The organism is Mycolicibacterium agri (assembly GCF_002553505.1).
GTDB lineage: Bacteria > Actinomycetota > Actinomycetes > Mycobacteriales > Mycobacteriaceae > Mycobacterium > Mycobacterium agri.
Genome location: NZ_PDCP01000011.1, coordinates 54,390 through 110,226 on the forward strand (window position 1 = coordinate 54,390; position 55,837 = coordinate 110,226).

At 67.2% G+C, this 55,837-nt stretch carries 56 protein-coding genes, 1 tRNA gene and 2 pseudogenes (2 of these 59 only partly in view); 29 read left to right on the top strand and 30 right to left on the bottom strand.

Translation table 11 applies throughout. From position 1 onward, the window contains the following. Together CQY20_RS08170 and CQY20_RS08175 are read left to right on the top strand one after the other, a co-directional pair. On the top strand, positions 1–344 hold the 3' portion of the coding sequence (locus CQY20_RS08170; protein WP_097939641.1) for an SRPBCC family protein. Its footprint begins 91 nt before the window's first position; only the last 344 of its 435 coding nucleotides appear in the window; its start codon lies beyond the left edge, outside the window; its stop codon occupies positions 342–344. After that, a complete protein-coding gene (locus CQY20_RS08175; protein ID WP_097939576.1) occupies positions 328–954 on the top strand; it encodes a TetR/AcrR family transcriptional regulator in 627 nt (208 codons plus the stop codon). Before CQY20_RS08170 ends, CQY20_RS08175 begins: the two co-directional genes overlap by 17 nt. On the opposite strand, the gene CQY20_RS08180 is transcribed toward CQY20_RS08175, so the two are convergent. Further along, entirely contained in the window at positions 912–1,760 is an 849-nt protein-coding gene (locus CQY20_RS08180) for an LLM class F420-dependent oxidoreductase (protein ID WP_097939577.1), read from the bottom strand. The genes CQY20_RS08175 and CQY20_RS08180 overlap by 43 nt on opposite strands. 218 nt (positions 1,761–1,978) lie before the next feature. Between CQY20_RS08180 and CQY20_RS08185 the strand changes: the two genes are divergently transcribed. Next, positions 1,979–2,506, top strand: coding sequence for a hypothetical protein (locus tag CQY20_RS08185; protein ID WP_097939578.1), 528 nt, complete (start codon positions 1,979–1,981; stop codon positions 2,504–2,506). Here CQY20_RS08185 and CQY20_RS35405 read toward each other — a convergent pair. Next, positions 2,469–2,648 carry a hypothetical protein gene (locus CQY20_RS35405; RefSeq protein WP_234816157.1) on the bottom strand — a complete coding sequence of 60 codons (180 nt, stop codon included), beginning with the start codon at positions 2,646–2,648 and terminating at the stop codon, positions 2,469–2,471. The two genes, CQY20_RS08185 and CQY20_RS35405, sit on opposite strands and share 38 nt — an antisense overlap. Between CQY20_RS35405 and CQY20_RS35915 the strand changes: the two are divergent. The 12 genes and pseudogenes from CQY20_RS35915 to CQY20_RS08240 all read left to right on the top strand — a co-directional run. Continuing rightward, positions 2,577–2,759: pseudogene (locus CQY20_RS35915) on the top strand (type III PLP-dependent enzyme); the annotation flags it as partial. The gene CQY20_RS35405 and the pseudogene CQY20_RS35915 sit on opposite strands and share 72 nt — an antisense overlap. Positions 2,760–2,835: 76 nt before the next feature. Next, the gene (locus tag CQY20_RS08190) at positions 2,836–3,639 is read left to right on the top strand and encodes a type III PLP-dependent enzyme domain-containing protein (protein WP_237683018.1); all 804 of its coding nucleotides are present in this window, start codon (positions 2,836–2,838) and stop codon (positions 3,637–3,639) included. Positions 3,640–3,796: 157 nt separating this feature from the next. Continuing rightward, positions 3,797–4,705: a DUF5336 domain-containing protein gene (locus CQY20_RS08195; protein WP_097939579.1), complete on the top strand. Its 909-nt coding sequence runs from the start codon at positions 3,797–3,799 to the stop codon at positions 4,703–4,705. 60 nt (positions 4,706–4,765) lie between these two features. After that, positions 4,766–6,346, top strand: a complete 1,581-nt coding sequence (locus tag CQY20_RS08200; RefSeq protein ID WP_097939642.1) for a cell division protein PerM — start codon at positions 4,766–4,768, stop codon at positions 6,344–6,346. A 9-nt stretch (positions 6,347–6,355) separates the two neighbouring features. Continuing rightward, positions 6,356–6,985, top strand: coding sequence for a phosphoribosylglycinamide formyltransferase (gene purN, locus CQY20_RS08205; RefSeq protein ID WP_097939580.1), 630 nt, complete (start codon positions 6,356–6,358; stop codon positions 6,983–6,985). Next, complete coding sequence (purH, locus tag CQY20_RS08210) at positions 6,982–8,553, top strand: bifunctional phosphoribosylaminoimidazolecarboxamide formyltransferase/IMP cyclohydrolase (protein ID WP_097939581.1); 1,572 nt, start codon at positions 6,982–6,984, stop codon at positions 8,551–8,553. The genes purN and purH overlap by 4 nt, the downstream gene beginning before the upstream one ends. 22 nt (positions 8,554–8,575) lie before the next feature. Beyond that, on the top strand, positions 8,576–9,223 hold the full coding sequence (locus CQY20_RS08215; protein ID WP_097939582.1) for a hypothetical protein: 648 nt from the start codon (positions 8,576–8,578) through the stop codon (positions 9,221–9,223). Between the two features lie 126 nt (positions 9,224–9,349). Further along, positions 9,350–10,012, top strand: coding sequence for a nitrile hydratase subunit beta (gene nthB / locus CQY20_RS08220; RefSeq protein ID WP_097939583.1), 663 nt, complete (start codon positions 9,350–9,352; stop codon positions 10,010–10,012). After that, positions 10,009–10,593, top strand: a complete 585-nt coding sequence (nthA, locus tag CQY20_RS08225) for a nitrile hydratase subunit alpha (RefSeq protein WP_097939584.1) — start codon at positions 10,009–10,011, stop codon at positions 10,591–10,593. Before nthB ends, nthA begins: the two co-directional genes overlap by 4 nt. Continuing rightward, complete coding sequence (locus tag CQY20_RS08230; RefSeq protein WP_097939585.1) at positions 10,590–10,928, top strand: nitrile hydratase accessory protein; 339 nt, start codon at positions 10,590–10,592, stop codon at positions 10,926–10,928. Before nthA ends, CQY20_RS08230 begins: the two co-directional genes overlap by 4 nt. 123 nt (positions 10,929–11,051) lie before the next feature. Further along, complete coding sequence (locus tag CQY20_RS08235; protein WP_163701696.1) at positions 11,052–12,434, top strand: sigma 54-interacting transcriptional regulator; 1,383 nt, start codon at positions 11,052–11,054, stop codon at positions 12,432–12,434. Between the two features lie 53 nt (positions 12,435–12,487). Beyond that, positions 12,488–14,473: a vWA domain-containing protein gene (locus tag CQY20_RS08240; protein WP_097939587.1), complete on the top strand. Its 1,986-nt coding sequence runs from the start codon at positions 12,488–12,490 to the stop codon at positions 14,471–14,473. Between the two features lie 48 nt (positions 14,474–14,521). Here CQY20_RS08240 and CQY20_RS08245 read toward each other — a convergent pair. From CQY20_RS08245 to CQY20_RS08290, 10 genes and pseudogenes are all read right to left on the bottom strand, one after another. Continuing rightward, positions 14,522–15,957: pseudogene (locus tag CQY20_RS08245) on the bottom strand (13E12 repeat family protein). 296 nt (positions 15,958–16,253) lie between these two features. Further along, on the bottom strand, positions 16,254–16,832 hold the full coding sequence (locus CQY20_RS08250; RefSeq protein WP_097939588.1) for a DUF1707 SHOCT-like domain-containing protein: 579 nt from the start codon (positions 16,830–16,832) through the stop codon (positions 16,254–16,256). A 42-nt stretch (positions 16,833–16,874) separates the two neighbouring features. After that, positions 16,875–17,636 (bottom strand): SDR family oxidoreductase, encoded by a 762-nt coding sequence (locus CQY20_RS08255; protein ID WP_097939589.1) that lies wholly within the window; start codon positions 17,634–17,636, stop codon positions 16,875–16,877. 149 nt (positions 17,637–17,785) lie between these two features. Continuing rightward, a complete protein-coding gene (locus tag CQY20_RS08260; RefSeq protein WP_097939590.1) occupies positions 17,786–18,136 on the bottom strand; it encodes a hypothetical protein in 351 nt (116 codons plus the stop codon). A 382-nt stretch (positions 18,137–18,518) separates the two neighbouring features. Beyond that, on the bottom strand, positions 18,519–19,292 hold the full coding sequence (locus CQY20_RS08265; protein WP_097939591.1) for an enoyl-CoA hydratase family protein: 774 nt from the start codon (positions 19,290–19,292) through the stop codon (positions 18,519–18,521). Then, entirely contained in the window at positions 19,292–20,458 is a 1,167-nt protein-coding gene (locus CQY20_RS08270) for an acyl-CoA dehydrogenase family protein (RefSeq protein ID WP_097939592.1), read from the bottom strand. The genes CQY20_RS08265 and CQY20_RS08270 overlap by 1 nt, the downstream gene beginning before the upstream one ends. Continuing rightward, positions 20,455–22,428 carry an acetyl/propionyl/methylcrotonyl-CoA carboxylase subunit alpha gene (locus tag CQY20_RS08275; RefSeq protein ID WP_097939643.1) on the bottom strand — a complete coding sequence of 658 codons (1,974 nt, stop codon included), beginning with the start codon at positions 22,426–22,428 and terminating at the stop codon, positions 20,455–20,457. Before CQY20_RS08275 ends, CQY20_RS08270 begins: the two co-directional genes overlap by 4 nt. A 5-nt stretch (positions 22,429–22,433) precedes the next feature. Then, positions 22,434–24,029 (bottom strand): acyl-CoA carboxylase subunit beta, encoded by a 1,596-nt coding sequence (locus tag CQY20_RS08280; RefSeq protein WP_097939593.1) that lies wholly within the window; start codon positions 24,027–24,029, stop codon positions 22,434–22,436. Further along, positions 24,026–25,174 (bottom strand): acyl-CoA dehydrogenase family protein, encoded by a 1,149-nt coding sequence (locus CQY20_RS08285; protein ID WP_097939594.1) that lies wholly within the window; start codon positions 25,172–25,174, stop codon positions 24,026–24,028. Before CQY20_RS08285 ends, CQY20_RS08280 begins: the two co-directional genes overlap by 4 nt. Then, positions 25,171–26,856, bottom strand: a complete 1,686-nt coding sequence (locus tag CQY20_RS08290) for an acyclic terpene utilization AtuA family protein (RefSeq protein ID WP_097939595.1) — start codon at positions 26,854–26,856, stop codon at positions 25,171–25,173. Before CQY20_RS08290 ends, CQY20_RS08285 begins: the two co-directional genes overlap by 4 nt. A 287-nt stretch (positions 26,857–27,143) precedes the next feature. Here CQY20_RS08290 and CQY20_RS08295 point away from each other — a divergent pair, with 287 nt between their 5' ends. From CQY20_RS08295 to CQY20_RS08330, 7 genes are all read left to right on the top strand, one after another. Then, positions 27,144–27,335 (top strand): hypothetical protein, encoded by a 192-nt coding sequence (locus CQY20_RS08295; protein ID WP_133119046.1) that lies wholly within the window; start codon positions 27,144–27,146, stop codon positions 27,333–27,335. A 100-nt stretch (positions 27,336–27,435) separates the two neighbouring features. Then, positions 27,436–27,609, top strand: coding sequence for a 50S ribosomal protein L32 (gene rpmF, locus CQY20_RS08300; protein ID WP_097939597.1), 174 nt, complete (start codon positions 27,436–27,438; stop codon positions 27,607–27,609). Between the two features lie 183 nt (positions 27,610–27,792). Beyond that, positions 27,793–28,479: a response regulator transcription factor gene (locus CQY20_RS08305; RefSeq protein ID WP_097939644.1), complete on the top strand. Its 687-nt coding sequence runs from the start codon at positions 27,793–27,795 to the stop codon at positions 28,477–28,479. A gap of 31 nt (positions 28,480–28,510) precedes the next feature. Continuing rightward, positions 28,511–29,977 carry a HAMP domain-containing sensor histidine kinase gene (locus tag CQY20_RS08310; protein ID WP_097939598.1) on the top strand — a complete coding sequence of 489 codons (1,467 nt, stop codon included), beginning with the start codon at positions 28,511–28,513 and terminating at the stop codon, positions 29,975–29,977. A 157-nt stretch (positions 29,978–30,134) separates the two neighbouring features. Beyond that, positions 30,135–31,490: a S1C family serine protease gene (locus tag CQY20_RS08315; RefSeq protein WP_097939599.1), complete on the top strand. Its 1,356-nt coding sequence runs from the start codon at positions 30,135–30,137 to the stop codon at positions 31,488–31,490. A gap of 35 nt (positions 31,491–31,525) precedes the next feature. Then, the gene (locus CQY20_RS08320; protein ID WP_097939600.1) at positions 31,526–32,068 is read left to right on the top strand and encodes a MogA/MoaB family molybdenum cofactor biosynthesis protein; all 543 of its coding nucleotides are present in this window, start codon (positions 31,526–31,528) and stop codon (positions 32,066–32,068) included. 683 nt (positions 32,069–32,751) lie between these two features. Next, positions 32,752–33,396, top strand: coding sequence for a porin MspA (locus CQY20_RS08330; protein WP_097939602.1), 645 nt, complete (start codon positions 32,752–32,754; stop codon positions 33,394–33,396). Between the two features lie 65 nt (positions 33,397–33,461). On the opposite strand, the gene mscL is transcribed toward CQY20_RS08330, so the two are convergent. The 4 genes from mscL to CQY20_RS08350 form a co-directional block, all read right to left on the bottom strand. Next, positions 33,462–33,896: a large-conductance mechanosensitive channel protein MscL gene (gene mscL / locus CQY20_RS08335; protein ID WP_097939603.1), complete on the bottom strand. Its 435-nt coding sequence runs from the start codon at positions 33,894–33,896 to the stop codon at positions 33,462–33,464. 76 nt (positions 33,897–33,972) lie between these two features. Next, on the bottom strand, positions 33,973–34,617 hold the full coding sequence (locus tag CQY20_RS08340) for an SAF domain-containing protein (protein ID WP_097939604.1): 645 nt from the start codon (positions 34,615–34,617) through the stop codon (positions 33,973–33,975). 66 nt (positions 34,618–34,683) lie between these two features. After that, positions 34,684–34,995, bottom strand: a complete 312-nt coding sequence (locus tag CQY20_RS08345) for an FmdB family zinc ribbon protein (RefSeq protein ID WP_097939605.1) — start codon at positions 34,993–34,995, stop codon at positions 34,684–34,686. 72 nt (positions 34,996–35,067) lie between these two features. Then, positions 35,068–35,673 carry a 5-formyltetrahydrofolate cyclo-ligase gene (locus CQY20_RS08350; protein ID WP_163701692.1) on the bottom strand — a complete coding sequence of 202 codons (606 nt, stop codon included), beginning with the start codon at positions 35,671–35,673 and terminating at the stop codon, positions 35,068–35,070. A gap of 43 nt (positions 35,674–35,716) precedes the next feature. Between CQY20_RS08350 and CQY20_RS08355 the strand changes: the two genes are divergently transcribed. From CQY20_RS08355 to CQY20_RS08375, 5 genes are all read left to right on the top strand, one after another. Then, positions 35,717–36,625 (top strand): UTP--glucose-1-phosphate uridylyltransferase, encoded by a 909-nt coding sequence (locus CQY20_RS08355; protein WP_163701689.1) that lies wholly within the window; start codon positions 35,717–35,719, stop codon positions 36,623–36,625. A gap of 37 nt (positions 36,626–36,662) precedes the next feature. Next, the gene (gene glp, locus CQY20_RS08360; RefSeq protein WP_097939606.1) at positions 36,663–37,949 is read left to right on the top strand and encodes a molybdotransferase-like divisome protein Glp; all 1,287 of its coding nucleotides are present in this window, start codon (positions 36,663–36,665) and stop codon (positions 37,947–37,949) included. Between the two features lie 20 nt (positions 37,950–37,969). Beyond that, complete coding sequence (locus CQY20_RS08365) at positions 37,970–38,623, top strand: GNAT family N-acetyltransferase (RefSeq protein WP_097939607.1); 654 nt, start codon at positions 37,970–37,972, stop codon at positions 38,621–38,623. A gap of 282 nt (positions 38,624–38,905) precedes the next feature. Then, the gene (sepX, locus tag CQY20_RS08370) at positions 38,906–39,973 is read left to right on the top strand and encodes a divisome protein SepX/GlpR (RefSeq protein ID WP_097939608.1); all 1,068 of its coding nucleotides are present in this window, start codon (positions 38,906–38,908) and stop codon (positions 39,971–39,973) included. Between the two features lie 52 nt (positions 39,974–40,025). Beyond that, a tRNA-Ala gene (locus CQY20_RS08375) sits at positions 40,026–40,098 on the top strand. Between the two features lie 177 nt (positions 40,099–40,275). On the opposite strand, the gene CQY20_RS08380 is transcribed toward CQY20_RS08375, so the two are convergent. Further along, complete coding sequence (locus CQY20_RS08380) at positions 40,276–43,188, bottom strand: MMPL/RND family transporter (protein WP_097939609.1); 2,913 nt, start codon at positions 43,186–43,188, stop codon at positions 40,276–40,278. Then, positions 43,185–43,628, bottom strand: a complete 444-nt coding sequence (locus tag CQY20_RS08385; protein ID WP_097939610.1) for an MmpS family transport accessory protein — start codon at positions 43,626–43,628, stop codon at positions 43,185–43,187. The genes CQY20_RS08380 and CQY20_RS08385 overlap by 4 nt, the downstream gene beginning before the upstream one ends. A 306-nt stretch (positions 43,629–43,934) precedes the next feature. Here CQY20_RS08385 and CQY20_RS08390 point away from each other — a divergent pair, with 306 nt between their 5' ends. Next, on the top strand, positions 43,935–44,540 hold the full coding sequence (locus CQY20_RS08390) for a TetR/AcrR family transcriptional regulator (RefSeq protein ID WP_097939611.1): 606 nt from the start codon (positions 43,935–43,937) through the stop codon (positions 44,538–44,540). Here the strand turns inward: CQY20_RS08390 and CQY20_RS08395 are convergent. The 12 genes from CQY20_RS08395 to CQY20_RS08455 all read right to left on the bottom strand — a co-directional run bounded on the left by CQY20_RS08395 (position 44,534) and on the right by CQY20_RS08455 (position 55,087). Continuing rightward, the gene (locus tag CQY20_RS08395) at positions 44,534–45,373 is read right to left on the bottom strand and encodes a hypothetical protein (protein WP_097939612.1); all 840 of its coding nucleotides are present in this window, start codon (positions 45,371–45,373) and stop codon (positions 44,534–44,536) included. The two genes, CQY20_RS08390 and CQY20_RS08395, sit on opposite strands and share 7 nt — an antisense overlap. Further along, complete coding sequence (locus tag CQY20_RS08400; protein WP_097939613.1) at positions 45,370–46,113, bottom strand: DUF6390 family protein; 744 nt, start codon at positions 46,111–46,113, stop codon at positions 45,370–45,372. The genes CQY20_RS08395 and CQY20_RS08400 overlap by 4 nt, the downstream gene beginning before the upstream one ends. After that, entirely contained in the window at positions 46,110–47,255 is a 1,146-nt protein-coding gene (gene hypD, locus CQY20_RS08405; RefSeq protein WP_097939614.1) for a hydrogenase formation protein HypD, read from the bottom strand. Before hypD ends, CQY20_RS08400 begins: the two co-directional genes overlap by 4 nt. Positions 47,256–47,269: 14 nt before the next feature. Next, complete coding sequence (locus CQY20_RS08410; RefSeq protein WP_097939615.1) at positions 47,270–47,542, bottom strand: HypC/HybG/HupF family hydrogenase formation chaperone; 273 nt, start codon at positions 47,540–47,542, stop codon at positions 47,270–47,272. Between the two features lie 14 nt (positions 47,543–47,556). Next, positions 47,557–48,666, bottom strand: coding sequence for a hydrogenase expression/formation protein HypE (gene hypE / locus CQY20_RS08415; protein ID WP_097939616.1), 1,110 nt, complete (start codon positions 48,664–48,666; stop codon positions 47,557–47,559). Further along, complete coding sequence (locus tag CQY20_RS08420) at positions 48,663–49,346, bottom strand: D-sedoheptulose-7-phosphate isomerase (protein WP_097939617.1); 684 nt, start codon at positions 49,344–49,346, stop codon at positions 48,663–48,665. Before CQY20_RS08420 ends, hypE begins: the two co-directional genes overlap by 4 nt. Beyond that, complete coding sequence (locus CQY20_RS08425) at positions 49,343–50,059, bottom strand: HypC/HybG/HupF family hydrogenase formation chaperone (protein WP_234816154.1); 717 nt, start codon at positions 50,057–50,059, stop codon at positions 49,343–49,345. Before CQY20_RS08425 ends, CQY20_RS08420 begins: the two co-directional genes overlap by 4 nt. Beyond that, on the bottom strand, positions 50,056–50,307 hold the full coding sequence (locus tag CQY20_RS08430; protein ID WP_097939618.1) for a HypC/HybG/HupF family hydrogenase formation chaperone: 252 nt from the start codon (positions 50,305–50,307) through the stop codon (positions 50,056–50,058). The genes CQY20_RS08425 and CQY20_RS08430 overlap by 4 nt, the downstream gene beginning before the upstream one ends. After that, positions 50,298–52,634, bottom strand: coding sequence for a carbamoyltransferase HypF (hypF, locus tag CQY20_RS08435; RefSeq protein WP_097939619.1), 2,337 nt, complete (start codon positions 52,632–52,634; stop codon positions 50,298–50,300). The genes CQY20_RS08430 and hypF overlap by 10 nt, the downstream gene beginning before the upstream one ends. Then, positions 52,631–53,818: an NHL repeat-containing protein gene (locus CQY20_RS08440; RefSeq protein WP_097939620.1), complete on the bottom strand. Its 1,188-nt coding sequence runs from the start codon at positions 53,816–53,818 to the stop codon at positions 52,631–52,633. The genes hypF and CQY20_RS08440 overlap by 4 nt, the downstream gene beginning before the upstream one ends. Continuing rightward, positions 53,815–54,729: a NifU family protein gene (locus CQY20_RS08445; RefSeq protein WP_097939621.1), complete on the bottom strand. Its 915-nt coding sequence runs from the start codon at positions 54,727–54,729 to the stop codon at positions 53,815–53,817. The genes CQY20_RS08440 and CQY20_RS08445 overlap by 4 nt, the downstream gene beginning before the upstream one ends. A 91-nt stretch (positions 54,730–54,820) precedes the next feature. Beyond that, entirely contained in the window at positions 54,821–55,087 is a 267-nt protein-coding gene (locus CQY20_RS08455; RefSeq protein WP_097939622.1) for a hypothetical protein, read from the bottom strand. A 204-nt stretch (positions 55,088–55,291) separates the two neighbouring features. Between CQY20_RS08455 and CQY20_RS08460 the strand changes: the two genes are divergently transcribed. Next, positions 55,292–55,837 carry the 5' portion of an AraC family transcriptional regulator gene (locus CQY20_RS08460; protein WP_097939623.1) on the top strand. It continues 510 nt past the right edge of the window, so the window shows 546 of its 1,056 coding nt (coding positions 1–546); it begins with the start codon at positions 55,292–55,294; the stop codon falls past the right edge of the window.

Below are 55,837 nucleotides of genomic sequence, written 5' to 3' on the forward strand. Positions count from 1 at the left end.
CCTCGGTGACGACGCTCAAGGCGCTCGACGGCCCCGGCCTGACGGTGGGTAAGCGCTTTGAGATCAAGCAGCCGCGCCTGCCGAAGCTGGTGTGGAAGGTGACCCAGCTCGACGAGGGCAAGTCTTGGACGTGGGAGCAGCGCTCGCCCGGCGGCCGAACGATCGCCGTCCACGAGGTCGTGCCCGACGGCGATAAAACGCTGGTGCGACAACGGCTTGACCAGCAGGGCCTCCTGGGTGAACTCGTCGCCCGGCTCATGCGTGGCACCACCAAGCGCTACCTCGACCTCGAGGCCAAGGGGCTCAAGGCGCGCAGCGAGCAACTGCGTGGCTCGACCGCCTGACGTCGAGCGGCGCAGGCAGCTGCTCGACGGCCTCATCGAGGCGTTCGCCGACGGCGGGATCGGCGATCGCTCGCTTCGCGACATCGCCGAGGCCGTGGGCACCAGTCACCGAATGCTGTTGCACCACTTCGGATCCCGCGACGAGCTACTGCTGGCGATCGTCGAAGAGATCGAGCGCCGCCAAATCAGCGTGCTGCCAGAGGCGTCCGTCGAACCGGCCGACGCGATGGCGGCCATGTGGGCCGATCTGCGCCGGCCCGAACTGCGCCCGTTCGAGCGGCTGTTCTTCGAGTGCTACGCGCGCGGGGCGCAGGGGGAGCAGCCGTTCGCGGGCATGCTGCCGGGCGCCGTCGAATCCTGGCTTGACGAGGTCGGCGCGAAAGCGGGCGAGGGCAGCGACCCCGCGATGGTGCGCCTCGGGCTGGCGGTGACACGCGGCCTGCTACTGGATCTGATCGCCACCGACGACACCGACGGTGTCGACGCCGCCGCCGAGGCGTTCGTCGACCTGCTGCGCCGTGCTCAGACCAACGCGGCTCAAACCAACAGTGCTCAAACCAACAGTGCTCAGACCAGCGCGGCCAGCTTGCCTGCGAGCCGCTCCACGTAGGCTTCGACGTCGGCGGCGGACTTGTCGGGAAGGCCGAAAAGCACCTCGGTGACGCCGATCTCCTGCCAGTGCGCCAGCTTCACGGGGTCGGGTTTGAAGTCCAGGGCGACGATCTGCGGCGCGCCCTCGCGGCCTGCCGCGGCCCACGTGTCGAGCAGCAGCTTGACCGGTTCGTCGATGTTGAAGTCGCGCGGTGTGGTGATCCAGCCGTCGGCGGACCGGGCGATCCACTTGAAGTTCTTCTCGGTACCCGCGGCGCCGACCAGCACCGGGATGTGGGACTGGACGGGCTTCGGCCATGCCCACGACGGGCCGAATTTGACGAATTCGCCGTCGTATTCGGCTTCTTCCTGCGTCCACAGCGTGCGCATCGCCTCGAGGTACTCGCGCAGCATGGTGCGCCGTCGCCCCGGCGGGACGTTGTGGTCGGCGAGTTCGTCTGTGTTCCAACCGAATCCGACGCCCAGGCTGACCCGGCCGCCGGAGAGGTGGTCGAGCGTCGCGATCGACTTGGCCAACGTGATCGGGTCGTGTTCGACGGGCAGTGCGACCGCCGTCGACAGCCGCACCCGCGACGTCACCGCACAGGCGGTGCCCAGCGACACCCACGGATCGAGCGTGCGCATGTAGCGGTCGTCGGGCAGCGACTCGTCGCCGGTGGTGGGGTGGGCGGCCTGGCGCTTGACCGGGATATGGGTGTGTTCGGGCACGTAGAACGTGGTGAAGCCGTGGTCGTCGGCAAGCTTGGCCGCCGCTGCGGGCGTGATGCCGCGGTCGCTGGTGAAAAGTACGAGCCCGTAATCCATACCAGAATTAGAACGTGTTCCAGTCTGCGGGGCAAGGGCGGGGTGGCATCGAGGCCGTTCGGTACCCGCCGCACCAGCAGCGGGGGGATTACCCGAACGTGCATGTGCTGCGAAAAGGGGCGCAGAATTTCGCAAGGAATGCACGTTCGGCGCCTTCTGCCGCATTGGGGTAGCGCGCTACGCGCGACGCGCCGACGGCCCGCCTTCACGCTCCAAGCATGGAGACGAAGCGGTCCGTCCGGGGAAAGGTCGTCGAATGGGTTCGGCGCTACCTGCCCAACGAACTCGCGGGCTGGGTCGGTGAACTGGGCGGCGCCACGGTCACGTACTGGCTGACCGGCTCGTACGCAGCGGCAGTGGCCGTCGCCACGGTCGGGGCTTCGGTCGGCTACTACGCGACGGCCTACGTCAACGGTGTCCGCTGGTCGTATCAGGCTCAGCCGCAACGGAAGTGGCCCATACGTCTGCTGCGCGCCAACGCGCCGACCGTGCGCAGCATCGCCGTCGAGTTCGGCCCCGCCGAGGCGATCGACAGCATCATCATCAGGCCGGCGGCGCTCTATGCGGGGCCGTTCGTGCTCGGCAGCACCGCCGTCGGCTGGGTCGTCGGCAGCATCGTCGCCGACGTCGCCTTCTACGTGATGGCCATCTTCAGCTACGAGCGCTTCAACGCGCTGTTGGCCGTGCGCCGACCGAAATGCAAGGAGGTCACCGGTGCATACGTCGCAGCGCTTGCAACTGCTTGACCGCCTGCGTGTTCGATGCGAGGAAGAAGGGTGGCGCACGCTCATCGCCCAGCACGGCACGCCGCTGCTGGTGCTCGATCACTATCGCGTCATCGAGCAGTGCCGCCTGCTGGCCGCGCATCTGGCCGGCTTCCGCCTGCATTATGCGATGAAGGCGGCGCCACACCCTTCAGTCCTACGCGCCGTCGCCGCCAGCGGGTGCGGCTTCGACGTCGCCAGCACCACTGAGATCGATCTCGTTGCCGCGCTGGGCCTCCCAGTGAACCTGTGCATCAACACCCATCCGATCAAGAAACTGCGCGACATCGACCAGCGCCTACATCGCCGGCGTGCGCACCTTCGTCGTCGACAACCCCGTCGAGGCCCAGAAATTCACCGGCCTGCCCAGCGACATCGAGATCTTGGTGCGGTTGGCATTCCCCAATCCCGCAGCGAAATCCGATCTTTCGACGAAGTTCGGCGTGCGGCCCGCCGACGCGGAACTCGTCGTCAAGCACGTACTGGCCACCGGCGTGCGGTTTGCGGGCTTCAGCTTCCACGTCGGCAGCCAGGGCCCCAGCGTGGGGCCGTATCGCGAAGCCCTGCGCGGCACCCTCGACCTCGTCGGCCACATCGACGAAACCCTCGGCGTGCCAACGCGAATCATCGACATCGGCGGCGGCTTTCCGGTGACCTATCGCGATCCGATGCCGACGATCGACGCCATCGCAGCCGTCGTCGACGACGTACTCGGCGCCCGCCGAGATGAATTCACGCTGCTGGCCGAACCAGGACGTTTTCTGGCCGCCGACTGCACGACGTTGCTGACGAGCGTGGTCGGCAGCGCCGTGCGCAACGGCCGCCTGTGGCACTACCTCGACGACGGCATCTACGGCAGCTATTCGAACGTCATGACCGAGGACGTGCATCCGCCGATCGTGGCGCTTCGCGAGATCGTCGACGGTGTCGGCGCCGACGAGTCGGTGACGTTGGCCGGGCCGACGTGTGACAGCGCCGACGTCATCGCCCGCGACTACCCGATGCCCACACTCGGCATCGGCGACGTGGTGGTGAGCCCTCTGATGGGGGCCTACACATCGGTCACGGCGTCACGATTCAACGGAATCCCGGCGACGAAAATCGTCGAAGTGTGAAGCCGGAGCGCGTTGCGGTCCGGCCACGGCTCCCCGTGCTCACCGCTGCTTGGTGCTCAGTGCGCTAGCGTGGTTGACGAATCGCTCACGCGGCCGAAAACGGCGTTCCGACGCAAGCGTCGCCGGGAGCGGCGCCCAAACAAGAGCAGGAGAGGTCATGACCTACCCGCCAAGCAGCTCCGGATATCCGCCCGGGCAGCAGCCCACCACCCAGTTCAGCGCTCCGACGCAGCAGTTCGGCAAAGTCGAGCAGCCGTCGACGCAGTCATCGTCCTCGGCAACCACTCCAGGCGCGGCCAATCCCAACAAGTTGCCACTGATCTTGCTCGCGGTCGTCGCGGTGCTCGGCCTGCTCGTCTACCTGTTCAGCTTTGGCACCATGTTCAAGATTGAGAGCACCGACTTCCCGCAGCTGGGCAGCGCCAGCGGCACGTCGCTGGGTCTTGGCCTGGCCGTCGTGGCGTCGCTGCTCGCCGCGCTGATCGCCGGCGCGAGCCTGCTGCCCAGGCAGAAGGCACCCACAGGCGTCATCGCCGCCATCTCCGTGCTGGGCTTTCTTCTGGTGCTCGCCGAGATCATCAACGTGCCGTCCGGGGTCACCATCGGCTGGGCGCTCTACGTCGTCATCCTGCTGACCTTCCTGCAGTCCGCCGTGTCGATCGGCGCGCTGCTGATGGACTCCGGCATCATCTCCGCGCCCGCGCCGAAGCCGAAGTTCGAGCAGCAGCCGCAGTACGGCCAGTACGGCGGACCCAGCCAGTACTACGGCCAGGTCGGCAGCGGCCAGCATCAAGGCCAGCACCATCAGGGCGGCCCGCAGCATCAGCAGCGCCCGCCCTACGGCGGTGGCCAGTACGGCGGCGGCCAGTACGGCCAGCAGTCCTCCTCCGGCGGCTACCCGCCGATCGGCCAGCAGGGCGGCCCGCCGACCCCACCGACCGGTTTCCCGACCTACGGCCAGCCGCAATCGTCGTCGTCCTCGCCGACCGGCCAGGTGCCGTCGCAGGGGCAGTCCTCGTCCTCGTCGTCGTCTTCGTCGAATCAGTCCGGCAACTCGACGTCCTAGTTCGAGCCTCGCGTGCGTGAATACCGCGTGCGCGAGCGAACAGCTGCTATACCGCTAGTGGTGGAGAACAGGTCGGTCGGCGCTCGCCAGGCTCGTGACCTGTTCCGGGTCGCGTTCGGCCCATCGGCGGTGGCGTTGGTGATCATCGCGGCCGTGGTGCTGGTCGAGCTGCTGATCGCCAACAGCGACATGACCGGCGCGTTCGGCGCGATCGCCAGCATGTGGCTGGGCGTGCATCAGGTCCCGATCTCGATCGGCGGCCGTGAACTGGGCGTGATGCCGCTGCTGCCGGTGCTCGCGATGGTGTGGGGCACGGCGCGCACGACGGCCGCCGCCACACCGCCGCGGGGCTCGTGGTTCGTCGTGCGGTGGATCGTCGCGTCGGCCCTCGGCGGCCCGCTGTTGATCGCCGCCATCTGCCTGGCGGTGATTCACGACGCGTCGTCGGTGATCACCGAGTTGCAGACGCCCAACGCGTTGCGCGCGTTCACCGGCGTGCTGGCCGTGCACGCGATCGGCGCGGCGCTCGGCGTCGGCTCGCGGGTCGGCAGACGGGTGCTCGCGGCGGTGGGCGCGCCGCAGTGGGTGGCCGACGCGGGCAGGCCCGCAGTGGCCGGGGTGCTGGCGCTGCTCGGACTCTCCAGTGCGGCGACGGCGCTGTCGCTGGTGGTGCACTGGTCGACGATGCACGAGCTGTATGCGATCACCGACTCGATATTCGGCCAGTTCAGCCTGACCGTGCTGTCGGCGTTGTACGCGCCGAACGTCATCGTCGGCGCGTCCGCGATCGCGGTCGGGTCGAGCGCGCACGTCGGGCTCGCGACGTTCAGTTCGTTCACGGTGTTCGGCGGCGACATCCCCGCCTTGCCGGTGCTGGCCGCGGTGCCGACGCCGCCGCTGGGCCCGGTGTGGGTGGCGTTGCTGATCATCGGCGCGGCGTCGGGCGTGGTGGTCGGCCAGCAATGCGGACGACGGCCGCTGCCGCTGCTGCCCGCGCTGGGCAAGGTCGTGCTCGCCTCGGCCATCGCGGCGGTGACGATGGCGTTGCTGGCTTACGCAGGCAGCGGCCAGCTGGGCAATTTCGGCCATGTTGGCGTCGACCAGGCCACGTTCGCGCCCGCGGTGTTTCTGTGGTTCGTCGGCATCGGCGCGCTGACCGTCGCCATGGCCGGCGGCATCACCCGCGGCCTCCGCACGCCCAAACCCGCCACCTCTACGCCCAAACGGACATTTGGGCGCAAAAGTGCGAGTGGAGCGCGCCAAAATGTCGATCTCGACGAGGAGGGGCGCGAGTCTGAGGCGGCCCACGAAGGGGACGAACCCGAGTCCGAGGAGGGGGGCGGGTCTGACGAGCCCGACGCCGACGCCACCGCACTCGAGCCCGACGCCGACGACGCGGCACCCGAGCCCGAACCTGAGCCCGAACCTGAGCCCGAACCTGAGCCCGAACCCGCAGACGACCTCGACCTGGGCGACGAGCTCCCCCGCTATGAACCACCCGCGCCCGTGTCGCTGCCGCCGACCGCGCACGTCGGCCCCGCCGATGACGACCTGCCCGATCCCGAGGACCTCGCGTTCATCGACGACGAGGACGCCTCGCCGGGCCCGGTCGGCGAGCACCGGCGCAAGACCGACGATTAGGCTCGTCGCGTGCAGCAACCGCTCCGTGTGCCCCCCACCGCACCGGCGCGAGTAGTGGTGCTGGCGTCGGGCACCGGTTCGTTGCTGGAGTCTCTGCTCGAGTCGGCGGTCGGCGACTACCCGGCCCGCATCGTCGCCGTCGGTGTCGACCGCGACTGCCGCGCCGAAGAGGTGGCCGCCGCCGCGTCGGTGCCCAGCTACAAGGTCCGGTTGAAGGACTACCCCGACCGCGAGGCGTGGGACGCGGCGATCACCGAAGCCACCGCCGCGCACAACCCCGACTGGGTGGTATCGGCCGGCTTCATGAAAATCCTTGGCCCGCAGTTCCTTGAGCGATTTCCCGGCCGGGTCGTCAACACGCATCCCGCGCTGCTGCCCGCCTTCCCCGGCGCACACGCCGTGCCCGACGCGCTGGCCTACGGCGTCAAAGTCACCGGCTGCAGCGTGCATCTTGTCGACGCGGGCACCGACACCGGGCCGATCCTCGCGCAGCAGTCAGTGCCGGTGCTCGACGACGACGACGAAGCCGCCCTGCACGAACGCATTAAGGTCGTCGAGCGGCGACTCCTGGTGGATGTCCTGGCCGCGCTGGCAACGCGCGGAGTGACCTGGACGGGACGAAAGGCGACGATAGGATGACGGACAGCGACGGGCGCAGACCGATTCGACGGGCGCTGGTCAGCGTGTACGACAAGACCGGACTGCCCGAACTGGCGAAGGGCCTGCACGAGGCGGGCGTGGCCATCGTCTCGACCGGATCGACCGCTAAAACCATTGCCGCAGCAGGTGTTCCGGTCACCCCCGTCGAGGAGCTGACGGGATTTCCCGAGGTGCTCGACGGCCGCGTCAAGACCCTGCATCCGCGCGTGCATGCCGGCCTGCTTGCCGACCTGCGCAAGCCCGAACACGCTGCGGCCCTTGAGGAACTCGGCATCGCGGCATTCGACCTCGTGGTCGCCAACCTGTACCCGTTCAGCGAGACCGTCGCCTCGGGCGCCGACGTCGACGAATGCGTCGAGCAGATCGACATCGGCGGCCCGTCCATGGTGCGCGCGGCCGCCAAGAACCACCCCAGCGTCGCGGTGGTGGTCGATCCGCGAGGCTACGACGGCGTGCTGGCGGCGGTACGCGCCGGCGGCTTCACGCTTGCCGAACGAAAGATATTGGCATCGCTGGCCTTTCGTCACACCGCCGAGTACGACGTGGCCGTCGCCAGCTGGATGGGGTCGACCCTTGCGCCCGAAGAACCCGCACAGCAGTTGCCGGCCTGGTTCGGCGGAACATGGCGGCGCAGCGGCGTGCTGCGCTACGGCGAGAACCCGCACCAGCAGGCGGCCCTCTACACCGACGACTCCGCGTGGTCCGGCCTGGCGCAGGCCGAGCAGCTGCACGGAAAAGAGATGTCCTACAACAACTTCACCGACGTCGACGCAGCGTGGCGGGCCGCCTTCGATCACCAAGAGACGTGCGTGGCCATCATCAAGCACGCCAACCCGTGCGGCATCGCGATCTCGTCGGTGTCGGTGGCCGACGCCCATCGCAAGGCCCACGACTGCGACCCGCTGAGCGCATTCGGTGGCGTCATCGCCGCGAACACGACGGTCAGCGTCGAGATGGCCGAGACCGTCGCCGGCATCTTCACCGAGGTCATCATTGCGCCCGCCTACGAAGACGGCGCAGTGGAAATCCTCAAGCGCAAGAAAAACATTCGCGTGCTCGTCGCGTCCGAGCCGATGCCGGGCGGCATCGAAATGCGCCAGATCAGCGGCGGGCTGCTGATGCAACAGCGTGACGCACTCGACGCGAGGGGCGACGACCCGAACAACTGGACACTCGCGACGGGCGAGCCCGCCGACCCGGCGACGCTGGCCGACCTTGTCTTCGCGTGGCGGGCCTGCCGTGCGGTGAAATCCAACGCGATCGTCGTCGCCGCCAACGGCGCCACCGTCGGCGTCGGCATGGGCCAGGTCAATCGCGTCGACGCGGCACGGCTTGCGGTCGAGCGTGGCGGTGAGCGGGTGCGCGGCGCCGTCGCCGCCTCCGACGCGTTCTTCCCGTTCCCCGACGGCCTCGAGACGCTGACGAACGCCGGTGTGAAGGCGATTGTGCATCCCGGCGGGTCGGTGCGCGACGAAGAAGTCACCGAGGCCGCCGCCAATGCAGGCGTGACGCTGTACCTGACCGGAGCACGCCACTTCGCGCACTGACGCCCTTGATAGGTTGCCGAACATGCTGATTGGCGTGCGCACAGCGGTGGTTGCGCTGGCCGCCATCGCACTCGCGGCCACGGCCTGCACGCGGGTCATCGACGACGCGCGCGTCGTCGCCGCGCCTGACATGGGCAAAGCCGGCGCCACCGCCGACGATTGCACGAAGGTCGACACGCCGCTGACCACGATCCCCAGCCTCGCCGACGACGAGCCCGTCCTGAAGATCCCGCAGCCCGACAACTGGCAGCGGGTGTCGATGCTGGATTCCCCGCTGATCCGTTTCACGATGCGCAACGCGAGCCTGGCCAGAGACGCGTTCGCGCCGACTGTTGTCGTCACACTGGAAAACCATCCGGGCATCGCCGTGCCCGCGGACGTCTTCGACGCCCAGCAGGATGCGTTGCGGACCGGCGTCGGCGCGACCAACCTGCGCGTCACCGAGACGACGCTGTGCAGCCTGCCCGCCGAGATCATCGACTACATCACGCCGCCGCTGGGGATTCTGCCGCCGCATCCGGCGCGGGTGCTGTGCGCGGTGCTGCACACCGAGAACCGCACGTACGCGATGACGATGACGGTCCAGAGCGCCGATCCCGGCAACCAGACATACCAGCGCGACGCGGAAACCATCCTGAGCGGCTTCCAGATGCTCTCGCCGACGGCTTAGCTCCGCGAGCAGACGCACAATCGCACAAAACGCCCGCGCAATCGTGCGAGTTCGCGTCTGCTCGCGAGGGTTTTGTGGTCGAGTGATCACAAAGCCATACCGCCATACCGCGTGAGGAGGCATGCAATGGACGGCATCGCGGACATGGGCGGCACCACCGGCTGGGGCCCCGCGCAACGACCACGCGCCGACGAGCCGGTGTTCGAAGAGCCGTGGCAGGGCAGGGCGTTCGCGATGATGCTGTTGTCAAACAGGCTCGTCGGCGGCAATGTCGATTCGGTTCGACATGCGATCGAGCGGCTGGACCGCGACGCCTATCTCGATGACGGCTACTACGGCCGCTGGCTCAACGGCGCCGAGCTGCTGCTGACGGAGAACGACGTGTTGGCGCCCGCGGCCGTCGAAGCGCGCGCCCGCAGGCTGCGCGGTGAGGACGTCGACGAGCCGGACGCACCGGAACTCAATCTGCCGCGGCGCGAACCCGTCGCGGACTCGCTGCGCAGCCTCGACACGGCGCCGAAATTCCAGCCGGGCGAGCGGGTGCGCGCGAAGAACATGTCGCCGCCAGGGCACACGCGGCTGCCGCGCTATGTGCGGGGGCACACGGGCGTCGTCGCGCAGATCGAGCCACCTTCAGTGCTTCCCGACACCAACGCCCACTTCCAGGGCGAGAACCCTCAGCACGTGTACACGGTGCAATTCGACTCGCGCGAATTGTGGGGCGAGGACGCCGAGCCGTTCACGCTGACCATCGAGATGTTCGAAAGCTATCTGGAGAAGGCGTCATGACCGCCGCGCACATACCGCCGTCGCTGCGCGCCGAAGCGCTCGAGCAGTTACTCACCGAACGGGGACTGATCGATCCGACAGCGCTCGACGCCATCATCAACACTTACGAGAACGACGTCGGCCCGCTCAACGGCGCCAAGGTGGTCGCCAGGGCATGGACCGATCCGGAGTTCGGCCGCCGGCTGCTTGACGACGGCACCGCCGCGATCAGGGAGATGGGCTACCTCGGCCCGCAGACCGAGTGCGTTGTCGTTGTCGAGAACACCCCGACCACGCATCACGTCGTCGTCTGCACGATGTGTTCGTGCTACCCGTGGCAGCTGCTCGGACTGCCGCCGAGCTGGTACAAGGATCCGTCGTATCGCGCGCGGATGGTGAGGGAGCCGCGCACAGTGCTCGCCGAGATGGGCCTCGAACTGCCCGACGATGTGCAGATCGTCGTGCACGACTCCAGCAGCGAGGTGCGCTGGCTGGTGCTGCCCGAGCGGCCCGCGGGAACCGAGGCCATGAGCGAGGACGAACTCGTCGGCCTGATCACCCGCGACGCGATGGTCGGCGTGGCCAAGATCGGGCCGCCATGACGGCCGTGGGGCTGACCGGCGTGGCGGCGCCGCCGCGCTCCAACGGGGAGTTGGTGTTCGAAGAGCCTTGGCACAGCAGGGCTTTCGCTATGGCGGTGGCGCTCAACGAGGCGGGCGCGTTCACCTGGCCGCAGTTCCAAAAGGCGCTGATCGCCCGGATCGCTATCTGGGAAGCCGCCGAGCAAGCCGAGCAACCGGAGTGGCACTACTACCACCACTGGCTCGGCGCGCTGGAGGATGTCCTCGGCGCCGCCGGGGTGGTGAACGGCGACGACGTGGGCGAGCGGGCCGACGTGCTGGCGCGGCGCCCGGCCGGGCACGATCACACGCATTAGCGACGTACAGGCAACGCTCAGCGGCCACTCAGCCGCGGCAGGCACGCTGACTTCAGGTTTTATTCCAGGTTCGCGCAGAGGGTAACCGCTGCCGACCTTGTCGAGCAGTCGTAGCGTGGAGTGGTGATGCAACCCAAAGACCTTCCCCGTACCGTCGGCGAACTGCGTGCCTCCGGTCATCGCGAACGGGGTGTTCGCGAGGAGATTCGGGAGAATCTGCTGGCCGCGCTGGCCGAGGGCCGCGACGTGTGGCCCGGCATCCTGGGCTTCGAAGACACCGTCCTTCCGCAGCTGGAGCGCGCGCTGATCGCGGGCCACGACGTGGTGCTGCTGGGCGAACGCGGCCAGGGCAAGACGCGGCTGCTGCGCGCGCTGGCGGGGCTGCTCGACGAGTGGACACCGGTGATCTCGGGCTCCGAGCTGGGGGAGCACCCGTACTCGCCGATCACGCCGGAGTCGATTCGCCGGGCCGCCGAGTCCGGCGACGACCTGCCGATCGAGTGGCGGCACCGCAGCGAGCGCTACTTCGAGAAGCTGGCGACGCCCGACACCAGCGTGGCCGACCTGGTCGGCGACATCGACCCGATCAAGGTGGCCGAGGGCCGCAGCCTCGGCGACCCGGAGACCATCGCCTACGGTTTGATCCCGCGGGCGCATCGCGGCATCGTGGCGGTCAACGAGCTGCCCGACCTGGCCGAGCGGATCCAGGTGTCGATGCTCAACGTGATGGAGGAGCGCGACATCCAGGTGCGCGGGTACACGCTGCGGCTGCCGCTGGACGTGGTCGTCGTCGCCAGCGCGAATCCCGAGGACTACACCAACCGCGGCCGGATCATCACGCCGCTGAAGGACCGGTTCGGCGCCGAGATCCGCACGCACTACCCGCTGCAACTCGACGCCGAAGTGGGAGTGATCCAGCAGGAGGCCCATCTGGCCGCCGAGGTGCCCGAGTACCTGCTGCAGATCCTGGCGCGGTTCGCGCGGTATCTGCGCGAGTCGAGTTCGATCGACCAGCGCTCGGGCGTGTCGGCGCGGTTCGCGATCGCGGCGGCCGAGACGGTCGCGGCGGCGGCGCGGCACCGCTCGGCGATCCTCGGCGAGGACGATCCGGTGGCCCGCGTGGTCGACCTCGGCACGGTTATCGACGTGCTGCGCGGCAAGCTGGAGTTCGAGTCCGGCGAGGAAGGCCGCGAGCAGGCGATCCTCGAGCACCTGCTGCGGCGCGCGACGGCCGACACCGCGCAGCGGCTGCTCGGCGGCATCGACGTCGGGCCGTTGGTGGTGGCCATCGAGGGTGGTTCGGCGGTGACGACCGGCGACCGCGTCTCGGCGCGTGACGTGCTGGCCGCGGTTCCCGAGGTGCCCGCGATCGCGCAGGTGCAGGAGCGGCTCGGCGCGACGTCGGACGGCGAGCGCGCTGCGGCGGTCGAATTGGCGCTTGAGGCTTTGTATCTGGCCAAGCGGATCGACAAGGTGTCCGGAGAAGGCGAAACCGTCTATGGCTGACGGCCGAACGACGATCAAGCAGCGAGGAACTCGCTGCGTTCAGGAGTGCGGCCATGGCCAGTAGAGGTCACGGGCGCTCGGCTCGCTATTCGAGCTACACCGGCGGGCCCGACCCGCTGGCGCCGCCTGTTGACCTGCGAGAGGCGCTCGAGGCCATCGGGCAGGACGTGATGGAGGGTGCGTCGCCGCGGCGGGCGCTGCAGGAGCTGCTGCGACGGGGCACGCAGAGCATGCGGGGCGCCGACCGGCTGGCCGCCGAGGCGAATCGCCGGCGTCGGGAACTGCTGCAGCGCAACAACCTTGACGGGACGCTGCAAGAGATCAAGAAGCTGCTCGACGAGGCCGTGCTGGCCGAGCGCAAGGAGTTGGCGCGGGCGCTGGACGACGACGCGCGGTTCCAGGAGATGCGCATCGAGTCGCTGCCGCCGTCGCCGGCCAAGGCCGTGCAGGAGCTGTCCGACTACGAGTGGCGCAGCCAGGAGGGCCGCGAGAAGTACGAGCAGATCAAGGATCTGCTGGGCCGCGAGATGCTCGATCAGCGCTTCGCCGGGATGAAGCAGGCGTTGGAGAACGCCACCGACGAGGACCGGCAGCGCGTCAACGAGATGCTTGACGATCTGAATGACTTGCTGGACAAGCATTCTCGCGGCGAGGACACCCAGCAGGACTTCGACGACTTCATGCGCAAGCACGGCGACTTCTTCCCGGAGAATCCACGCAACGTCGACGAGCTGCTGGACTCGCTGGCGCAGCGTGCTGCGGCCGCGCAGCGGTTCCGCAACAGCTTGTCGCCCGAGCAGCGGGCGGAGCTGGATGCGTTGGCGCAGCAGGCATTCGGGTCGCCGTCGCTGATGAACGCGCTGAACCGGCTGGACGCACACCTGCAGGCGGCGCGGCCGGGCGAAGACTGGACGGGCTCGTCGCGGTTCTCCGGCGACAATCCGCTGGGCATGGGCGAGGGCGCGCAGGCGATGGCCGACATCGCCGAGCTCGAACAGCTCGCCGAGGCGCTGTCGCAGAGCTATGCGGGCGCGACGATGGAGGACGTCGACCTGGAGATGCTGGCCCGCCAGCTGGGCGACGAGGCGGCCGTCGATGCGCGCACGCTGGCCGAACTGGAGAAGGCGCTGATGGATCAGGGCTTCCTGGACCGCGGTAGCGACGGGCAGTGGCGGCTCTCGCCGAAGGCCATGCGGCAGCTGGGGCAGACGGCGCTGCGGGATGTGGCACGCCAGTTGTCGAGTCGCCACGGCGAGCGCGAGACGCGCCGGGCCGGTGCGGCAGGCGAGATGACGGGTGCGACGCGCGCGTGGCAGTTCGGCGACACCGAGCCGTGGAATGTGACCCGGACGCTGACGAATGCCGTGCTGCGGCAGGCGGGCAACGGTACGCCCGAGACGCCGATCCGAATCACCGTCGACGACGTCGAGGTGTCCGAGACCGAGACCCGCGCCCAGGCGGCGGTGGCGCTGCTGGTCGACACGTCGTTCTCGATGGTGATGGAGAACCGCTGGCTGCCGATGAAGCGGACGGCGCTGGCGCTCAGCCATCTGGTGAGTACCCGGTTCCGCTCGGATGCGTTGCAGATCATCGCCTTTGGCCGTTATGCGCGGACGGTGACACCCGCGGAGCTGACGGGTCTGGAGGGCGTCTACGAGCAGGGCACCAACCTGCATCACGCGCTGGCCTTGGCCGGACGGCACCTGCGGCGCCATCCCGACGCGCAGCCGGTGGTCCTTGTCGTGACCGACGGGGAGCCGACGGCGCACCTGGAGAACTTCGGCGACGGCGAAGGCACCTCGGTGTTCTTCGACTACCCGCCGCACCCGCGCACAATTGCCCACACTGTCAAGGGTTTTGACGACATGGCGCGGCTGGGCGCACAGGTGACCATCTTCCGGCTCGGCAATGATCCGGGCTTGGCGCGGTTCATCGATCAGGTCGCGCGCAGGGTGGAAGGACGCGTGGTGGTACCCGACCTGGACGGTCTTGGCGCCGCGGTCGTCGGGGACTATTTGAGGTCGCGCAGGCGTCGCTGAGACGCCTGCTGAGACGTCGTCGCTGAGGCGACTGCCGAGGCGTCGTCGCTAGAGAGCATCGTCGCGGCGGCCATGCTCGCCGTCCCGCTCGTCGCCGCGTTCGTCGTCGCGTTCGTCGTCGTCGAAGAGTCCGGCGAGTAGTTCCTCGGGGTGATGTGCCAGGTTGATCTCGAAGGGGCCGCTGCCGTCGGACCACGCGAGCCGGCCCGTGTCGGTGACCTTGGCCTCCAGCAGCCCCTTGCTCAGCATCGCGTGGTCGGGTTCGCAGCCGAAGAACAAGCAGTCGGCGTCCGTGCGTCCGCCCTTATTCCACGGCGGGTCGTGGTGCACCTCGCAGTGATAGCCGGGCTTAGTGCAATTCGGCCGCGTGCAGCCGCGGTCGCGGGCGTAGCAGATGATCCGCTGATCGGCGGAGGCGACGCGCTTTGTGCGCCCCAAGTAGAGCGGACGATTCGTGTGGTCGTCGAACACCGCCAGGTAGTGAATCGAGTCGGCCGCCATGCGGATGAGATCTCGCATCGGCAGGGCGGATCCGCCACCGGTGCGCGCCGGCGGCGGCATCGGGATGGAGCTGTCGTTGACGGCATGCACGGCTTGCTCGAGCGCGCTCAGCGGCGTCGTGACGATGACGGTGAGGGGCAGCCCACGATGTTGCCCGAAATGCCTGACGCTATGCCGGCTTTCAACCCGAGCTTCAACGCGTCGTGAAGGCGCTGCGGTGCAGAACGGGTGTCCAACTGCACCTCTTCGACACTTCCATCAGGGAGATGACGGCCCGGCCGAACAGCGGCCTCCGCGGCTTCCAGATAGGCACGGCCCTCGGGGTCGACCCAGCCGCTGATGTGGCTCATGCCGTCCGCGCGTTGGCGACCCATTCTGATCCCGCTCATACGCGCGCGGTCCTTCTCGTCGAAATCGCCGTCGGGGTTGAGTTGTTCGGCGATTTCCCGACCGACGACGACCACGAACTTGGAGTCCTGATCTTTCGCGTGCCGCACCAAAACTCGTTCCGCGCGTTCCTTGATGTGTTCGGGGACTGCGGACGGAAGTGCGTCCATGGCTTCGCAGACGGCCTTGATGTGGTCGTGGCCTACGTGGCCGCTCTCCACGGCGGCGGCAAGATGCGCGAGTTCCGGCTCCAGCTCCTGCCCGGTCAACGTGCGGCGGGGGCGAATGCGCACGGCGGTTTTCATCCGGGCCTTCACGTCGCCGGTCGTAATCCTCAGCCGCTTCCACAGGAGCTTGCTGATCACCGCGCCTGCGGGCAGGGCCGGATCATCGGGGCCGTCGGGTGGTTCGGCCAATTCACCGAAGAATCGATACATCTGCCCGCGATTGATCCGGCACTGCGTCTCCAAGCGCTCGGCCACCTTCACGCGGAATGCATTGCCGACGGTGTCCGAGCACGCCGCGCGCAGCCGGGCGTATCCCGCGTCAATCGCATCCAATGCGGCGCCGATCTCTTCCTGCTGCGTGCTGGTCATGCCACCAAGCTATCGAACATCTGTTCGAATGACCGCAAAGATTTCGTGGCTGTGGATGAATGTCAGACTGTGGATAACTGACCGCAAAGGTCGGCGGGCTGTGGTATTGCATCCGTCAACGGCAGAACGTCAACCATCAAGGCGCTCAACGGATCCGGTCGGCCGTGGGGTATCACACGCAAGGGAGGCCAGCCGTAATAAAACAGAGCCGGCCATCACTCGGCCGAACGTGAAGACAGTGCGGAAGACGCGCCGCGAATTCGCACGGGGCGCACGCTTGCACGCGCGAAGGGCTGTTAGCTGGTTTTGCGCTTCTTGCGCTTGACGGCGACCTTGCCCCACAGCGAGAAGCCGCGCACCTTGACCCGCGGCGCGCCGGGCAGGCCCTTCTCGGTTTCGAGGTGATCGAAGGTGCCCATGACGCCGTGGCCCCGCAGTTCGACGTTGACCTCCGGCGGGACGAGGATGGTCTGCCCGCCCATGATCGAGTAGGTGCGGATCTCGACTTCAGGCGAGGTGAAGTCGGCGTAGCGCAAATCGATGACGCCGCCGCCCCACAGCGTGAATGCGGTCAGTTTCTTCGGCACGTTCCAGCGGCCGCGACGCTCGAACCCGCTCATGATCGCCAGCAATACCGTTGAGGGCGCAGGGTGACAAGGTCCTCCGCGGCGGCTGGTGATGGCGCCGGGCAAGTCGGAGCTCACGCGGGAAAGCTCGTCGTAAGTCTTGGCCGCGTATACCTTGGCTAACCGGTTTTCATACTCGGTCATATCGAGGCGGCCCTGGGCGGCCGCGTCGGACAAGAGCTGAGCTGCCTGCATGCGGTCGGTGTCCGCAGCGGGCTCTGAGCGGTTTCGCGACGCTGGAGTGCTCATCACTGTCGAGCCTACGACTTAGGTCAAATATGCACTGGAAGATCAGGTCGTTCGGGCCAGGTACTGCTCAAAAGTAATGGTGCCGACGGGGTTTGCCGGTACCAGGTGGGCACCGGACTTGTAGCCGGCCATTATGCCACCGGGCAGTGGCACGTTTAACACGCGCCTGCGGCTGTTGTGCGCCCTCACATACATGCGCCCGAGTTCGTCGTGGTCATGGACCATCGGTCCGCCGATATCGTCGACGCGGCCGGCGGCGCCCCTGTCAATGAGCGAGACAAGGTGGGCGGCGACGTCGCGGGTGTCGATCGGCTGGAATCGCACGCCCTTGAGCGCAACGAGCGCAGGCGACAAGCGCTGGACTTCGAAGATCCTTTCGATCAACTCGTGGAACTGGGTGGCGCGCAGGATCGTGTGCCCGAGGCCCGAGGCGGCCAGCAACTCTTCGACGCGCAGCTTGGTCTTGTAATAGGGCAGCGGTATGCGGTCGATGCCGACGATCGACACGTAGATGATGTTCGACGTGCCGGCGCGACGCGCCGATGAGATCAGGTTGGCAATCGACCGCACGTCCTTGGCGCGAGTGAACTGCGTCGCGCAGTGGATGACGGTGTCGATGCCTTCGAATGCGGCGTCGATGCCCTCGCCGCTGAGGAGGTCGCCTTGTGCCCAGTGCACACCCGTATAGCCGACGCGAGGCTTTCGACTGAGCGCGCGGACTTTGTGGCCGGCATCCGTCGCTTCACAGACCACTCTGTGGCCGAGTGTGCCGGTCGCGCCCGTGACCAGAACTTCCTGCGCCATCAATGGGCGAGCCTACGCGCACGCAAGGAAACGGGCACCCGACTCACGCTCGGCGTGGGCCGTGCCTTTACATCTGCCGATATCTGCCAAAAACAAGACCTCCGCCGACTGTGCCGTCGACGGAGGTCTCGCGAAAGAAGCGCGGATGACTAGGCGCCGTCACCGCCATCGCCGCCATCACCATCGTCGCCTGACGGCTCGGCTGGCTCGGAGGGGAACACCTTCTCCCATGCGCCACCATTGACAGCCTGGACGCCGTTCTCCCATGCGCCGTTGCCATCACCGTCGGGGTCGAAGAAGCCTTCCCAAGGCCCGAACGAGGTCAGTTCGTCCCACACGGGGTTGTTCACGCCGTCGCCGTTGACATCGCCGACGCAGGGGGCGCAATTGAAGTTCATGCCTTCGGCCGACGCGGGCGCGGCGGTGATGAGCGCGCTGACACCGAAGGCGGCAGCAGCGCCGAGTACGCCGCCGGCGGCGGCGCCGAGAACTCGCTTCATGGTTTCTCCTTGGTTGAAGTTAGTGACCGGTCCGCGTCAGCTCGCCGTTCAGTTAACTCACTATAGCCTGTGAAGCGCCACTTGTCGCAAGAGGCAATTTATTGTTTCACCCGTCAGGATTTCTCGCTGGTCGCGCCACGACGACAGGTCGATCAGCAAACATTGTTTGCTATGTCATCCGATCTTGAATGTACGGTCATCGGTGCTGCTTAACCCATATTTCATCTGTGTAGTTACGGCCCACCCAAGCGGCTGCCATCAAAACCCTCCGGGCGCACTCCGAGCACTACCGCACGGTCGCGATTCGGGCACGCGTGTCGCACTACCCCACTTGCCATACCCCCGAAGCAAGGTCGCTCAGCAAACGCCAGCAAATTTCAGGTCAAGATGACACGGCCCAGTTGGGGCGGCGCTTCTGCAAAAACGCCAGCATGCCCTCGCGGGCCTCTTCTGAGACGAAGAGTTCGGCAGACTGCCTGGTCAGCGCCTCGGCGTGGCGATCGAAGGCCTCCAGGATGGGCGCTGTCGTCAACCCCTTTGACGCGGCCAAACCCTGCGGCGAGCCCTTCGCGATCTCGACTGTCAGCTCAGATACGGCCGCCTCGACGTCGTCTGCCGCCATCGTGATCAAACCGGTCGACGCGGCCACGTCGGCGCCGAATTTCTCACCCGTCACGAAGTACCTGCTCGCCGACCGCGCGGTCATCCTCGGCAAAAGCGTCAGCGAGATGATCGACGGCGCCACCCCGATGCGCGCCTCGGTCAAGGCGAACGTGCTGTTGCGTCCCGCGACGACGATGTCGCAGGCGCCCACGAGCCCGAGCCCGCCGGCCCGGACATGGCCGTTGATCGCGCCGATGACCGGTTTCGGCGACTCGAGGATCGCACGCAACAGCGACGTCAGCTGACGCGCGTTGTCGGCGACCGTCTCAGCCGCGTCCCCGCCGCTGGCCTCCGACAGGTCGGCGCCCGCGCAGAACGTGCCGCCGGTGTGGGTCAGCACCACCGCCCGCACCGACGAGTCGTCCGATGCATCGCACAGGCCCTGGTGCAGCTGGTTCACCAGAGCAGTCGACAACGCGTTGCGGTTGTGCGGCGAGTCCAGCGTGAGCCGCGCGACGGGCCCGTCGACGGAGTAGTGAACCAGGGTGCTCATCAGTACGAGCGTGGCAGACCCAACGACGTCTGCGCGACGAAGTTGAGCACCATCTCCCGGCTCACGGGCGCGATGCGCGCCAGCTTGGACGCGGTCACCGCCGCCGCGATGCCGTACTCCTTCGTCAGCCCGTTGCCGCCGAGCGACTGCACCGCCTGATCCACGGCACGCACCGACGCCTCGGCCGCGGCGTACTTGGCCATGTTCGCCGCCTCGGCCGCGCCGACGTCGTCGCCGCAGTCATACAGCGTGGCGGCCTTCTGCATCATCAGCTTGGCCAGTTCGACCTCAATGTGGTTCTGCGCCAACGGATGCGACAGACCCTGATGCGCGCCGATCGGCGTTTTCCACACCTGGCGCTGTTTGACGTAGGCCACGGCCCTGTCGATCGCCAGCCGGCCCATTCCCACCGCGCTGGCCGCGCCCATGATCCGCTCGGGATTCAGACCCGCGAACAACTGCGCGATCGCGGCGTCCTCCGATCCGACCAGCGCATCCGACGGCAGCCGCACGTCGTCGAGGAACACCTGGAACTGGCTCTCCGGACTGACCAACTCCATGTCGATCTTCGTCCACGTGAAGCCGGGGGTATCGGTCGGAACCACGAACAGCGCGGGCCGCAGATTACCGGTCTTGGCCTCTTCTGTGCGTCCGACGACGAGCACCGCCTGCGCCTGGTCGACGCCGGAGATGAACACCTTCTGCCCGTTGATGACCCAGTCGCTGCCGTCGCGACGCGCGGTCGTCGTGATGCGGTGCGAGTTCGAGCCCGCATCAGGCTCGGTGATCGCGAACGCCATCGTGATCGAGCCGTCGGCGATACCCGGCAGCCACCGCTTCTTCTGCTCTTCGGTGCCGAACTTGCTGATGATCGTGCCGTTGATGGCGGGGGAGACCACCATCATCAGCAGCGGGCAGCCGCTGGCCGCCATCTCCTCCATGACGATGGACAGCTCATACATACCCGCGCCGCCGCCGCCGTACTCCTCGGGCAGGTTCACCCCGATGAAGCCGAGTTTGCCTGCCTCCTGCCACAATTCGTCGGTGTGCTGGCCGGCACGAGCCTTCTTTAGGTAGTAGTCCTGGCCGTAGTTGGCGGCCATCGCGGACACCGCTTTGCGGAGCGCCTGTCGCTCCTCGCTTTCAATGAAGCCGTTGTCGGTCATTGGGCGCTCTCCTCGCTCTTGTCGTCCACACGGGCAAGTACGGTGCCGACGTCGACCTGTTGGCCCGGTTCGACGTTGAGTTCGGCGAGCACGCCGTCGTTCGGCGCCGCCACGGTGTGCTCCATCTTCATCGCCTCGAGCCAGATCAGCGGTTGGCCCGCCGTGACCGTGTCGCCCACCGCTGCGCCGATGCGCAGCACCGAACCGGGCATCGGTGCCACCAGCGAACCGTGCGCCAGCGCGGCGGACGGGTCGGAGAAGCGCGTCAGGACGGCGAATTGCACTGGGCCAAGAGGGGAGTCGACGAACACATCATTCCCGTACCGTGCCACCGAAAACGGCCGGTCGACGCCGTCGACGGTCAGCACGACCTGATCGGGCGACGACGACAGCAGCCTCACCCCGTCGAAGTCCGGTAACTGGAGGCCAGAGCGGCTGAACCGGTAGCGCACCTCGTGCGTCTCGCCGGCGACGTCGGCGTAGCGCTTGGTCTGGAACGCCGACGGCAGGTTGCGCCACCCGCTCGGCGCAGTCGCCAAAACGTTTGCGGTAGACCGGTTCTGCGCCGCATCCGCCAGCGCGGCCGCCAACGCCGACAGCTTGACTGTGCCGGCATCGGCCAGGGGCGCTGAAAGTTCCGCGAGGCCGTGCGTGTCGAAGAATGCGGTGTCAGTGGCGCCGTCGATAAACGCGGGGTGGCGCAGCACGTTGACGAGAAGGTCGCGGTTGGTGCGCACACCGTGAATGCGAGTGCGGGCCAGCGCGTCGGCCAGCAAGCCGGCGGCCTGCCGTCGCGTCGGCGCATACGAGATGATCTTGGCCAGCATCGGGTCGTAGAACACCGACACCTCCGACCCGTCGACGACGCCGGTGTCGACACGGATGCCGATGCCATCGAACAAGCCGAATTGCGTTGTGGTGTTCGGCACTTCGAAGCGATATAGCTGACCGGCCTGTGGCTGCCAATCCTTCGCGGGGTCCTCGGCGTAGAGTCTCGCTTCGATGGAGTAGCCGCGCGACGGCGGCGGTTCCGGGTCGAGGTGGCCGCCGTCGGCGACGTGGATCTGCAGCGCCACCAGGTCGAGGCCGGTGGTGGCCTCCGTCACCGGATGTTCCACCTGCAGCCGGGTGTTCATCTCGAGGAAGAAGAAGTCGCCGTTGTCGTCGGCCATGAACTCGACGGTGCCCGCGCCCGTGTAACCGATCGCACTGGCGGCCTGCCTGGCCGCGTCGAACAGCTTGTCCCGCATGCCCGGTATGCGTTTCACCAGCGGTGACGGCGCCTCTTCGATGATCTTCTGGTGCCGCCGCTGGATCGAGCACTCGCGTTCGCCGACGGCCCATACGGTGCCGTGCGCGTCGGCCAGTATCTGCACCTCGACGTGGTGGCCCGTGGCCAGGTAGCGCTCGCAGAACACGGTCGGATCACCGAACGCGGCCTGCGCCTCGCGGCGGGCCGCCTCGACTTGTGCTGGCAACTCCGACAATTCGCGCACCACACGCATGCCGCGCCCGCCCCCACCCGCCGACGCCTTGATCAGCACCGGCAACTGGCCGGCGGTCACGGCGTCGGGATCGAGTTCGTCGAGCACGGGCACGCCCGCGGCGGCCATCATCTTCTTGGCTTCGATCTTGGAGCCCATCGCGGACACCGCAGCCACAGGAGGCCCGATCCACGTCAGCCCCGCGTCAATCACCGCTTCCGCGAAATAGGGATTCTCCGAGAGGAATCCGTAACCGGGATGCACCGCGTCGGCGCCGGAGGCGCGCGCCGCCGCGATCACCTGCGCCGCGTCGAGATACCCGTTGCGGCCGTCGAGTCGCACCCTGGCATCGGCGTCCGCCACGTGCGGCGCATCCACATCAGGATCGGTGTAGACGGCGACGGTGCCGATGCCTAGGCGACGGCACGTCGCGAACACCCTGCGAGCGATCTCGGAGCGGTTGGCGACCAGAACCCGGCTGACCATGGCGCTCACATCCGGAAGACGCCGAAGTTCGACGTCCCCTTGATCGGCCCATTCGCGATCGCGGACAGACACATTCCCAACACCGTACGGGTGTCGCGCGGATCGATGACGCCGTCGTCGTACAGCATTCCCGACAGCACCATCGGCAGCGACTCGGCCTCGATCTGGCCCTCGACCGCGGCCCGCATCGCGGCGTCGGCATCCTCGTCGACCTGCTGGCAGCGCGCCTCGGCCGCGGCCCTGTTGACGATCGACAGCACACCCGCCAGTTGCGCGCCGCCCATCACCGCGGACTTGGCCGACGGCCATGCGAACAGGAACCGGGGGTCGTACGCGCGCCCGCACATGCCGTAGTGACCCGCGCCGTAGGAGGCGCCGATCAGCAGCGAGATGTGGGGGACCGTGGAGTTCGACACGGCGTTGATCATCATCGAGCCGTGTTTGATCATCCCGCCTTCCTCGTACTTTTTGCCGACCATGTACCCGGTCGTGTTGTGCAGGAACAACAGTGGCGTGTCGGAGCGGTTCGCCAGCTGGATGAACTGCGTCGCCTTCTGCGACTCTTCGCTGAACAGCACACCGCGGTGGTTGGCGAGGATGCCGATCGGATAGCCGTGCAGCGTTGCCCAGCCGGTGACCAACGACGAGCCGTAGAGCGGCTTGAACTCGTCGAAATCCGAGCCGTCGACGATGCGGGCGATCACGTCGCGCGGGTCGAACGGGATGCGCAGATCCGGCGGCACGATGCCGACCAGTTCCTCGGCGTCGTACAAGGGCTCGGTGACCGGACCAGGCGGCGGGCCCTGCTTGCGCCAGTTCAGCCGCGCCACGATGCGGCGCCCGATCCGGATGCAGTCGAGCTCGTCGACCGCGAAGTAGTCGGCCAGACCCGATGTGCGGGTGTGCATTTCGGCACCGCCGAGGGATTCGTCGTCGGACTCCTCGCCAGTGGCCATCTTCACCAGCGGCGGTCCGGCCAGGAACACCTTCGAGCGTTCCTTGATCATCACCACGTGATCGGACATGCCGGGGATGTACGCGCCGCCTGCGGTGGAGTTGCCGAACACCAACGCGATCGTCGGGATGCCCGCCGCCGACAGCCTGGTGAGGTCGCGGAACCCCCGTCCGCCGGGGATGAAGATCTCCTTCTGGGTCGGTAGGTCGGCGCCGCCGGACTCCACCAGAGAGATCAGGGGCAACCGGTTCTCGAACGCAATCTGGTTGGCGCGCAATTGCTTCTTCAGCGTCCACGGATTGGAGGTGCCGCCCTTGACCGTCGGGTCATTGGCCACCAGCATGCACTCGACGCCTTCGACGACGCCGATGCCGGTGACCACGCTTGCGCCGACGGTGAAGTTGGTGCCCCATGCCGCAAGCGGGCTCAATTCCAGGAACGGCGAGTCCGGGTCGAGGAGCATCTCGATGCGCTCGCGCGCGGTCATCTTGCCGCGGTCGTGGTGGCGCTTGACGTACTTCTCGCCGCCACCGGCGAGCGCCTTGGCGTGCTCGGCGTCGAGCTCGGCCAGCTTGGCCGTCATGGCCTCCGCCGCTTCGTTGAACGCAGGCGATCGGGGGTCAAGCGTCGACGCCAGGGTGGTCATGCCTGATATCCAAGCGTCTTGGCGGCCAACGAGGTGAGGATTTCGGTGGTCCCGCCGCCGATGCCGAGGATCCGCATGTCGCGATACTGCCGCTCGACTTCGGATTCCGCCATGTAGCCCATGCCGCCGAACAGCTGCACCGCCTGGTTGGCCACCCACTCGCCTGCCTCGACGGCGGTGTTCTTGGCGAAGCACACCTCGGTGATCAGGTTGGTGTCGCCTGCGAGCTGCCGCTCGAGGACGTTGCGGGTGTAGACCCGCGCGACATCGACCCGGCGCGCCATCTCCGACAGCGTGTTCTGCACCGACTGCCGGGAAATCAGCGGCTTGCCGAACGTCTCGCGGTTGCGGCACCACTCGACGGTGAGGTCCAGGCAGCGCTGCGCGCTGGCGTACGCCTGCACGGCCAGGCCGACCCGTTCGGAGACGAACGCCGAGGCGATCTGCACGAAGCCGGTGTTCTCCTCGCCGATGAGGTTCTCGACGGGCACGCGGACGTCGGTGTAGGACAGCTCGGCGGTGTCCGAGGACCGCCAGCCCATCTTCTCGAGCTTGCGGGTGACCTCGAAGCCCGGTGTGCCCTTGTCGACGACGATCAGCGAAATACCCGCTGCGCCAGGGCCTCCCGTACGGGCAGCGGTGACGACGAAGTCGGCGCGCACGCCCGAGGTGATGTAGGTTTTGGCGCCGTTGATGACGTAGTGGTCACCGTCGCGGACCGCCTTGGTGGTGAGGTGCCCGACGTCGGACCCGCCGCCGGGCTCGGTGATGGCCAGCGAGCCGATCTTCTCGCCGCGCAGCGTGGGCCGCACGTAGGTGTCGATCAACCGCTGGTCACCGAACGCGACCATGTGCGGCACGGCGATCCCGCTGGTGAACAGCGACGCGAACACACCGCCGGGCGCGCCGGCGTAATGCATCTCCTCGCAGATGATCAGCGTGTCGGCGCCGTCGCCGCCACCTCCGCCGACGTCTTCTGGGAACCCGGCGCCCAGCAGGCCCGCTTCACCGGCCTTGAGGTGCAGCTCGCGCGGCAGCATGCCTTCGTGTTCCCACTCATCGACGTGTGGCAGCACTTCGCGTTCGGTGAACGCGCGCACGGCTTTACGCAGTTCTTCGCGCTCGGGTGTCTGCCAGATACTCATTCCAATAGGCCTTCCGGGATGTCGATGTGTCGGCCGCGAAGCCATTCGCCCAGGCCCTTTGCCTGGGGGTCGAAGCGGGCCTGATAGGCCACGCCCTCGCCGAGGATGCCCTCGATGACAAAGTTCACTGCGCGCAGATTGGGTAACAGGTAGCGGTGGATCGTCAGATCCGCTGTCTCGGGGAGCAATTCGCGCAGCTTGTCCGTCGTCAACGTGTGCGCCAGCCAGCGCCACTGATCGACGGAGCGCGCCCAGACGCCGACGTTGGCGCTGCCCCCCTTGTCGCCGCTGCGGGCACCGGCGATGCGGCCGAGGGGGACCCGTTGCGTCTCGCCGAACGGCAGCGGTTCGGGCAGCGCGAACGGCGCGACGGGCTCCAACTCCTTGGTCTCGGTCGCCGGTGGTATGTCGGTGCGGGTTCCGTCGGCATGCACGGCGACGTGCGGCACCTCGGTCGCGTCGACGTAGCCCGCGGTGAACACGCCGTACACCTGGCCGTCACCCGGCGGCGCCGTCGTCGTGAAGCCTGGATAGCTCGCCAACGCCAATTCGACTGCGGCGGAGGAGAATTGACGCCCGACATTTGCGGGGTCGGGGTCGCGCACCACGCAGTGCAGCAGCGCGCTCGCGGTCTCCTCCGTGTCGGCGTTCTCATGGTCCGTACGCGCCAGTGTCCACTCCAGCTCAGCGGGCTTGACGGTCAGGGCCGATTCCAATTGCGTGCGCACCAACTCGGCCTTGGCCTCGATGTCGAGGCCGGTGAGCACGAACGTCATCGAGTTGCGAAAGCCGCCGATGCTGTTCAGCGACACCTTCAGCGTCGGTGGCGGCGGCTCGCCTCGGACGCCGTCGATGCGCACGCGGTCAGGGCCGTCGTCGGACAAGGTGATGCTGTCCATCCGCAGCGTCACATCGGGATTGGCGTAGCGGGCGCCGCTGACCTCGTAGAGCAACTGCGCGGTGACCGTGTCCACGCTGACCTGTCCGCCGGTGCCGGGATGCTTGGTGATCACCGAGGACCCGTCGGAGTTGATCTCGGCCAGCGGGAAGCCAGGATGCGTCAAGTCGGGAATCTCGGTGAAGAACGCGTAGTTGCCGCCGGTCGCCTGCGCACCGCATTCAATGACGTGTCCTGCGGCCACCGCGCCGGCCAGCCGGTCGTAATCGCCACGATCCCAACCGAAGTGGGCCGCGGCCGGACCGACGATGACGGACGCATCGGTCACTCGACCGGTGACGACGACGTCGGCGCCGCTGCCGAGGCAGTCGACGATGCCCCACGCCCCGAGGTAGGCGTTGGCCGCCAACACGTTGCCGAAGCCCAACTCGCCCGCGCGCGGCAGCAGGTCGTCGCCCTCGACATGGGCGACGTTGACCGCGAGCCCCAGCTGTTGCGCGAGCGCCCGCACGGCGTCGGCGAGTCCGGCCGGGTTCAGGCCGCCTGCATTGGCCACGATCCGCACGCCCCTGTCGAGCGCTATGCCGAGGCACTCCTCGAGCTGGGTCAGGAACGTCTTGGCGTAGCCGCGGTCGGGAGACTTCGCGCGGTCGCGGGCCAAGATCAGCATGGTCAGCTCGGCGAGATAGTCGCCGGTCAGGTAGTCCAGCTCGCCGCCGGTCAGCATCTCGCGCATCGCCGAGTGCCGGTCGCCGTAGAACCCCGAGCAGTTGCCGATGCGCACCGGCCCGCTCCTCGCGTCCGCAGTGTCCCTATTGCTCCTCGCGTCCGCAGTGTCCCTATTGCTCCTCGCGTCCGCAGTGTCCCTATTGCTCCTCGCGCCCGCAGGTGCCACGCGCGTCCTCCTTCGACCAGCGCCCCGTGCGCGCCAACCAACCGGTAGGTTAGTCGCTGTTGCAGGCCCGCCGTCAAGGCACCCCTCCCGCGGTTTTGGCGTGATCAGTGTCGCCGGGCGAGACTTTTCAGGCCGAAACCGCGCAGTTCGGCGGCTACGCTGAGGTAGGGGTACGCATGGATTGGTTCGCATGGATCGTGTTGGCCGCGCTGGCAACGGCGACGGTCGTGTGGCTCGTGCGCCGTTTTCGCGCCGAGAACCGCCGGATCGACGGCCTCCTGCGTGACTTCGACCGCGAGAACCCCCGCCGCGAACCCGGTTCCCCGTCGCCGGCTCGGCGGCTCGCCGGCCTGCGCCGTCGCCGGTAGTGGCCGTTTTGGCGGCTCCGCAGGTCACCGGCTATCCTGAAGTGCAATTGCCGTCGCCGAACTCTGCGCGGCAGCACCCCCTCACGAGGAGCTTCTAACAATGGCTGTGCCCAAGCGCAGGATGTCGCGCGCGAACACCCGTCATCGTCGCGCGCAGTGGAAGGCCAAGCGCACCGAACTCGTCGGTGTGACCGTCGCAGGCCAGCAGCACAAGGTGCCGCGTCGTCTGCTCAAAGCCGCCCGGCTCGGACTGATTGACCTCGACCGTCGCTAACCGCCGCTGGCCAACGGCCCTCCGGCGTCTGTTTGCTAAACGCCACAAGCTGTCGGCGCGTCTTGTCGGCGCCGACTTTCCCCCGCACGCGGGAGGTGCCCCCACAACGCGGTGTTCCGCCGCTAGATCGTCGTCGGCGCGTCTCTTAGGCCACTCTCAGGCGATGGGTTAACACTGGTGGCCGTGCGAATCCTTGTCGTCGACGACGACCGTGCTGTGCGCGAATCCCTGCGCCGCTCGCTGTCCTTCAACGGCTACTCCGTCGCGCTGGCCCAGGACGGCGTCGAGGCGCTGGAGCTGATCGCCAGCGACCGCCCCGACGCGCTGGTGCTCGACGTGATGATGCCGAAGCTGGACGGCCTCGAGGTGTGCCGTCAGCTCCGCAGCACCGGCGATGACCTGCCCATTCTCGTGCTGACCGCGCGCGACTCGGTCTCCGAGCGCGTCGCAGGCCTCGACGCGGGCGCTGACGACTATCTGCCCAAGCCGTTCGCGCTTGAGGAGTTGCTCGCGCGCATGCGGGCGCTGCTGCGCCGCACCACACCCGACGACGCAGCCGAATCGCCCGCGATGACGTTCGCCGACCTCACCCTGGACCCCGTCACCCGCGAGGTGACGCGTGGGCAGCGCCAGATCAGCCTCACCCGCACCGAGTTCGCGCTGCTGGAGATGCTGATCGCCAATCCCAGGCGCGTGCTCACCCGCAGCCGCATCCTCGAAGAGGTGTGGGGCTTCGATTTCCCGACATCCGGCAACGCCCTGGAGGTGTACGTCGGGTATTTGCGCCGCAAGACAGAGGCGGAAGGCGAGCCGCGGCTGATCCACACCGTGCGCGGGGTGGGTTACGTGCTGCGTGAGACACCGCCGTGATGCGCGCGTGCGCACAGAACCGACAGACCTGATGGCTACATATCGACCCCTTCCACTCCGGCCCAGTTCGCTTCCCGAGCCCACATCGCTGTCGCTGCGCTGGCGGGTGATGCTGCTCGCGATGTCGATGGTCGCGATGGTCGTGGTGTTGATGGCGCTGGCCGTCTACGTCGTGGTCTCCAGGGCGCTCTACGACGACATCGACAACCAACTGCACAGCCGGGCCCGGCTGCTGATCGAAAGCGGCTCGCTGGCCGCCGATCCCGGCAAGGCCATCGAGGGCACCGCGTACTCCGACGTCAACGCGATGCTGATCAACCCGGGCCGATCCATCTACACCGCCAACCAGCAGGGCCAGAAGCTGCCCATCGGTCAGCAGGAGCGTGACGTCATATCCGGCGAGCTGCTGTTGTCGCTGCGCACCGCCGACCATCAACGGATCCTGGCCGTTCATCTGAACAACGGCAGCTCGCTGTTGATCTCGAAGAGCCTGGCGCCCACCGGCAAGGTGCTCAAACGGTTGGGCACCGTGCTGCTCATCGTCGGCGGCATCGGCGTGGCGATCGCGGCGTTCGCGGGCGGGATGGTGGCCCGCGCGGGATTGAGACCGGTGGCCCGGCTCACCGAAGCCGCCGAACGGGTGGCCCGCACCGACGACCTGCGCCCGATACCCGTCGTCGGCAGCGACGAATTAGCCCGTCTCACCGAGGCTTTCAACATGATGCTGCGTGGGCTCGCCGAGTCCCGCGAGCGTCAGGCCCGACTCGTCACCGACGCAGGCCACGAGTTGCGCACCCCGCTGACGTCGCTGCGCACCAACGTCGAGCTGTTGATGGCCGCGCAGGAACCCGGCGCGCCGCGGCTGCCCGAGGAGGAGATGGCCGAGCTTCGCGCCGACGTCATCGCCCAGATCGAGGAATTGTCCACTCTGGTGGGCGATTTGGTGGATCTCACCCGCGACGACGCAGGCAGCGTCGTGCACGAGCAAGTCGACATGTCCGAGATCGTCGACCGCTGCCTTGAGCGAGTCCGTCGTCGCCGCAACGACATTGAGTTCGACATCGACGTCATCCCGTGGCAGGTTTACGGCGACGCCGCCGGGCTGTCGCGCGCCGTGCTGAACCTGCTCGACAACGCCGCGAAGTGGAGTCCGCCCAACGGTCGCGTCGGCGTGCGGCTCACGCAGCTCGATCCGGTGCACGCCGAACTCGTCGTCTCCGACTTCGGCCCCGGCATCCCGCCGCATGAACGTCAGCTGGTGTTCGAGCGGTTCTTCCGCTCGGCGCAGGCGCGTGCGATGCCGGGCTCGGGCCTGGGTCTGGCGATCGTCAAACAAGTTGTGCTGCGGCACGGCGGCGCGCTTCGGGTGGAGGACACCGTGCCGGGCGGGCAGCCGCCGGGCACATCGATTTTCGTCCTGCTGCCCGGGCGGCCGATCGCCGCGACACGGCCCGCTGATGTCGACACTCAACCGGTTACCAACGTCGACAATGGGTAAGCGGCCGAAAACGGCCGCTCGGAAGTCTGGGTATCTGCCGAACAAGTTCTAAGAGGATTCTCAGGCCCTCCGGGCAACGTGGGGACGCAGTGCTTCGTTAAACGAATGACGACCCTGTTGATCCGCGGAAGTACTCGTAGAAAGAGCCCGTAGCGATATGACGAATCACCCGAGGTATTCACCGCCGCCGCAACACGGCCGCCGGCCGGGCGACGATCGCACGGCGGTATATCCCGGACAGCACGGGCACCCCGGTTATCAGCAGAACCCCTACGACTGGCGCTACGCCACTCAACAGCAGGCCGCCGCCCAACAGGCCCAGCAGCGTGCCCAGCACCAGCACGGCTACCGCCAGCCATACGACCCCTACCGCGGCGCACCCCAGCAGCCACACCAGCTCCCGCACCAGCCCATGCCGCAGCCGCGGCCGCAGAACCGGCCACGCGCAGGCGCGTTGATCGTCGGCGCACTGGCGATCGCCGTCGTGTCGGCGGGCATCGGCGGCGGCGTCGCGCTGGTGGCCGCGCCTGACACCCCGTCGGCCGGCGGAACCCAGGTGACCGCGGCGCCCAGCGTGCCGGCCGCCAGCCTGCCCGCCGGGTCCGTCGAGCAGGTTGCCGCCAAGGTCGTGCCGAGCGTGGTGAAACTCGAGACCGACATGGGTCGCGCCTCTGAAGAGGGCTCCGGCATCATCCTGTCCTCCGACGGGCTGATCCTGACCAACAACCACGTCGTCGCGGCCGCCAAGGGTGGCGATACCACCGTCACGTTCGCGGACGGGCGCACCACCAGCTTCACCCTCGTCGGCGCCGACCCCAGCAGCGACATCGCCGTAGTGAAAGCCAAGAACGTCTCCGATCTCACCCCGATCACCATCGGGTCGTCGGCCAACCTGAAGGTGGGCCAGGACGTCGTCGCGATCGGTTCGCCTCTCGGCCTCGAGGGCACGGTCACCACCGGCATCATCAGCGCGCTGAACCGGCCGGTGGCTGCGGGCGGCGACATCCGCAACCAGAACACCGTCCTCGACGCGATCCAAACCGATGCCGCGATCAACCCCGGTAACTCCGGCGGCGCGCTGGTGAACATGAACGGCGAACTCGTCGGCGTCAACTCGGCGATCGCCACACTCGGTGGCGCGTCGGCCGATGCGCAGAGCGGTTCCATCGGGTTGGGTTTCGCGATTCCGATCGATCAGGCCAAGCGCATCGCTGACGAACTGATCCAGACCGGGCGCGCATCCCACGCGTCACTCGGTGTGCAGGTGGGCAATGACGCGTCGACCCAAGGCGCCAAAATCGTCGAGGTCACCGACGGCGGCGCGGCCGCGGCCGCGGGCCTGCCCAGCGGCGTCATCGTGACCAAGGTCGACGACCGTGTGATCGGCAGCGCCGACGCCCTGGTCGCCGCGGTCCGCTCCAAGGCACCCGGCGAGAAGGTCACGCTGACATACATCGATTCGGCCGGCAAACCCCAGACCGTGCAGGTGACTCTCGGAAAGGCGCAGCAATGACCATTGCCCCCGGAACGACATCAATCTTGCCCTTCTTGAGAGTGGCCGCGCCCTCGTCTGACACCACATATACGGTGGCAGTCATGGAACAACCAGGGGAGTTGGTTGGACGCGCACTTGTCGTGGTGGTCGATGACCGCACCGCCCACGGCGAGGAGGACCACAGCGGTCCGTTGGTCACCGAACTGCTCAACGAGGCGGGTTTTGTGGTCGACGGTGTCGTCGTGGTGGCCGCCGACGAGGTGGAGATCCGCAACGCACTGAACACCGCGGTGATCGGCGGCGTCGATCTGGTGGTGTCGGTCGGGGGGACCGGGGTGACGCCGCGTGACGTGACGCCGGAGGCGACGCGCGACATCTTGGATCGCGAACTGCTCGGCATCGCCGAGGCGCTGCGCGCATCGGGCCTGGCCGCCGGAATCACGGATGCGGCGCTGTCGCGCGGCCTGGCAGGCATCTCGGGCAGCACGCTGGTCGTCAACATCGCGGGATCGCGCTCGGCCGTGCGCGACGGCATGGCCACGCTGAACCCGCTCGCCACCCAGATCATCGGGCAGCTATCCAGCTTGGAGATCTAATCAAATCCGGTGTGCGCTGGATTCCGCTCACCGCGCAAGTGGGCGCGTCGAAGATTGAGCAACAGTCACGGGCGTTAACGGTTTGTGAACTGCTGCCCACTGACGATTGTGATGTTCGTCACAGAAAGATCACGATGTGACCCGTCATTCAAAGCCGTCCCGATCTGCAGTTAACAAGATCTTCGGTGAGGAATTGCCGAAAACTTCCGTTGACGAGCGTGAAGACGATCCGTCCGCGCGCGAGACCGAGCACGAAACTTGGTTGCGGGACAATATTCCGCCTCACCACAAATGATGATCAAGGTCACTCTGAGCCTGTGAAATGGCAGGTGACCGCAACTGTGTCAGGCCCTGTCAGCTTTGTGCCGGACCCATGTTCGGTGCGGCCACCCGGTTGACGCCCAGCTGCTTTCGATCCCTGCGCAATGACGTCAGCGGGCGATTCCAGCAAACTCGCTCTAATTGGCGGTCGCGATTGCGACACATACCCCTACGCGTTGCCGCTCCGATGCCGCCCCGTTATGTTCCTCCTGTCAACGATGAGCAAAACGTAAGAAGAGCATGTGGAGATTCTCATTTGTCACACATGTGACTCTTGCGTCGTGTGTGGTGAAGGCGTAGTCACCAGCACGGAAACCACTCGGTGAGCCCGTACGGTCACCGCCGACAGAGCTAGGGAGAACATGAAGGCAATCAGTCGGGTGCTGATCGCGATGGTCGCCGCCATCGCGGCTCTATTCGTAAGCACCGGTACCTCTCACGCAGGGCTGGACAACGAGCTGAGCCTGGTTGACGGTCAGGATCGGACGTTGACGATCCAGCAGTGGGACACCTTCCTCAACGGCGTGTTTCCTTTGGACCGCAACAGGCTGACTCGCGAGTGGTTCCACTCGGGGCGGGCCAAGTACATCGTCGCCGGCCCGGGCGCCGACGAATTCGAGGGCACGCTCGAGCTGGGTTATCAGATCGGCTTCCCGTGGTCGCTCGGCGTTGGCATCAACTTCAGCTACACGACGCCGAACATCCTGCTCGACGACGCGAACATCAACCCGCTCAGCGCTGGCTTCAACCCGCTGGGATCGGTTATTACGCCGAACCTGTTCCCCGGCGTCTCGATCAGCGCTGACCTGGGCAACGGCCCCGGCATCCAGGAGGTCGCGACCTTCTCGGTTGACGTGGCAGGCCCTGAGGGTGGCGTCGCAGTCTCCAACGCCCACGGCACCGTGACCGGTGCGGCAGGCGGTGTGCTGCTGCGTCCCTTCGCCCGCCTGATCTCGTCGGCGGGTGACAGCGTCACCACCTACGGGGAGCCCTGGGATATGAAGTAACTCCCTGGCAAGACACACAGACAGCCCCCGGCCGCGAAGCCGGGGGCTGTCTGGTGTCTGCGGTTCTACTGACCGGTCTTGTCGGTTTCGGCTGCAGCCGCGGCACCGTGCTTGCCGGCAACCTGTCCGTTGGAGGCCAGTAGGTCGCGGATCTCGGTGAGCAGTGTCAGCTCGGTTGCTTCTTCCTCGACCTTGGCGTCGCGTTCCTTGATCTTCTTGTACGGCACGACGATCACGAAGTAGAGCACCGCTGCGACGATGAGGAAGTTGATCGCGGCCGACAGCACAGCGTTGAAATCGATGAACTGATCTCCGCCGAGGGGGATCTTGAGGATGCCGTATTCCCGCTCTCCCCCTGCGCCAACGCGGTCGACCAGTGGCTGGATGACGTTGTCGGTGAATGCGGTGACCAGTCCCGTGAACGCGGCGCCGATGACCACCGCGGTCGCGAGATCGATGACGTTCCCCCGGGAGATGAACTCTTTGAAACCCTTCAACATGCGTGGGACCCTTCCTGCAGTCGGGTGTTCGATCAGGAGATTTGCCACGTTAGTCCCACAAAGGCCGCCATTTAGGTCAATGGAACGTCAGCGTGACCGTCTGTAACAGAGTTGCGCCCGCGACGTCATTGGCGGCGTGGGCGGGCAACGCGACCAGCAGCACCCGGGCGGCGGCCCCGCCGGGGCCCTTCGGTTTCTCCGAAACGAGCACGACGATCGCGTCGGTCGCCACCACGCGCGGCTCCGTGTCGTCGTCAGAGGCCGCCAGCACGTCGACCACGTCGCCGGGGCGCACCAGGTCCAGCAGCGCGGTGTCGGCGAGGTGCAGCGGCACAATGCGGGCGTCGGGCCCGGCCGCCGACTGCGCGAGCCGCGGGCCGAGCAGCCGGACGTCGGTGAGCACCTCGCCGCGACGGGCCGGACCGGCCAGCGTCGCTCCGACGACGTCGTCGACGTTGGTCGTTGACCCGTCGGGAAGTGTTGCCGCGCTGCGCTTTTCGAGCTGCACGTCTGCGGCAGTCAATTCGACGCCAGGGGAGAGATCGCGGGCCGCGACGACGATGTCGGTCTGATCGCCATGCGGATCCGAGCGCACGGCGGCGACACCGGCGAGCACGACGAGTGCGCCCGCCGCGGCACGGCGCGCGGCGATGGTGCGGGTCCAGTCGGGCCGCAGGCTGGCAAGCCGGCTCAACACCGACGGATCGAGTGATTCCCCCATGCGGCCACGCTAAGCAGCGTGGCGGGGGTGCGGACGGCCGTCAGGCCGCGCTGTGGATAACTCCGGTCAGCTGGAGGCCGCGGCGGCCGGCGCCGACGAGCTGGAACTCGAGCTGTCGGACTTGGTGGAATCCGACTTCTTCTCCGAAGAGCTCGACGACTCGGATCCGTTGGACTTGCCGTTCGAGGAGCTCTTGGCGGCCTCGCGGCTGTCGGTGCGGTAGAAGCCACTGCCCTTGAAGACCACGCCCACCTTGCCGAACAGCTTGCGCAGGCGGCCGTTGCACTTCGGGCATTGCGTCAGCGCAGCGTCGCTGAAGGACTGCGCCACGTCGAACTTGTTACCGCATTCGGTGCACGCGTAAGAATAGGTGGGCACGAAATCCTCCGTGGTGGTCTAACTATTTAGCACTCTACCGGCTCAAGTGCTAGAACCGCTACGTGGTCTTGGTCATTCCCCATGTGCGCCGGGGGTTCGGTTCAACTCCACCAAGCCGCGCCGCGGGGTGAGCGCGTGCGTCATCCGGACGTCGTGCCGCTCGGCGGGAAGGACGTCGACCAGTTCGTCGTCGCGGACCACCGCGATCAACCGGGCGCCCGGCTTCGCCAGCGGCAGTGTGCGGTCGTAGTAGCCCGCGCCGCGGCCCAGTCGCACCCCGGTCGCGTCGACCGCCAGCGCGGGCACGAAGACGACGGCCGCATCGGCCACCGCCTCGGCGGGCAGCCACGGCTGCTGCGGCTCCTGCAGCCCCATCCGCGCAGGCACTAGGCCGCCGGGCCGGTAGTCGCCCCACTGCATGGGTTGTGGCACACCGTCGGCGTCGCGGGCCACCGGCAGCAAGACCCTGGCGCCGAGGCGTAACAGCGTGTCCAGCAACGCGATTGAGCCCGGCTCGAAGCGGATCGGCACATAGGCGCACACCGTCTGCCCGCTGCGCACGATGCCGGCGAGGTGCCCGCACAGCGCCTCGGCCTCGGCATCGTGGACCTCCGGTGTGACCTCGCGACGAGCCGCCAGCACCTGCGCCCGTATCTCCGCTTTGCTCCGGCATCCCACGCACCCACGATGGCACGGGGGCGATGGCGATAATGTGTGAACGATGACACCCCAGGTATCGATCCCGCGCACGGCGGTCGTCCCTGCCGCCGGATTGGGCACCCGGTTCCTGCCCGCCACCAAAACGGTCCCCAAAGAGTTGCTGCCGGTCGTGGACACACCGGGCATCGAACTCGTGGCGGCCGAAGCGGCCGAAGGCGGCGCCGAGCGCCTGATCATCATCACTTCGGAAGGCAAGGACGGCGTCGTCGCGCACTTCGTCCAGGACCTCGTCCTGGAGAGCACGCTGGAGGAGCGCGGCAAGAAGTCGATGCTCGAGAAGGTTCGCCGCGCGCCCGCCCTGATCAAGGTCGAGTCCGTGGTGCAGCCCGAACCGCTCGGCCTCGGTCACGCCGTCAGCCTCGTCGAACCCAGCCTCGCGCCCGACGAGGACGCCATCGCCGTGCTGCTGCCCGACGACCTCGTGCTGCCCACGGGCGTGCTCGAGACGATGTCGAAGGTGCGGGCCAAACGCGGCGGCTCGGTACTGTGCGCCATCGAGGTGCCGAAGGAAGAGATCAGCGCATACGGCGTGTTCGACGTCGAACCGGTCCCAGATACGAACAACCCGAACGTATTACGGGTCAAGGGCATGTACGAGAAGCCCGACCCGGACAAGGCGCCGTCACCGTATGCGGCGGCTGGCCGCTATGTGCTCGACCGCGCGATCTTCGGTGCGCTGCGCCGCGTGCCGCGCGGAGCGGGCGGCGAGATCCAGCTGACCGACGCCATCGCGCTTCTGATCAACGAGGGCCATCCGGTTCACGTCGTCGTGCACCGCGGCGATCGACACGACCTCGGAAATCCCGGCGGCTACCTGAAGGCTGCGGTTGACTTTGCGTTGAAGCGCGACGACTACGGGCCCGAACTGCGGCGGTGGCTGGTGGACCGGTTGGGGCTAGTCGACTGCTGATACGTCACGACGGCCCGGTAATGGAGAAAGGCGTGTTGTGCGTTCGGTGGAGGAGCAACAGGCTCGCGTCACGGCCGCTGCGGTAGCCCCTCGGCCGGTCCGTGTGGCGATCGCGGAGGCTCAGGGCCTGATGTGCGCCGAGGAAGTGGTCACCGAGCGCCCGATGCCTGGCTTCGATCAGGCGGCGATCGACGGCTATGCGGTGCGCAGCGTCGACGTGCTCGGCGTCCGGCCGATCACCGGCGGTGGCGACGACGACGGTGACGAGTCCGCCGACGATCCCGGCGACCAAGAGATCAGCCTGCCCGTGATGGGCACGATCGAGGCAGGCGCGCGCACGCCGAGCAGACTGCAGCCGCGCCAGGCCGCGCGAGTGCAAACCGGCGCGCCGATGCCGACGCTTGCCGACGCGGTGCTGCCGCTGCGGTGGACCGACGGCGGGCAGAACCGGGTCAAGGTGTTGCGGCCGGTGCGCTCCGGCGCCTACGTGCGCCGCACAGGGGACGACGTGCAGCCCGGCGACGTCGCGGTGCGCGCCGGCACGATCATCGGCCCGGCACAGGTGGGTCTGCTGGCCGCCGTCGGACGCGAACGAGTGCTGGTGCACCCGCGGCCCCGGCTGTCGGTGATGAGCGTCGGCGGCGAGCTGGTCGACATCTCCCGCACCCCGGGCAACGGGCAGGTCTATGACGTCAACTCCTATGCGCTCGCGGCGGCGGGCCGCGACGCGGGCGCCGAGGTGAACCGCGTCGGCATCGTCGACACCGACCCGAAGGAGTTGCGCGACGTCGTCGAGGGGCAACTGAGCCGCGCCGAGGTGGTCGTCATCGCGGGCGCGGTCGGCGGTGCGGCCGCCGAGGGGGTGCGCGCGGCGCTGTCCGAACTCGGCGAGATGGAGGTGACCCGCATCGCGATGCACCCGGGGTCGGTGCAGGGCTTCGGCCAGCTCGGGCCGGACGGCGTGCCGGTGTTTCTGTTGCCCGCCAATCCCGTCAGCGCGTTGGTGGTATTCGAGGTCATGGTGCGGCCGTTGATCCGGCTGTCGCTGGGTAAGCGTCAGCCCATGCGGCGCGTGGTGCAGGCGCGAGCGCTGTCGCCGATCACGTCGGTGGTCGGCCGCAAGGGATATCTGCGCGGGCAACTGATGCGCGACCAGGACACCGGCGACTACCTCGTGCAGGCGCTCGGCGGTGCGCCGGGCGCGTCGTCGCATCTGCTCGCGACCCTGGCCGAAGCGAACTGTCTGGTGGTGGTCCCCACCGAGGCCGAACAGATCCGCACCGGCGAGATCGTCGACGTCGCCTTCCTGGCTCAGCGCGGCTGAGCGGCGGTCCGGAGCGCGACGTGAACCTATGGCGGTCGACCTCTTCACACCCCGGGTGGCCGACGGCGGTCGGGCCGCTACGGGTGCAGGCCGGGGTCGTCCGGTTGCGTCCGGTGCGGCTGCGCGACGCCGCCGTCTGGAGCCGCATCAGGCTCGCCGACCGCGCGCACCTGGAGCCGTGGGAGCCCAGCACCGACATGGATTGGGAAGCGCGGCACACCGTTTCGCAATGGCCCGCGGTGTGCTCGGGGCTGCGGGCTGAGGCCCGCAAGGGGCGCATGCTGCCGTACGTGATCGAGGTCGACGGCGAGTTCAGCGGCCAGCTGACGATCGGCAATGTCACGCACGGCGCGCTGCGGTCGGCGTGGATCGGCTACTGGGTGGCATCGTCGGTCACCGGCAGGGGAGTGGCGACGGCGGCGCTGGCGCTCGGCATGGACCACGCGTTCGGGCCCGTGCGGCTGCACCGGCTGGAGGCGACCGTGCGGCCGGAGAACGCCGCCAGCCGCGCGGTGCTCGCCAAGGTCGGCTTCCGCGAGGAAGGGCTGCTCAAGCGTTATCTCGAGGTCGACGGCGCCTGGCGCGACCACTTGTTGGTGGCCATCACCGTCGAGGAGATCAACGGCTCGGTCGTGTCGCAGCTTGTGCGGGAGGGCCACGCCAGCTGGGCATAGGTGGGGCGCTCTTGGGCGCTCGCGTCCTTGCGCTCGTTTGTGAATCTGGCGACGGTTTTCGGCGCTGGACCGTCGCCAGATTCACATACGGCGGCGGCATGGCCGGACGACAGGCGTAGCACTGTCGCCGCACGGTCGGCGTCTAAGAAGCCTGTGGCAAATGTGACATAAGTGACTGTTGGTGCTTGTCCTGAGTGAATTACAGGTGTGTAATTGTCTCGGCGCGCCACCGATGGATGCGCTGGTCACGGACCTAGCCTGAAGGGGAAAGGAGCAGGCTTCATGCCAAGCATCCCCCAATCCCTCCTGTGGATCTCTCTCGTCGTGCTCTGGCTCTTCGTGCTAGTCCCGATGTTGATCAGCAAGCGGGAAGCCGTGCGGCGCACCAGCGACGTGGCATTGGCGACCCGAGTCGTCAACAGCGCGACCAACTCCCGGCTGCTCAAGCGCGGGGGACCGGCCTCGGGACACCGCAGTGATCCGCACTGGCAGCCGTCCGAAGACGAACTGCAGGAGACGTTCGACGAGTCCGAGTACGACGACGACATCGACATAGACGACGAGGCGCCGACGAAATCCATTGTGGTCGCGGCGGCCGAAGTCGACGACCCCGACACCGAATATCTCGACGTCGAGACCGTCGACGAGCCGGCGGGCGCGCTGCCCGCGGGCGAGGCCGACGACATGCAGCTGAGCTTCGACGAGGCCGAGCAGGCCGAGGCGGCCGAAGAAGCCGAGCCTGAAGAGGTCGAAGCCGAAGCGCCGCAAGAGGACTGCCCCACCGCCGTGTACGACCCCGTCACCGACGAGTACGAGGAAGGCCGCGACGGCACGGGCGACGAGTACGAGTACGTCGAAGACTCCTCGGGCCTGGAGGCGCCGGAGGAGAGCGACCTGCAGATGGCGGAGTCCATGGTGGCGTCGCGTCGGCGCCGCTACGACACGTCCAAGTCCGCGGCGATCAGCGCCCGCAAGTACAAGTTCCGCAAGCGCATGCTGGCCGTCCTGACGCTGGTGATGATGGCCTCGGCTGCGGCGGCGTACTTCCTGGACCAGCGGGCGTGGTACGTCTGTGGCGGCGCGGGCGCGGTGACGCTGCTGTACCTGGTGTATCTGCGGCGTCAGACGCGCATCGAGGAGCGGTTGCGGCGGCGCCGTGCCCAGCGGGCCGCCCGCGCCCGGCTCGGCGTGGAGAACACCGAGGATCGCGACCTCGACCTGGTCCCATCGCGGCTGCGCAGGCCGGGTTCGGTGGTCTTGGAGATCGACGACGAGGACCCGATCTTCGAGCATCTCGACTACGCGCCGTCGGCCCGCGACTACGACCTGCCGCGGGCGGCCGGGCAGTAACCGGCCAATTTTCGGCGCAGGCCGATCGACTGGTAGCCTGTGCTACCGACCAGGGGCTATGGCGCAGTTGGTAGCGCGACTCGTTCGCATCGAGTAGGTCAGGGGTTCGATTCCCCTTAGCTCCACAAATCGAATTAGCCGACGCGCGTCTTCCTCGCGTCGATTCTGCGCCCAGGGTTGTGATTCGACACGAGCACCACGGCCCTGCGCGCAGAAACCACACCGGCTTGCGTGCGCCGTTCCAGCTGGACCGCAGGAATCGATCAAACCCTCCCGCGCCAGCCACCGGTAGCCGTTGCGGCTCAGTGCTTCTCGGCGTGCGACTCTGCGCCGACCGTTTCTGCTGCCGGGACCTTCGGCCACGGCGACGGCAGCGGACGCTCCCGCACCCGCATCGGCCACCAGAACCACTTGCCCATCAGCGCCGCGAGGGACGGCGTCATGAACGAGCGGATCACCAGCGTGTCGAACAGCAGACCGAGGCCGATCGTCGTGCCCACCTGCCCGATGACCGTCAACTCGCTGACCGCCATCGAGATCATCGTGAACGCGAACACCAGGCCTGCCGACGTCACCACCGAACCGGTGCCGCCCATCGCCCGGATGATCCCGGTGCGGAGCCCGGCGTAGATCTCCTCCTTGAAGCGGGCCACCAGCAGCAGGTTGTAGTCGGCGCCGACGGCCAACAGGATGATGACCGACATCGCCAACACCATCCAGTGCAACTCGATGCCGAGGATGTGCTGCCAGATCAGCACCGACAGTCCGAACGACGCGCCCAGCGACAGCACCACCGTGCCGACAATCACCGCCGACGCCACGATGCTGCGCGTGATGATGAGCATGATGATGAAAATCAGTGCCAGCGCAGCGATTGCGGCGATGATGAGGTCATAGGTGTTGCCGTCGGACAGGTCCTTGAACGTCGCCGCACTGCCGCCGAGGTAGATCGTCGAGCCCTCCAGCGGCGTGCCCTTGACTGCCTCCTTGGCCGCCTTCTTGATCGCGTCGATCTTCGCGATCCCCTCCGGCGACAACGGATCACCGTCGTGGCTGATGATGAACCGCACGGCATGCCCGTCGGGCGAAAGGAACTGCTCCAAGCCGCGTTTGAAGTCCGGATTGTCGAAGACCTCCGGCGGCAGGTAGAACGAGTCGTCGTTCATCGACGCGTCGAAGGCCTCGCCCATGGCCGACGAGTTCTCCTGCATCGCCGCCATCTGATCCTGCATGCCCTTCTGCGAGGCATACATGGTCAGCATCATGGTCTTCATCGTCTTCATGGTCTCGATCATTTCGGGCATCATCGCGACCATTTGCGGCATAAGGGAATCCAGCCGCTCCATCTCCGGAATCAACTGCTGGATGTCGTCGGTCATCACGTCAACACCGTCGAGGGCGTCGAAGATCGATCGCAGCGACTGGCACAGCGGGATGTTGTAGCAGTGCGGTTCCCAGTACAGGTAGTTGCGGATCGGCCGGAAGAAGTCGTCGAAATCGGCTATGTTGTCTCGCAATTCGGCGACGTCGAGCGTCATGTCCTTCATCTTCGTCACCATCGAATGGGTGGTGTCGGCCATCTGGGCGGTGAGGTTCTGCATCCGCGTCATGGTGTCGATGGTGTTCTGCATCTCGTCGGCCTGCACCAGCATGTCGGCCATCCGGTCCTGCAGATACTTCTGGTTCAGCTGCTGGGTGGTGCCCTGCATGCTGATCTGGAACGGAATCGACGTGTGCTCGATCGGCTTACCGTCCGGGCGGGTGATCGCCTGCACCCGCGCGACGCCTTCCACGCGGAAAATCGCCTTGGCGATCTTGTCGATCACCAGGAAGTCGGCCGAGTTACGCAGATCGTGATCGCTTTCGATCATCAGCAGTTCCGGATTCATCCGGGCCTGCGAGAAGTGCCGGTCGGCGGCCGCATAACCTTCGTTGGCCGGCAGGTCCGGCGGCAGATAGTCGCGGTCGTTGTAGTTGGTGCGATAGCCCGGCAGCGTCAGCAACCCGACCAGCGACAGCGCTACCGTCGCCACCAGAACCGCGCCCGGCCACCGCACGACGACCGCGCCAACCTTGCGCCAGCCACGAGTTCGCATCGCGCGCCGCGGTTCCAACGTCTTGCCGAACCGGGTGACCACCGAGATCACCGCGGGGCCCAGCGTCAGCGCGGCGAACACCGTCGTCACCATGCCGATCGCCAGCGGGATGCCCAGCGTCTGGAAATACGGCAGCCGGGTGAAGGTCAGGCAGAACGTCGCACCCGCGATCGTCAGGCCGGAGCCGAGCACCACGTGCGCGGTGCCGCCAAACATCGTGTAGTAGGCCTGCTCTCGGTCTTCGCCGACCGACCGCGCCTCCTGATATCGACCGATCAGGAAGATGGCGTAGTCGGTCGCGGCGGCGATCGCCAGTGTCACCAGCAGGTTGGTCGCGAACGTCGACAGGCCGATGATCTCGTGGAAGCCGAGGAACGCCACCAAACCACGGGATGCGCTCAGCTCCAGGACCACCATCAGGATCACGATCACCACCGTGATGATCGACCGGTAGACCAGCAGCAGCATGATGATGATGACGGTGAAGGTCACCATCTCGATCAGCCGCATGCTGCGGTCGCCCGCGATGTGCTGGTCGGCCGCCAGCGCCGCGGGCCCGGTCACATAGGCCTTGACGCCCGGCGGGGCCTCGAGCCCGTCGACGATGTTCTGTACCGATTCCACTGACTCGTTGGCCAGCGCTTCGCCCTGGTTACCGGCAAGCTTGACCTGGACGTAGGCCGCCTTGCCGTCATTGCTCTGGGAGCCGGGGGCGGTGAGCGGATCGCTCCAGAAGTCCTGCACGGACTGCACGTGCTTGGTGTCTTCGCGCAGCCGCTTGACCATCTCGTCGTAGAACTTGTGTGCGTCGTCGCCCAGCGGCTCCTGGCCTTCGAGCACGATCATCACCGAGCTGTCGGAGTCGCCCTCGTGGAACAGCTCGCCGACCTTCTTCATGGAGATCATCGACGGCGCGTCGTTCGGGCTCATCGACACCGCCCGCATCTCGCCGACGGCCTCCAGCTGGGGCACCGTCACGTTGAGGAGGGCGATGATCGCCACCCACGCGATGATGATCGGCACCGCGAAAGTGCGGATGGTCCGCGGTATGAACGAGCGCTGGTGATGTCGGGGCTGCGAGAACGCGTCCGTCGGCGCGTCTGCGTTGTGGGCGCTCATGCGGACTTCACGTAGCAGAAGGTCTGGGCATTCAAGCCGTTGGACGTCCTTTCGTCTTTGACCTCGTCGTCGACGATGATCCGGCAGGTGATCGAGCTGCCGTCACCCTGCGCGACGATGTTGGGCGCGGCCGACGGCGCGGTGGTCTGCAACGTCAGCGACCACGGCAGCGTGGCATGGTCGACGCGTTGCGGCTTGGCGTCGAGGTCGAGGTAGTTGATGTCTGCGTAGGTGCCGGTGCCGAAGATCTCGTACCTGACGACCTTGGGGTCGAACGGTTCCGGATCGTCGGCGAAGTTGCGTGGGGTGACCGTGATGCCCTCGGCGCCGAAGAACGTGCGCACCCGGTGCACGGTGACACCCGCAATGAAGACGACTGCCACGATGAGAAGCGGTAGCCACGCCTTCCTGATGAAGGTCAGCGGCGAATTACCGCTCATTGATCATGTCCTTCCGCCGGTTCGAACCGTTGCAGAGCACGCTTCCGCCGCACGGCGTGGTGGAGCTACTGGCGGCCAGCCGACAGGTCGGACAGTGCGGCCACGTTGACCCCGACATCTCGCGTCACGCGCACGGACAGAGCGAACTTATCCGCTCGGCTAAGTATCGACAAGTCATGTGGCTAAGATTACTTAGCCAAAAAGTGTGTTAATCCGACCACATGGCTAGATTAACCCCCATTCCGCGACCAAAGCGCGGTTAGTATCGCGGCAACGTGGGTGCAGCGGCGCCGAGAAGGGACTGGTGTGACGAAGGTGGCATCACCCCGCGGCGTGGTCCGTGAGCGGGTGCTGGCGGCGGCGCTCGAACTCTTCGCCGAGAACGGCATCAGCGGAACGTCCCTGCAGATGATCGCCGACCGGGTCGGCGTCGCGAAGGCCTCTGTCTACTACCAGTTCCACACCAAAGAGGACATCGTGCTGGCCCTGATGAGGCCGGTGTTCGACGACATCGCCCGGCTGGTCAAGATCGCCGAAGCCGTCGACTCAGCAGGAGCCCGGCGCGACGTCGCGATCAGTGGCCTTGTCGAACTCGCGGTGCGCAACCGCGATCTGACGACGGTGTTCTTCGGCGATCCCGCCGTCGACGGCCTGGTGCGCTCCCGCGAAGAGTTCGCGGCGGCTGTCGACGGACTCAACACGCTACTGCTCGGCGCCTCACCCGACGACCAGACGCGGGTCGCGATGTCGGTTCTCACCGCGGGCATCTACGGCACGGCCATCAATCCACACCTGGCCGATCTGAGCGACGACGATCTGCACCGCTTGCTTCTGGAGACCATGAAGCGCTTGGTGACGGCGCTCTGCTCCGGCGATTCCTCGGGGCCGGCGGCAGATCAGGTGGATCAGTAGTCGCCCACCGGGGCGGTCAGTCCGGGATCGATGCGCGCCCGCACACGCACCGAGGCACATGCGGCCGCGACAATCATCGCGGCATCCGAGTCGTGGCCCTTCGGGATCTGGATCTCCGCGCTGTCGGCATCTTCCCGGTGGGCCATCAACCAGTCGTAGAGCAGCCAATCCAGTCCGCACGCCACTGCGAACGGGTCCGCATCGGGTGCCTCTGCGCCGGCGATGCACGCTTCGATCGCCTCGCGGTGCTCGCGCCGCGCCGCCTCCTTGTTCACCCCTGAGCTGTCGAACAGCATCGTCGACAGCGTGAGCGGATACCGTTGTCCCGTCTCGGTGTTGAGCACCCATCGGCCGCCCTTCCACGGCCGGTCGGGATCCACCAGCTGCATCTGGCCGAAGCCGCCGATCACGCCGAGCTGCGGCTCGTCGAGCTCTCCGTCCAGCGGTGCGGGGCCGAGCAGGCCGACGGGGAAACGCGCCCGGATCGAGAACAGTGTCGCTGTGCCGATGATCTTTCCCGCACGGACGTCCGGCACGATCCCGGCGAGTTCGGCGCCCAGCGCGTAGTCACGCACCAAAATGTCCAGCGCGCGGTGTAATTCGACCAGATCGTCACGTTCTTGCGCGTCGGGGTGTCTGCCGCCGCCGAGCAGATCTCCGAAGCGCGCCGCGGCGATGATCAGCGCGTCGTCGAGTGCCTCCAGGTGTGTCGCGACCAAGCGGTCGGGTTCGTCGTCGTCGATGACGAGGTCGGGCAGGCCGATCCGCACGCCGTCCGGCGTCACCCAGCAGAAGCCGATCTGGCCGTCCGCCTGAATGATTCGCGGTCTCATGATCTGTGCTCGCCCAGCCTGCGGTTCGTCACGGCCAACTGAAGGACCGTGCTTTCCTCGAGCCGCGCCACCTGCTCGACGCTGAGCTGATCGCAGACCCGGCCCCAGTGCATCGCGACGAGTTCATCCGGCGCGACGGCACCGATCTCTACTGTGGCGGTCAGATGGGTCGGCGCCGTCAGTGACAGCGCCGAATCCTGCCAACGCAGCTTTCGGCCTTCCACCGTTGCGGTGTCGCCCTCGACGGATATGACGGTGCCCCAGGAGATTCGGCAGTTGTCGAGCACCGACACCGGGCCCGTGTCGTTCACCCCGCCGAGGTTTCGTCCGAGTAGACGGGACCAGGGGTAGACGCCGAAGACGTGGAAGCAGTGGTTCGGCGCGGCCTCGTCGGCGAGATCGTCGGTGAGATGGGTCCAGTAGTGGCCCGCCTGCGGCGCGACGAGCGCGAGCAGCTCCGCGGTGAACTCCTGTGCGTCGATGCCTGCCCCGATGCCGCCGCCGAGCCAGTACGCGTCGACGAGGCGAAGATCAAGCGGGTCGGGGATGCCGGTCATCTTCGACATCACCTTTAGATACGGCCAGGCGCCGGTGAATTGTGCGGCGGCCTTCTTGATTTCGTCGCGCGAACCCCTCAGCATCGCCGACGCCTGCGGCGGACCGCAGTAGCCGAGTTCGTTCGGCGCGCAGGCATACCGCGCGAACATCGCCGCGCCCGTGCCCGCGTCGACCGTCGTCATGCCCCGGCGACCTGCCCGCTCAACGAGGCCGCCTCGCGGTGCAGTCGGCCGAAGTTGTAGTACGCGGCACACGCGCCCTCCGGTGACACCATGCAGGTGCCGATCGGCGTCTCCGGCGTGCACGCCGTGCCGAAAACCTTGCACTCCCACGGCTTGAGCACACCCTTGAGCACTTCACCGCACTGGCAGGCCTTCGGGTCGGCGACGCGTACGCCCGGCAGCGCGAAGCGCTGCTCGGCGTCGAAGTCGGCCAGCTCGTCGCGCAGCCGCAGCGCGCTCTGCGAGATGAACCCGAGGCCGCGCCACTCGAAATGCGGGCGCAGCGCGAACACCTTGCTCATCAACGACAGCGCAGCCGGGTTGCCATCGTCGGGCACGACCCGCGAGTACTGGTTCTCGACCTCGCAGCGCCCGTCGCGAATCTGACGCAGCAGCATGACGATGGAGGCCAAGATGTCCAGCGGCTCAAAACCCGCTACCACCAACGGCTTACCGTAGACGGCCGGTACGAAGCGGTATGGCCGGGTGCCGACGACGGTCGAGACGTGCCCCGGCCCCAGGAACCCGGACAGCCGTAGGTCGGGTGACTCGAGGATCGCCTTGATCGGCGGCACGATCGTGACGTGATTGCAGAACACGGTGAAGTTCTTCACGCCGAGTTGCTGTGCGCGCACCAGCGTGACCGCCGTCGACGGTGCGGTTGTCTCGAATCCGATCGCGAAGAACACCACCTGCTTGTCAGGGTTGTCGACGGCGATCTTGAGCGCGTCGAGCGGCGAGTACACGAATCGCACGTCCGCACCGTTGGCTTTGGCGTCCAACAGGCTGCCGTTGGAGCCGGGCACCCGCATCATGTCCCCGAAGCAGGTGAAGGTCACGTCCTGCTGCTGCGCCAGCCAGATCGCGTCGTCGACGCGTCCCATCGGGATGACGCACACGGGGCAGCCCGGGCCGTGTACCAGTTCGACGTTTTCGGGGAGCAGATGCTCGATTCCGTGCCGGTAGATCGTGTGGGTGTGCCCGCCGCACACCTCCATGAACTTGAAGTGCTCCTGCCGCGAGCCTTCGTTGGCCAGACTCTCGATGGCGCCCAACAGTTTTCGCGCTGCGGCCGGGTCACGGAATTCATCAACGAATCGCATATCGTCTCCCCCTTTTAGATGATCGCCGACTTGTCGAACGCTTCAATTTCATCGGAGTACGCATCGCCCATCTTCTTGACTGCCGCCAAGGTCAACAGGGCCTCCGTCTCGTCGATCTTCGCCATCGCGAAGCCCACGTGGACCAGCACCCAGTCGTCGGGGACGGGCATGTCGTTCTCCAGAAGCCGGACGCTGATCACTCTGCGCACGCCATTGACATCGACCTTCGCCAGGCAGTTTTCGGCGTCGGTGATCTCGACGATCCGTCCGGGAATCCCCAAGCACATACCGGTTTCCTTTCTCAGCAGATCCGCGGGAGCGGGTCGCCGACGAGCATGTCCACGATCCGGGTGCCGCCGAAGCCGGTGCGGACGACGACGGTGGCGGTCGGTTCTTCGGCGATCTCGCCGATTTCGGTGGCGCCTTCGCCACCGGGATGAGAGCGCAACGCGGCCAGCGCGTCCGCGGCCTCCGCGGGGTCGACGACGGCGATGAACTTCCCTTCGTTGGCGACATAGAGCGGGTCGATGCCCAGCATCTCGCATGCGCCCGCCACTTCGGGGCGCACGGGAAGGCTTTCCTCCTCCAACACCACCGCGACGCCGGCGGCCTGCGCCAGTTCGTTGCATACGGTGCCGACGCCGCCGCGGGTGGGATCGCGCAGCCACCTCGTCGACGGCGCCGCGGCGAGCAGCTGCTCGACAAGCCCGCTGACCGCCATTGTGTCCGAACGGATGTCGGCCTCGATCGCGAGATCGCCGCGAGCCAGCATGACCGCCATGCCGTGGTCGCCGATCGGCCCGGACACCAACACCTTGTCGCCCGGCCTGACATCGAGGGGCGACAGGACGCGACCCTCGGGCACCCGGCCGACACCGGAGGTGCTGATGAACATACCGTCGGCGGCGCCACGGGGCACGACCTTGGTGTCGCCGGTGACGATCTGGACGCCCGCCGCTTCGGCCGCCGCCGCCATGTCGGCGACGATCTCGCGCAGCTCGTCGATCGGAAAACCTTCTTCGAGAACGAAAGCCGCGGTCATCCAGGACGGCACGGCACCCGCCATCGCCAGGTCGTTCACGGTGCCGTGGACGGCCAGGTGCCCGATCGACCCGCCAGGAAAGCGCAAGGGTTGAACGACGAAGGAGTCGGTGGACAACGCGATCCGCTGCCCGCCCATGTCGACGACCGCGCCGTCGCCGAGCTGCTCCAGATGGTCATTGCGGAACGCTTCGACGAAGACCGCGTCGACCAGCGCGGCCGACGCCTTCCCGCCTGCGCCGTGGGCGAGCGTGACGACCGAGTCCCGCAGCCTGGGTCTGCGCTTGCGGAACGCCTCGATGCGCTCGATGACTTGGCCCTCCCGAAACGACGGGCCGGTGGACAGGTATTCGGTGACGTGGTCGGTCAACGGACCCCCCTTTCCGTTTGGACGGTCGACCACAGCTGGTAGCCGATCAACGCCTGAGATTCCTGAATGCGGTGCACGCTTTGTGATTCGACGACGAAGCACACGTCGACGTCCGGGTTGTCGCGGAATCGACCACCGTCGTAGCCGGCGAATCCGATGGTGTACATGCCTCGGCTGCGGGCCTCCCGCAGCGCGAGCAGCAGGTCGGCGGAGTTCCCGCTCGTCGACATCGCGACGGCGACGTCGCCTGCGTTGGCGCGCGCGATCAACTGCCGCGCGAACACCAGGTCGAAGCCGACGTCGTTGCCGAGCGCGGTCAGCACTGCCTGGTCGGCAGTCAGCGACCACGCCGGCAGCGGATCACCGGCGGGTGGCCGGGCGAACAGGGCCGCCAGTGTCGTCGCATCCGTGGAACTGCCGCCGTTGCCGAACGTGAAAAGCCTTCCGCCCGAGTTGAATCGGCGCGCCAGCTCGGCGCCTGCCTCGGCGATCAGCGGCGCGCACTTCGCCATGGTCGTGCGCCGCAGCGTTGTGCTCTCCTCGGCCTTCGACAGCGCCGACCTGGTGAGGTCGGTGAGCAGCGCGTCTTTGTCCGACTCGTCGCCGTCGATGAACGGATAGAGGAAGTTGGTCGCTTCGCCCGAACCGCTCCGGACCGCTTCGTAGGCGTTCTGAGTCATCGCGCACCGCCCTCGTCGACAGCCGTCATCGCCATGCCCGCATGGACGAGTATCAGATCGCCAGGCCGCAGTCCGCCGGTCAGCGTCGTGTCGACGGTCTCGACCCCCGACGCGGTGCGTACGGTCGCAGAACCGTCGGGGGCCAGATTGATCACTTCGCCGAGCCGGCCTTCGTCGCTGCAGGTGATGCACACTTCGTCGGTGCATTCCGGTTGCTGGCGCAGGAGGCCGGGATGCTCGAAGCACACATGGGTGAGCTCCCACAGCAGGTGGTACATCAAGACGAATTCGCCCGTTGCGGGCAGCCGCGGGTCGGGGTCGTCGAACCAGAGCACGTGGTCGGCGGCGCCGTCGTGCGGCCGGACGCCGTTGCCGATCCACAGGGTGGTGACGCCCCATGCGGGAGCACGCCGCATCACCGCCTGCACCTGCTCGTCGGCGCCGTCGGCGACGGCAATCACGATGTCGCCGGGCTGGGCCGATATCCGCACCTGGGCAACGAGATCCGCGCCGGTGAGTGCGACGGCGGGAAGTGCGCGCTTGCCGACGATCACCGGATGGACGAACTCGACGGCGATGTGTTGCGCGTGCGCGGGAAAGTCGCGCGATATGCACCACATCGTCGCGCCCGCCGACAACCGTTGTGCCAGTGTGAAAGACGCGTGCGCCAGATCCGCCGCGACCTGGCTGGTCAATTCGCAGGGCGCGGTCACGACGCCACCTCCTGGTCCCCGAAGACGCCGTATTCACGCATGGTGGCCAAAGTCGTCATCGCGGTGGCCTCATCCATCCGCGTCAACGCGAACCCGGCGTGCACGATCGTGTAGTCGCCGACCGCGAGATCGGGAAGGTAGGCGAGGCAGGCGTTCCGCGTCTGATCGCCGAAGTCGATCCTGGCGAATCTGCCACCCTCGGGCTCGTCCCAGATCTCGACGATTCGGCCGGGAATCCCTAGGCACATGGGGTGCCTCCTTCCTCGAGTGCGGTGAGCATCGACACTGCCGCCTGCCCCAGTGCCAAACCACCGTCGTTGGGCGGCACGACGCGGTGGGTGAGGACGGTGAAACCGGCTTGCTCAAGCAGTTCCGTGCATGCCTGTAGCAGCAGGACATTTTGGAAGACACCCCCGGTCAATCCGACCAGCCGGATGCCTCCCGCGACGCGACCGACGACCTCGGCGACGGCCACGGCGACAGCGTGATGAAAAGCCGCCGCGACCTGGGCGGGTTCGACGCCGTCGTGCAGGGCCGACACGATCCCGGTGATCAGCGGCGCGGGGTCCAGAATCGCGTCGCGCGTCACGTCGAAACCGATCGGCACTCGTGCGCGTTTCACCGTGGCGGCCAACGCCTCCAGTTCGATAGCCGCCTGGCCCTCGTAGGTGATCTGCTGGCGCACATCGAGCAGCGACGCCACGGCATCGAAAAGCCTGCCCATGCTGGACGTCGGGGTGGTACCGCGGCCGGTGGCGAATTGTGTTTGCAGCAACCGCATCTCGGCGGTGGTGGCGGCGCGGACGGGAGCCAACTCGGCGCTGAACCCCACGCGCGCGTGCCACAGATGTGCGAGCGCCATCCGCCACGGATTGCGGACGGCGGCATCGCCACCCGCCAACGGCACCTCGGCGAGGTGGCCGACGCGGGTGAATCGGTGGCTGTCGTGGTCGAGCCGCAGGATCTCGCCGCCCCAGACCGTGTCGTCGCAGCCGTATCCGGTGCCGTCGAACGCGACACCGATGACGGGCTCGCCGAGCCTGCCGTGTTCGGCGAGCAGCGATGCGACGTGGGCGTGGTGGTGCTGGACCAGGTCGAGGTGGCGTTCGTCGGCGTTGTGCTCAGCCCAGTTCCGTGTCACGTACCGCGGGTGTAGGTCCGCGGCCAGTCGCGTGGGCTGGCCGCGCATTTCGGTCAGTTGGCGCACGGACTGGTTGAACGCCTTCAGCGTCGCCACGGTGCCCATGTCGCCGATGTGGGCCGAGCAGAACGCGCGCCTGCCGTCGGTGAGGCAGAACGTGTTCTTGAGCTCCCCGCCCACCGCGAGAACCCTTGCGTTGTGCTGGCCGAGGTCGACGGGAAGCGGCACGTAGCCGCGCGACCGCCGGATCGGAAGCTCGCGGTCGCCGTCGGCGCCCCGAACCACCCGGACGACGGAATCGTCGCACGGCACGTGGATGGGTCGGTTGTGGTCGAGCACTCCGTCGGCCAGTGCAGGCAACCGCTTTTCGGCGTCATCGGCGGTGTAGCAGATCGGCTCGTCCGAGCGATTGGCACTGGTCAACACGATTGCGTCGAACAGCGGTTCGGGCGCGGCCATCAGCAGGTGATGAACGGGGGAGTACGGCAGCATCAACCCGATCAGCCGGCTGTCGGGTGCCACGCCCGGCGCCACAGGGGCGTCGGGCGTGCGTGTCAGCAGCACGATCGGCCGGGCAGGGCTGGTCAGGATGCGGGCCTCGGCATCGCTGATGTCGGCGTAGCGCGCGGCCACTTCGAGGTTTCTGACCAGCACGGCAAAGGGCTTGCCTCTGCGGGCTTTCCGCTGCCGTAACTCGGTGACCGCGCTCGGATTGTCGGCGGCACACGCCAGGTGGTAGCCGCCGATGCCCTTGATCGCGACGATGCCGCCGTCGCCGATCAGGCGTTGCGCGGCGGCGATTGCGGTGTCGGAGCCGGTGATGTGCACGCCGTTGCCGTCGAACCACAGCGACGGCCCGCAGTCGGGGCATGCGATGGGCTGGGCGTGAAAGCGCCGGTTCGACGGATCGTGGTACTCGGCGGCGCAGCGGTCACACATCGCGAACTCGGCCATCGTGGTGGTCGGCCGGTCGTAGGGAAGGCCTTTGATGATGGTGAACCGCGGCCCGCAGTTGGTGCAGGTGATGAAGGGATGGCGGTGGCGCCGGTCGGCGGGATCGAACAGCTCCCTGACGCAGTCGCCGCACACCGCGACGTCGGCGGGAATCGCGGTGGGCGCGGCGGCCTCCGTTCGGCTCGCCACGATCTGGAATCCGTTGTCCTGGGCTGTCTCCGGAGTGACCGGGGCACTGGACACGCTGCTGATGACCGCCAACGGCGGCGCCTCGGTGACGAGCCGATCACCGAACTCGGCGACCGCGCTGTCCGGACCCTGCACCTCGATGAACACCGCCGTCGAGTCGTTTCCGACGAACCCCGTCAGCCCGAGTCCGGTGGCGATGCGGTGCACGAACGGCCGGAACCCGACGCCCTGTACCACGCCGGTCACGGTGAACCGGCGTCGCACCGACTGGATTTCCGGGGCGTGGGTCATCGGCGCCGCCAGAGCACGACCCTGTTGTTGCCGGAGTCGGCCACCGCGAGCCGATCACCCTGCAGCCACATCCCGTACGGCCAGCACAGTGAGTCGGGGGTGACTGCGCTCCACCGGTTTTCGCCGTTGGCCTCGAAGGACGGCTGAGCCAGCACGTAGTCGGCCGGACGCCCGTCGTCGGGCACTCCGTCCCACAGGAGCACGCGGTTGTTGGCGGTGTCGCTGACCGCAAGCTGCTCGTCGCCACCGACAGCATCCAAGCTGACCGCATACGGGAACCGGAAACGGTTGCCGCACTGGGGCCCATACGGCCATTCGCCTGCCGACGCGAAATCGGGCTGCCCCAACAGCAGATCGGCGGGTCGGTCGCCGAGGGGAAGCGGTGACCAGCCCACGACGCGATGGTCACCGGCGTCGGCGATCAACAGCAGCCCCTCGTGACCGCTGATGCTGTGCGGCCACCGGAAACTCGCAGGCCCGACGCGCTCGCCGCGATTCTCCTCGCGGCTGGAGTTGTCGGGTTGGCCGAGGACGATGTCGGCGGGCCTGCCGTTGTCGGGTAGGCCGCCGCTCCAGCCGAGCACCCGGCGGTTGCCGGTGTCGGCGACCCAGAACACCGAGCCGATGACGGCGATCCCGAACGGCCAGTACATTGTCGACGCCGAGCACTGCGCGCCCGCGTTCGGCTCCACTTCGGTGAAGTTCGGTTGGCCAAGCACCAGATCAGGTGGAGTCCAGTCGATTTCGGGAATCCGATCCCACACAAGAATGCGGTGATGCCAGGCGTCTGCGACGATCAGCCGGCCCTCGTGGATGAGCACGCCGGTGGGCAGGTCCATGCCGTTCTCGGGGCCACGGCCCGCCGCGGCCCGCCCCTCCGTGCTCCCGTCCGGCTGACCGAGCACGACATCTGCTGGCTGTTCGTCGTCGGTGGGCACCTCATGCCAGATCAGCACCCTGTGATTGCCCGAGTCGGCGACCACCAGATGGTCGTCGTCGAAGAAGACGCCGCGCGGCGAGTACATCCACGCCCTGGTCGGGTTGGCCGGAGGCAGGGCAAGACCGCCGGGAGCGGGCGCCCCCAGCCAGACGTCGGGCACCCAGCCCCCGGAGAGGTCCGCACCACATGCGTTTTCGGCAAGCGGAGCGGGATGCAGGCTGGCGCGCACCGTCAGCTTCGTCATGGCCCGACTCGAATCCAGATCTGCCCGTTGTCCGTTCGCAGCGGAAGCTGTTCGAGTTGGGCCGCGGGCGCGGTCAGGCATTCACCGGATGTCGCGTCGTAGCAGAAGCCGTGCCACGGGCACGTCAGCGTGCCGTTGTCCATGTCGACCACGGCGTTGTCGAGCGGAAGTGCCTCGTGGGCACACTCATTGACATATGCGGTGAGTCTCTGGTCGAGCTTGACGACGATGACGCTGACGTCTCGTCCGCTGCCGGTCCTGAGTTCGAATGTGGCGATGCCGCCGTCGGGAACGTCGGTGACCGGGCCGGCTTTCGCCCAGCCCTCCTCGACACGGCGACGCGCAGGGAACAGCGAATCCGTCGGGATCAACGTGGGTTCGGGCTCATTGGCGAGCACATGAACGGCTGTGATGGACGGGACGCCTTCGACGAGCGCCGTCTCCACCAGGTTGCGCAGAGTCACCGACGACATCGAGCAGCCGTTGCACGCACCCTGCAGACGGACATAAGCGGTGCCGTCCTCGACCCGCACCAGCGTGACATCACCGCCGTGCCCCTGCAATTGCGGACGCACCGACTGCAGCACCCTGTTGGCGTGTGTCGTCGGATCCGGTCGCACGATCTCGTGCAGCGACAGCAGCAGGTGAACAACCGGGTCGTCGACCAATTCGAACAACGCCGAACGTGTGGCGTCGTCGGCGCGCAGCCGGCGGACGATCGTGATCAACCCGGCGCGGTGAATGGCCTCGATCGCATGCTTCATCTCCTCGGCCACGGCGCGCGCCGACGGATCGAGGTCAGCCACAGCGGCGACCGCATCGTCGACGCGTTTGGCGAGTTCCTCGAACGTGGGTTCCTCGGGCGGCTCCGCCGGTCGGCCCGAAACCTCCTTGACCGCTGTGGTCATCATGCACCCCCGGACTCTTCGGTCACCGAAAGCACCTGCCGGCGCGCTATCTCGTCGAGAACACCGCGCACGGTGCGCACCGAATCGTTGTCTCCTAGCTCCTCGAACAGGAACCGCGCCTCGTACAGCTTGGCCTTGGCCTCGTCGAAAACCCCGAGGTGTCGCTGATCACGTCGGCGCGGCGCAGCATGCCGTCGAGGCCTTGGATCACGGTCGCCAGCAAATCAGCATGATCAAGTATCACACCGAGGGAGGCCGCCACCTGGGGGTCATAGAGCCGTTGGATCAGCTCGTCGCCGGGTGAATCCTCGATGAGCTCGTCCCCCTCGGAGCTCACCGCCAAGGCTGCGTGCGTCGCCACCAAAACCTCCTCATTCCGGTGTGTGCGTGGTCACACGGTAGCGATGTTCGGCGGCTGCGCCTATCGGTTTCGCGCAAATACTGTCAGAATTGCGCAGTCTTGTGTGTGTTGAAGCGCGCAATACGTCGAGGAGTCTTGAATGATCGCAGAGAACCATCCAACGAAAGATCAATCCGTCGAAGTATGGGCCGCCACGGACAGCTAATGTCGCGGCTTACCCGGCTGGGCTTCATCGACACTCGTCGCACCGCCAATCCGGTGCGACGAAAGGTTCGTTCGCGCGGGGTACCGCCCGCGCTGGCAAACTCCGAGATCTTCTACACCGAGAGTGTGCGCGAGGCCATGGCGCTGCTCGGGAAGGCGCTCGCACCTGGCCGGATAACGGTCGGCGACGAGGCCGACGGGTTCGCCGCCACGATGCACGGGGTGCGTTTTCGCAACGTCAGCATGCTCTATCTCGATCTTCATGTGCGAGCGAGGCTCGAAATACCGGCGCTCGGACCGTATTACGGAGTCCACATGCCGATGAACGGGCGCGCGCTGTGCCAGCACAACGAGCACTCCTTCGAGGCCAACACGATCCGCGCCCTGGTGACGAACCCGGAATGCGCCCTTACCATGGACTTCGACGACGACTCACCGCAGCTGCTGATCCGCATCGAGGAGCCCGCCCTTCGCGAGTACCTCACGCGCCTTCGCGGACGAAGGCTGGCCAAGCCCTTGGTTTTTCACCCCGAATTCGACCTGACC

Bases quoted from the DNA above. Each gene is read 5' to 3' on its own strand.
- CQY20_RS08275 (WP_097939643.1), bottom strand. From the start codon at position 22,428: ATGGTCAGCCGGGTTCTGGTCGCCAACCGCTCCGAGATCGCTCGCAGG.
- purH (WP_097939581.1), top strand. From the start codon at position 6,982: ATGACGGACAGCGACGGGCGCAGACCGATTCGACGGGCGCTGGTCAGC.
- CQY20_RS08260 (WP_097939590.1), bottom strand. From the start codon at position 18,136: ATGAAGCGAGTTCTCGGCGCCGCCGCCGGCGGCGTACTCGGCGCTGCT.
- mscL (WP_097939603.1), bottom strand. From the start codon at position 33,896: ATGTTGAAGGGTTTCAAAGAGTTCATCTCCCGGGGGAACGTCATCGAT.
- CQY20_RS08400 (WP_097939613.1), bottom strand. From the start codon at position 46,113: ATGACGACGGTCGACGCGGGCACGGGCGCGGCGATGTTCGCGCGGTAT.
- CQY20_RS08330 (WP_097939602.1), top strand. From the start codon at position 32,752: ATGAAGGCAATCAGTCGGGTGCTGATCGCGATGGTCGCCGCCATCGCG.
- CQY20_RS08380 (WP_097939609.1), bottom strand. From the start codon at position 43,188: ATGAGCGCCCACAACGCAGACGCGCCGACGGACGCGTTCTCGCAGCCC.
- CQY20_RS08195 (WP_097939579.1), top strand. From the start codon at position 3,797: ATGACCTACCCGCCAAGCAGCTCCGGATATCCGCCCGGGCAGCAGCCC.
- rpmF (WP_097939597.1), top strand. From the start codon at position 27,436: ATGGCTGTGCCCAAGCGCAGGATGTCGCGCGCGAACACCCGTCATCGT.
- CQY20_RS08285 (WP_097939594.1), bottom strand. From the start codon at position 25,174: ATGAGTATCTGGCAGACACCCGAGCGCGAAGAACTGCGTAAAGCCGTG.
- nthB (WP_097939583.1), top strand. From the start codon at position 9,350: ATGGACGGCATCGCGGACATGGGCGGCACCACCGGCTGGGGCCCCGCG.
- CQY20_RS08340 (WP_097939604.1), bottom strand. From the start codon at position 34,617: ATGGGGGAATCACTCGATCCGTCGGTGTTGAGCCGGCTTGCCAGCCTG.
- CQY20_RS08270 (WP_097939592.1), bottom strand. From the start codon at position 20,458: ATGACCGACAACGGCTTCATTGAAAGCGAGGAGCGACAGGCGCTCCGC.
- CQY20_RS08230 (WP_097939585.1), top strand. From the start codon at position 10,590: ATGACGGCCGTGGGGCTGACCGGCGTGGCGGCGCCGCCGCGCTCCAAC.
- CQY20_RS08430 (WP_097939618.1), bottom strand. From the start codon at position 50,307: ATGTGCCTAGGGATTCCCGGCCGAATCGTCGAGATCTGGGACGAGCCC.
- CQY20_RS08180 (WP_097939577.1), bottom strand. From the start codon at position 1,760: ATGGATTACGGGCTCGTACTTTTCACCAGCGACCGCGGCATCACGCCC.
- CQY20_RS08395 (WP_097939612.1), bottom strand. From the start codon at position 45,373: ATGAGACCGCGAATCATTCAGGCGGACGGCCAGATCGGCTTCTGCTGG.
- CQY20_RS08410 (WP_097939615.1), bottom strand. From the start codon at position 47,542: ATGTGCTTGGGGATTCCCGGACGGATCGTCGAGATCACCGACGCCGAA.
- CQY20_RS08280 (WP_097939593.1), bottom strand. From the start codon at position 24,029: ATGACCACCCTGGCGTCGACGCTTGACCCCCGATCGCCTGCGTTCAAC.
- CQY20_RS08215 (WP_097939582.1), top strand. From the start codon at position 8,576: ATGCTGATTGGCGTGCGCACAGCGGTGGTTGCGCTGGCCGCCATCGCA.
- nthA (WP_097939584.1), top strand. From the start codon at position 10,009: ATGACCGCCGCGCACATACCGCCGTCGCTGCGCGCCGAAGCGCTCGAG.
- CQY20_RS08265 (WP_097939591.1), bottom strand. From the start codon at position 19,292: ATGAGCACCCTGGTTCACTACTCCGTCGACGGGCCCGTCGCGCGGCTC.
- CQY20_RS08315 (WP_097939599.1), top strand. From the start codon at position 30,135: ATGACGAATCACCCGAGGTATTCACCGCCGCCGCAACACGGCCGCCGG.
- CQY20_RS35405 (WP_234816157.1), bottom strand. From the start codon at position 2,648: ATGCAGGCGGAAGCCGGCCAGATGCGCGGCCAGCAGGCGGCACTGCTC.
- CQY20_RS08255 (WP_097939589.1), bottom strand. From the start codon at position 17,636: ATGGCGCAGGAAGTTCTGGTCACGGGCGCGACCGGCACACTCGGCCAC.
- CQY20_RS08420 (WP_097939617.1), bottom strand. From the start codon at position 49,346: ATGACTCAGAACGCCTACGAAGCGGTCCGGAGCGGTTCGGGCGAAGCG.
- hypF (WP_097939619.1), bottom strand. From the start codon at position 52,634: ATGACCCACGCCCCGGAAATCCAGTCGGTGCGACGCCGGTTCACCGTG.
- CQY20_RS08445 (WP_097939621.1), bottom strand. From the start codon at position 54,729: ATGATGACCACAGCGGTCAAGGAGGTTTCGGGCCGACCGGCGGAGCCG.
- CQY20_RS08385 (WP_097939610.1), bottom strand. From the start codon at position 43,628: ATGAGCGGTAATTCGCCGCTGACCTTCATCAGGAAGGCGTGGCTACCG.
- CQY20_RS08310 (WP_097939598.1), top strand. From the start codon at position 28,511: ATGGCTACATATCGACCCCTTCCACTCCGGCCCAGTTCGCTTCCCGAG.
- CQY20_RS08355 (WP_163701689.1), top strand. From the start codon at position 35,717: ATGACACCCCAGGTATCGATCCCGCGCACGGCGGTCGTCCCTGCCGCC.
- sepX (WP_097939608.1), top strand. From the start codon at position 38,906: ATGCCAAGCATCCCCCAATCCCTCCTGTGGATCTCTCTCGTCGTGCTC.
- CQY20_RS08185 (WP_097939578.1), top strand. From the start codon at position 1,979: ATGGAGACGAAGCGGTCCGTCCGGGGAAAGGTCGTCGAATGGGTTCGG.
- hypD (WP_097939614.1), bottom strand. From the start codon at position 47,255: ATGCGATTCGTTGATGAATTCCGTGACCCGGCCGCAGCGCGAAAACTG.
- CQY20_RS08250 (WP_097939588.1), bottom strand. From the start codon at position 16,832: ATGAGCACTCCAGCGTCGCGAAACCGCTCAGAGCCCGCTGCGGACACC.
- CQY20_RS08295 (WP_133119046.1), top strand. From the start codon at position 27,144: ATGGATTGGTTCGCATGGATCGTGTTGGCCGCGCTGGCAACGGCGACG.
- CQY20_RS08240 (WP_097939587.1), top strand. From the start codon at position 12,488: ATGGCCAGTAGAGGTCACGGGCGCTCGGCTCGCTATTCGAGCTACACC.
- CQY20_RS08440 (WP_097939620.1), bottom strand. From the start codon at position 53,818: ATGACGAAGCTGACGGTGCGCGCCAGCCTGCATCCCGCTCCGCTTGCC.